A 57,671-nucleotide genomic window follows, 5' to 3' on the forward strand; every position below is an offset into this window, starting at 1 on the left:
TCCCTTCCCTCCCCGAAAGCAACCAACGCTGCCCGGCGTTTCCCCCTCTGCGGGCCGTCGCAGCGGGCGAAACGCCGGGCAGCGTTGGTCTCCCTCTGGGGGAGGGGAGCTCTGTGCAGAACCTGGGCGTGGAGCCCCCGGTCCCCAAAGCAACGTTGCCCGGCGTTTCGCCCCCTGCGCAGTCTGACAGGGGGCGAAACGCCGGGCAGCGATCGGCTTCGGCTTCGGCTTCGGGCGGGGCCCGGGCCGGGCGCGGGGGCGGCTGGGTGGATGCTCGCGGCTAGTGGGCCGCGTCGCCGTCCTTCGCCTGTTCGTCGGCCGCGAGCGTGCCGAGGTAGAGGGCGATGACCTTCGGGTCGTTGAGCAGCTCGCGTCCGGTGCCCGTGTACGCGTCCTTGCCCTGGTCGAGCACGTAGGCGCGGTCGCAGATCTGGAGGCAGCGGCGCGCGTTCTGCTCGACCATGATGACGGAGACGCCGGCACGGTTGATCTGGCGCACGCGCAGGAACGTCTCGTCCTGACGGACCGGGGAGAGGCCTGCGGACGGCTCGTCGAGGAGCAGCACCGATGGGTCCATCATGAGGGCCCGCGCCATGGCAACCATCTGCCGCTCACCGCCGGAGAGGGAGCTCGCGCGCTGCTTGCGGCGCTTCCCGAGCTCGGGGAAGAGGTCGGCGACGAACTCGAACCGCTCGTTGAAGACCTTGGGCCGCAGGAAGAGCCCCATCTCGAGGTTCTCCTCGATCGTGAGCGACGGGAAGACGTTGTTGTTCTGCGGCACGAGCCCGACGCCCTTGGCGACGAGCTTGTCGGCGCGCAGGCCAGTGATGTCCTCGCCTTTCAGCATGACGCTGCCGCCGCGGATCTTGATCTGCCCGAAGATGGCCTTGAGTACTGTCGACTTGCCGGCGCCATTGGGCCCGATGATGCCGATGAGCTCGCCGGGGTAGGCGTCGATCGAGCATCCGTTGAGGATGTTCACGCCGGGCAGGTAGCCGCCGACGAGGTCGATCGTCGACAGCACAGCGTCGCTTCTGGGGGTCGTCGCTGTCGCAGAACCGGATGCGTTTGGCGTCGTCTCGCTCATTTGCTGTCACTCTCCGTCGTCTCGGTCCCGGGCTTCGTCTCGGCGATCTCCTCGGCGATCGTGGTCGTCCCGAGCACTTCGGCCTCGTACTCGGCCGCCGCTTCGACGCCCTGTTCCTCGGCGATGCGCTCGACTTCCAGCTCCTGGATGTCGAGGTCGCCCAGGTCCTGGTCGTGGTGCGCGCCGAGGTAGGCGTCGATCACGGCCTGGTCCTTCATGACCGTCTCAGGCGGGCCCTCCGCGACGATCTGACCCTCCGCCATGACGACGACCCAGTCGGAGATGTTCGTGACCATGTGCATGTCGTGCTCGACGAAGAGCACCGTGGTGCCGTCGTTCTTGAGCTCCTTGACGTGGCCGAGGAGTGACTGCACGAGGGCCGGGTTGACGCCGGCCATGGGCTCGTCGAGCATGATGAGCTTCGGGCTGCTCATGAGGGCGCGGGCCATCTCGAGGAGCTTGCGCTGTCCGCCGGAGAGGGATGCCGCGTAGTCCTCGCGCTTGGCGTCGAGCTTGAAGCGGGCGAGGAGCTCGTCGGCCTTCTCGGTGATCTCCTTCTCGCGGTCGCGCCACAGCGGCTTGAACAGTGCGCGCAGCATGCCCTCGCCGCCTTGCTCGTCGGCGCCGAGGAGCATGTTGTCGAGCACCGTCATGCGCCCGAGGGACTTCGTGAGCTGGAAGGTGCGGACCATGCCGGAGCGGGCCACCTTGAAGGCGGGCACGTTGGCGAGGGAGGTGCCGTCGAACGACCACGTGCCCGTGTTGGGCTTGTCGAAGCCCGTCAGCAGGTTGAACATGGTCGTCTTGCCGGCGCCGTTGGGGCCGATGAGCGCCGTGATCTTGCCGCGCGGGATCTCGAGGTGCTGCACATCCACGGCAGTGTTGCCGCCGAACTGGCGGGTGACGCCGTCGGCGATGACGATCGGGTCGACCTTCTTGCAGCCGGGGCCGACCTTGCCGTCGACGAACTCGTGGGTGGGGAGGATGCCCGTTGGCGGGCTCGTCTGCTCAGGCACTGAAGCTCAGCTCCTTCTTGTTTCCGAAGATGCCCTGGGGTCTGAAGACCACCAGCAGCATGAGCGCGATTCCGACGATGATGAAGCGCAGCTGGCCTGCCTGCGTCGTCGAGAGGAAGGTGATCGCGCCCGATTCGATCGCGCCGTACAGGATGCCCTGCGTGAGCGAGAGCACGACCCAGAAGATCATCGCCCCAACGATGGGGCCGAAGATCGTCGCGGCTCCACCCAGCAGCATGATCGTCCAGATGAAGAACGTGAGACCCGTCGTGTAGTTCGCGGGTTGAACGGCTCTCGGCAGGATGAAGATGATGCCGGCGAGGGAGCCGAGGAGGCCACCCGTGATGAGCGCCTGCATCTTGTAGGCGAAGACGTTCTTGCCGAGGCTGCGCACGGCGTCCTCGTCTTCGCGGATGCCGCGGACGACGCGACCCCACGGGCTGCGCATGAGCGCCCACACGAGGAGGGTCGCGAGGATGACGAGGCCCCAGCCGACGATGCGGGTCCACCAGTCGTAGGCGTTGTAGGTGAAGGGGCCGAAGCCGTAGGTACCGTCGGGGATCGGGTTGATGGCCGCGAAGGTTCCCTTGAAGCCGTTCAGGCCGTTGGCCGCGCCCGTCACGGGGGTGAGGCCGGTCGTCGTCACGATGTACCGCAGGATCTCGGCGGAGGCGATCGTGACGATGGCCAGGTAGTCGGCCCGCAGCCGCAGCGTCGGGACGCCGAGGATGAACGAGAAGACGATCGAGACGACGATGACGCACAGCACGGCAGCCCAGATGGGCCAGCCGAGGCTGATCGTCGGGATCGCGAACGCGTACGCGCCGAGCAGCATGTACGCGGCCTGGCCGAAGTTGAGGAGGCCGGTGTAGCCGAAGTGGATGCCGAGGCCGATCGCGGCGAGCGCGTAGGCAGCGGTGGTGGGGCTGAGGAGCTCGCCGATGGCGTTGCTCAGGATGTTTGACCAGTCCATGGTTCGTCTCCTAGCCGACTCGCTCGCGGCGGCCGAGAATGCCCTGGGGCCTGACGAGCAGGACCAGGATGAGGATGAGGAGCGCCGCCGCGTACTTGAGGTCGGCGGGGATGAAGAGGGTCGAGAGCTCGACGAAGATGCCGACGACGAGCGAGCCGACGAGGGCGCCGTAGGCGGAGCCGAGGCCACCGAGGGTGACGGCGGCGAACATCAGCAGGAGCACCTGGAAGCCCATGTCCCATGAGGATTGGCGGTAGAGGGCGAGCATGACACCGGCGAGGGCGGCGAGGCCACCTGCCGTGGTCCACACGATGCGGATGATGCGGTCGACGTTGATGCCGGAGGCGCTTGCGAGCGACGGGTTGTCGGACACGGCCCTGGTGGCCTTGCCGACGCGGGTGCGCGTCAGGAACAGGGCCACGAGGAGGAGCGTGACGATCGAGATGCCCATGCTGAGGAGCGAGCCCGTCGTGATGCGCACGGGGCCGAACTCCACGGCTCCGCTGAGGCCCACCGAGCTCATCGGGAGGATCGCTCCGCCGAAGAAGAACTGGTAGAGGTACCGGAGTGCGAGGCCGAGGCCGATGCTCACGATCATCGCCGGGACGAGGCGCACACCGCGCTTGCGGAGCGGCTTCCAGAGGGTCGCGTCCTGGAGCCAGCCGAAGGCGGCGCCGAGGATCACGACGACGATGATGGCGACGAAGATGTTGAGCCCCATGACGACGGCGAAGAGCCAGGCCATGAGTCCGCCGAAGGTGACGAGCTCGCCGTGTGAGAAGTTGTTCAGCCCGGTGGTGCCGAAGATGAGGGTGATGCCGATCGCGCCGAGCGCGATGAGGAGGCCGAAGTTGAGGCCGGCGACGAGGCGCTCGATGAGCTGCGAGCCGAAGTTGCTGCTCTGCCTCGTGTCCTCTCCGAGCGCGAAGAGGCGTCCGACGTTGGTCGTCGACCACTCGTCCTCGGTGACCTCTGCGGTGGCGCCGTCCTCGTTCCGCAGGTCGATGCCGTCTGGCAGGGTCTCCGTATCGAGCGTGACCGTGTAGTTGCCTGGGCCTGGGACGGGCACGCGCCAGCGGCCGTCTTCACCCGACTCCACCGTCTCGGAGTAGCCGTCGCCGTCGACGGTGAGCGAGACGCCGGCGACGGGTTCTCCCTCGTAGTTGAGGATGCCGCTGATCGAGTACGGCGACTCCTCGTCGACGGGGTCGGCTGCCGCGTTCGCGGGGCCGGCCATCGCGAAGACGCCGAGGAACGCGAAGAGCGACATCGCGAGTGCTGCGAGCATTCGGTGGGTTCGGGTGAGCCGGGAACGCCGGGCGGTCGCTGAGCGCGGACCGGCTGGCGTGAGCGGACTGGGGAGAAGGGGCACGGAGTACCTCCAGTGCGAGTCGGGCTGGGCACGACGACTGAACGAGATTCTGGAACTGCTATTTCTGCAAGCGAGGATTCGCCACTCTGCGAATCTACGGATGGTTTGTATCGGCAATGTTTCACTGCCGCTACACACGATAGTCGCGCGGAAGGCGCTCTGCTCGCCGCCAGGAGCCTCAGCGCGCAATTTTGTTCTACGTCACCACAAATATGGTGCTCCAGTGCGGCGCAGTGTGCCGCCACATCCAAGATCTCCGATTTGTGAAGATGTCTTTCGTCTCCGGCGTGTCACCGACCGGATGGTGCCCCCGCCGCGGCACTGAGGCCCGCGGGCGTGTGCTCGGGACAGTGGAGTGCGCGCTCGCCGCAGTCCGCACAGGCGACGAAGCGTTCCCTGCAAGAGGGGTCGCTGCAGTTCTGGGTGCGGTGCGTGGGCCTCTCGCATTCGCGGCAGCGGCCGAGGACGTCGGTGTCGGGGCCGAACTCGAGGTGCTCGCGAGCGTCGAAGACCGCGAGGGAGCCCTTCCAGAGTCCCTCGTTGCCGAACTGCTCCGCGTACCGGACGATGCCGCCGTCGAGCTGGTACACCTCGCTGAAGCCGCGCTTGAGCATGAGCGCTGAGAGGACCTCGCAGCGCACGCCTCCCGTGCAGTAGGTGACGACGGGCTTGGACTTGAGGTCGTCGTACTTGCCCGATTCGAGCTCGGCGATGAAGTCGCGGGTGGTTCCGGTCTCCGGAACGATGGCGCCCTCGAAGCGGCCGATCTGCGCCTCGATCGCGTTGCGGCCGTCGAAGAAGACGATCTCGTCGCGCGATTCGACGAGTGCGTGCAGCTCGTCGGGGGCGAGGTGGGTCCCGCCGCCCTTGACGCCGTGCTCGTCGACCTCGAGCTCGCCCGGCGCCCCGAAGCTGACGATCTCGTCGCGCACCTTCACGCTGAGGCGTGGGAAGTCGAGGCTCTGTCCCAGCTCGTCGAGTCCAGTGCCCTCCGACCACTTGTAGTCGGCGTCCTTGAAGGCCGCGTACTCCCGGGTGGTGCGCACGTAGCGCTTGAGCGCGTTCAGCTCGCCGCCGAGGGTGCCGTTGATGCCGTCCTTGGAGATCAGGATGCGCCCACGCAGCCCCAGGGACGCCGCGAGGTCGCGCTGCCAGAGGCGGATCGCCTCCGGGTCGGCGAGGGGCGCGAAGGCGTAGTAGAGCACGATCTTGGGGACAGCCATGAGGACGATTTTAGGTGAGGGCGCGTGCTGGCCAGGGGCAGACGTTCCGTCCATCATGCGAAGGGATCTCAAGTGCGGCCAGCCGGCCAGCAGGGCCAAAGACAGCCCTTGGTGTTGGATCGAAGAGGTATCTCACAGATCATCTGCTGGTCGGTGGAGCCGTGTCGTCAACTCGCGTATTTGTTCAGAAAAACCTTCTGGGTGCCGAAGGATCCGCAAATATTCCCAGTTTGTCTTGTGTGGGCCGGGTCTGCCTCTATTATCACGCAGGTGACTGAATTTAAATTGGAGCCCTCTTTTCCTAGTGAACGCCGCCAATGGCGCGCCTCATTGGTTCAACTCATAGCCGTCAGCCTGATTGCCCTTCTGCTCTACTCTCTACCGTTGGTCGTGCCGTTTCAGGCGGCCCTGTCGTCGACTTCATCCGTCGGTGATTGGGAGGCGCTCGGAACAGTTTTCACGACTATCGGAGCTTCGGTTCTCGATGGGGGTGTTGATGCCTTCAGTGTGGTGGTCACATTGCTCGCCGGTTTGTATGTCCTCGTGGCCGGCGGGCAACTATCCGGCTCGTTGGCGATCCCAAAAGTGCAGCGCATTCTCGCCACGGCGGCGATATCACTTGTTGGATTCTTGTTTCCGGCGCTTCTTTTCAGTTGTATTGCGGTTTTGAACCAACCGGCCGAGCTCGGAAAGTTCATGCTTGTCGCCCCACTTGGGGCGGTGGTTGTAGTTCTGGCGACGCTCCTTGGCGAGTTCGTTGTCTACACCTCGCAAGAGCAGCTTCGCGCGAATATGGCGGCAGTTGCTAGGTCAGAGTCACTGATTCAAGGAATTGCCGCGAAACGTGAGGTGATGGTCACCTCGGGAGTCGTTGCTGTGAGCTGGGTGCAGGCTATAGGGCAAGCGAACATATGGCGGCGTCGACTCAGGATCGTTTTTGCTTCGTCACTCCTCGCAACGCTCGCGAGTGCGGTTCTAGCTGGCGCTTTGCTTGCTATCCAATACTTGAATTCACAGATCTACTTTCAGTTCTGGATGAACTCGAATCTCGTGGTTCTTCTGGCGGGATTTATTCTATCCGTGGTAGTTGCAATGCTCTCCGGTGAGTCGGCGCGAGAGCGCTGGGCGAGTGATACGTCATTCTCGAAATACGTTACCCGTGTGGCTATGGGTGCCGTGCTTTTCTTAATTCTGGCTTTTGGTTTTCTTCTCGGCATGTCGTTGGCTGAAAATCATGGATGGCTAGTCGGTTCGGTGTTCATTGTGACTGCCTGTGGACCGAGCCTTTTCATCTCGATCTCCACCCTGCTGCCAAACTCTCGCATCGGACTCGTTGGAATGCGACAAGCGGAACTCGATCTTGAGTCTCGGGTTAGATCGGGTCGAGCGAAGATCGCGATACTTGAACGAGACCTCGAAGAGCGAGCGGCTAGTTCAAGCGACTTGCGCGAGAGTTTCCTGAGGCGAGTATTTCGCAGCTTCGGCTATCAGAAAGTGGATTCTAGGTCCAATGAGCGAAGATGAGCAGGATCTCTGACCGCTGATAGGTGAGGATCGCTCCCTCGCGAGTTGCGGAGTCGCGTTGATTCGAATTTCTCATAGGTCGCTATCGCACTGGCCGCGAGTCGCGGCGTGTGTCGGGAGGATCGAATGTCCGTGGGTCTGCGTACCCTTGCGGCATGCCAGATCGGGTCATGTCGCTCTATCGGCCGGCGTCGCCGGTCGATGTGCAGCAGACCCTGTCTCCCCTCATGCGGGGCAGGCGAGATCCGACGTGCTGGGTGCATCCGGTGTCGCGCGACGTGTGGCGCACGTCCCACGCGCTGGCGGGAGGCGCGACCACGGTGTTCCGCCAGGCGCGGGAGGGGGTGCGGGTCGTGTCGTGGGGTGCGGCTGCCGAGATCGCGGTCGACGAGGCTCCCACGCTGCTGGGCTGCGACGACGACTGGAGCGAGCTCCGTCTCGACGCTCTGCCGGAGCTGGCGGATGTGCGGCGTCGGAACGAGGGGCTGCGGCTCCCGAAGTCGGGTGCGGTGTTCGAGGCGCTGAGCGCGGCGATCATCGAGCAGAAGATCACGGGCCTCGAGGCGCATCGCGCGTGGGACATCCTGCACCGCGACCACGCCGACGCGGCGCCAGGGCCGGCCGGTCTCGTGCCGCGGCACATGCGCCTGCCGCTCACGCCGGAGCAGTGGCGGCGCATTCCGAGCTGGGACTGGCACCGGGCCGGCGTCGACTACTCGCGGTCCGGCACGGTGATCCGCGCGGCGACGGTCGCCTCGGCGCTGGAGCGAACGAGCAGCCTGCCGACGGGGTCGGAAGAGCCGCTCCGCCGTCTTCGCTCGATCGTGGGCGTCGGCGTGTGGACGGCCAACGAGACCGTGCAGCGCTCGCATGGCGACCCCGACGCTCCGAGTTTCAGCGATTACCACATCCCCAACATGGTCGGGTGGGCGCTCGCGGGCTGCGACGTCGACGACGACGGCATGCGGGAGCTGCTCGAGCCGTGGCGCGGACACCGCGAGCGGGTCGTGCGGCTCATCAAGCTCGCGGGCAACCCGCGCCCGAAGCACGGCCCCCGTATGACCGTGCAAGACCACCGCTCCCACTGAGCTCTGCGCCCGGCGCCGACCTGCGCCGACCTCCTCTGAGGGGTGTTCGCCCACGGCTGAGGGGGTTTTCAGCAAACTTTCTGGCACTCGATGGGGCAGAGTGCTAATTTTCTGCTCAAGGAAGTTGACACCAGTCGACTCAAGTTCACCGCACCGTCTCGCGCTGACGAGCGTGCGTACAAGGAAGGGAAAACGACATGGCACGCGTCTTCGATCCGTTCCAGGAGATGGAACGACTTTTCCAGGGAGCACCGAACAGCCCGCGTTCGATGCCCATCGACCTCTACCGCGAGGCCGACCACTACATCCTCACCGCCGACCTGCCCGGCATCGACCCGAGCTCGATCGACGTCGACCTCGACGGCCAGCAGCTGACGATCCGCGCCGAGCGCAGCACGGTCAACGCCGAGGGCGCCAAGTGGCTCGTCCGTGAGCGCAACGGCGGCAGCTACCTCCGCCAGTTCACGCTCGGCCAGGGGCTCGACACCGAGCGCATCGCGGCGAGCTACGAGCACGGCGTGCTGACCGTGACCGTGCCGGTGAGCGAGCGCGCGAAGCCACGCAAGATCGAGGTCGAGAGCGGCACGAAGGTCGAGACCATCCAGGCCTGAGCGGCCCGGTGATCGCAGCTTCGTGATGCGGTCCCTGTGACGCAGAGAGGGGCAGCGCCAGCCGGCGCTGCCCCTCTCTGCGTGTCCCCGCGTCTGTGGGGCGGTGCGTCTCTGCGCTGGTCCTCGACGCGCGCTCGCGCCTTCGTTCGCGTCAGGCGGCGTGGAGTCCCGTTCCTGCCTCTTCGGTCTCGCGGGCGAGCTTCGCGGCCGCCGCGTAGCGGCTGCGGAGCGCCGAGTCAGGGGCGGGCTCGAGGCGAGCGATCGTCTCGACGGGCCAGTCCGGACGTGTCCCAGTCGCCACCCAGGCAGCCTGGCGAGCCGCGCCGTCGGCGACGTACTCGCCGGGTGCCGGGATCTCGACTGGCACGTCGAAGAGCGTCGGCGCGACGGCGCGGACGCCCTCGCTCAGCGCTGCACCGCCGATGAGCATGACTCGCTTCGCCTCGACGCCGAGCGCACGGTGGGCGTCGAGTGCCTGCGCGAGGCTGCCGAGCATGCCCTCGACTGCGGCCCTGGCGAGGTTCTCGCGGGTGAACGAGCCGCGGGTCATGCCGAGGAGCGACGCGGTCGCATCCGGCAGGTCGGGGGTGCGCTCGCCGTCGAGGTACGGCACGAACGCCAGACCGCCAGAACCGACGGGGGCGGATGCGGCCAGTCGACCGAACTCCTCGTGGTCGACGCCGAGCACCTCGGCGGTCGTGTCGATGACACGTGCCGCGTTGAGGGTCGCGGAGAGGGGAAGGAACGCTCCCGTCGCGTCCGCGAACCCGGCCAGCCCACCGCGGGGGTCGACCACCGGTCGGTCGGCGACGGAGAAGACGGTGCCTGAGGTGCCGATCGAGACGACGACATCGCCCGCGCGCGCGTTGAGGCCGAGCGCCGCACCAGCGTTGTCGCCGGCGCCCGCGGCGACGAGCGCGCCGGCCGGCGTCTTCCCCGCGACCTCGTCCGGTCCGAGCACACGGGGCAGGATGGCGTCGTGGCCGAGCGCCGCGATGAGCAGCTCGCGGTCGTAGTCGAGCGTGAACGGCGACCAGTAGCCGGTCCCCGACGCGTCGGAGCGGTCGGTCGTGAGCTTCGTCAGGTCTGGGCCGAGGGGGCTCTCGCCTGCTGGGCCGTAGCCGAGGAGGCGCCACGTGAGCCAGTCGTGGGGGAGGGCGACGGCCGCGACGCGCGCCGCGTTCTCGGGTTCCGCATCCCGCAGCCAGCGCAGCTTCGTGATGGTGAACGAGGCGACGGGCACGAGTCCCGTGCGCTCGACGAGCGCATCCTGGCCGAACTCGGCGATGAGGTCGCGTGCTGCGCCTGCGCTGCGGGTGTCGTTCCAGAGGAGGGCGTCGCGGACGACACGGCCCTCGGCGTCGAGGGCGACCATGCCGTGCTGCTGGCCTGCGACGGAGATCGCCGCCACGTCGTCGAGCCCGCCTGCGGCCTCGGTCGCGCCCTGAACGGCAGCCCACCAGTTCGCCGGGTCGATCTCGGTGCCGGGGAGGTGAGCGGCGCGCCCCTGGCGGACGAGCGCACCCGTCTCCGCATCGCGGATGACGAGCTTGCAGCTCTGCGTACTCGAGTCGAAGCCGGCGACGAGCATGGTGGTCTGCTTTCTGTAGGGCGAGTGCTGTGTTGAGGTTCAGGCGCTGGTCGAGCATGCACGACAGAGCTGGGGCGGATGCACGCGCGTGGTGAGTGCATCCGCCACAGCTCTGCGCGGGGGGACGGGGAACCCGTCAGTCGGTGGGACGTGGGCTAGCCGCGTGCGCCCATGAGGTGCTCGAGCGCGAGCTGCTGCAGGCGCACGAAGCCGAAGCCCTTGCCGTTGAAGTACGCGTCGGCGTCGAAGTCCTCGAAGGCGGAGCGGTCGGCGAGGAAGTCGTCGTAGGTCTCGCCCTCGCCGAGCGTGTTCGTGGACAGCTCGTCGACGCGGGACGCCGCGAGAGCCTCCTGCACCTCGGGGTCGGCGCGGAAGGCAGCCGCGCGCTCCTTGAGGAGGAGGTAGGTGCGCATGTTCGCTGCCGCCGACTCCCAGACGCCCGTCTCGTCCTCGGTGCGCGAGGGCTTGTAGTCGAAGTGACGCGGGCCCGTGTAGGTCTGGCCGCCGTTGGGGCCGCCGTTCTCGAGCAGGTCGACGAGCGCGAACGCGTTCTGCAGGTCGCCGTGGCCGAACACGAGGTCCTGGTCGTACTTGATGCCGCGCTGGCCGTTGAGGTCGATGTGGAAGAGCTTGCCCTGGTAGAGGGCCTGCGCGATGCCTGCCGCGAAGTTGAGGCCGGCCATCTGCTCGTGCCCGACCTCGGGGTTCACGCCGACGAGCTCCGGGCGCTCGAGGGTCTCGATGAAGGCGAGTGCGTGGCCGACTGTGGGGAGCAGGATGTCGCCTCGGGGCTCGTTCGGCTTCGGCTCGATCGCGAAGCGGATGTTGTAGCCCTTGTCGGTGACGTAGTCGCCGAGGAGGTTGACGGCCTCGCGGTAGCGCTCGAGGGCCTGGCGGATGTCCTTCGCGGAGTCGTATTCCGCACCCTCGCGGCCGCCCCACATGACGAACGTCTCGGCGCCGAGCGACGCGGCGAGGTCGAGGTTGCGGAGGACCTTGCGCAACGCGAAGCGACGCACGTCGCGGTCGTTGGAGGTGAAGCCGCCGTCCTTGAACACGGGAGCGGAGAAGAGGTTCGTCGTGACCATCGGAACGACGAGCCCGGTCGCATCCAGTGCACCACGAAGGCGGGAGATCTGCGAGTCGCGGACCTCGTCACTCGAGCCGAACGGGAAGAGGTCGTCGTCGTGGAAGGTGAGGCCGTAGGCACCGGCTTCTGCGAGCTTCTCGACGACGTGCACGACGTCGAGGTCGGCGCGCGTCGGGCCGCCGAACGGGTCGGTCCCGTTGTAGCCGACGGTCCACAGACCGAATGAGAACTTGTCTGCGGGGGTGGGAGTCAGAGACATGGGAGTCCGTTCTAGGTATCGTCGTTGATAAGTTCCAGAGAGCAACATATAGCACTTCGTTGTGTCACTTCCACCACCAGTTCCCGATGGGACAGGGTTCGGATGGCCCCTGGGGCTAGTTTTGTCACGAATCTGACACGGGGTTGCACAACCTGACCCAAGTGGGTATATGTTTGGCGCGACAACTTAGGGCAACACATTTCAGAGAGGAAATGACCGTCATGTCAGCAACGAAGAAGTTGCTCGGTCTCGCAGTCGTTGGAGGCCTCGCACTCGGTCTCACCGCATGCGACGCGCCAGCAGACCCAGCAGCAACCGGCGAAGCAGGAGCAGCAGTCGAGGTCGAGAGCGTCGGCATCTCGATGCCCACCCGCGAGCTCGAGCGTTGGATCAACGACGGAGCGCAGCTCCAGAGCAAGCTCGACGAGGCAGGCTTCACGACCGACCTGCAGTACGCCGAGAACGACCCGGACACGCAGATCTCGCAGATCCAGAACCAGATCGCATCCGGAGTCGACGTGCTCGTCGTCGCCGCCATCGACGGCTCGGTGCTCGCACCGGTGCTGCAGGATGCGGCTGACGAAGGCGTCACGATCATCGCCTACGACCGCCTCATCAACGACACGGAGAACGTCGACTACTACGCGACGTTCGACAACTACGCGGTTGGCAAGCTCCAGGGCGAGTACATCGTCGACAGCCTGGACCTCGAGAACCAGCCCGGCCCGTTCTACCTCGAGCCCTTCGCAGGCAGCCCGGACGACAACAACGCCAAGTTCTTCTTCTCCGGAGCCTGGGACGTCCTCAAGCCGTACATCGACGAAGGCAAGCTCGTCGTCGGCTCCGGCAAGTCGCCGGCATCGAACGACGACTGGGCCTCCGTCGGCATCCAGGGCTGGGAGAGCGCTGGCGCTCAGGACGAGATGGAGACCCGTCTCGCCTCGAACTACGCCGACAAGAAGGTCGACGTCGTCCTCTCGCCGAACGACAGCCTCGCCCAGGGCATCGCGGAGGCGCTCGTCTCCGCCGGCTACACGCCCGGCTCCGAGTGGCCCATCCTCACGGGTCAGGACGCTGACAAGGCATCGGTCACGAACATCCTCGCCGACAAGCAGTCGATGACGGTCTGGAAGGACACCCGCCTCCTCGGCGACCAGGTCTTCGCCATGGTCGAGTCGCTCAAGGCAGGCACCGAGGTCGAGGTCAACGACACCGAGAGCTACGACAACGGCGTCAAGGTCGTTCCCTCGTACCTCCTCGACCCCGAGGTCGTCACGAAGGACACCGTGCAGGAGAAGCTCATCGACAGTGGCTTCCTCAAGGCATCGGACGTCGGACTCTAACGAGTCACCGACACCACACTGAACGCGCTCGGGCTGGCTGTGCCCCCACACCAGCCCGAGCGCGCTTCTGTTGCAGCTCGCGCCCTCGAGGCGCAGCAGTGCCGAGCGTTGACGCTCGGAAAGTGAGACGGAGCAATGGTGCAAGACGACACAATCCTGAAGATGTCGAACATCGTGAAGGAATTCAGCGGTGTGCGAGCCCTCGCGGGCGTCGACATCGAAGTCCGTCGCGGCGAGGTGCACGGCATCTGCGGCGAGAACGGCGCGGGCAAGTCGACGCTCATGAAGGTCCTGAGCGGCGTCTACCCGTACGGCACCTTCGAGGGGACCATCGAGTTCGATGGCCGCGAGGTGCGGTACAAGACCATCAACGACAGCGAGCAAGATGGCATCGTCATCATCCACCAGGAGCTCGCCCTCAGCCCCTACCTGTCGATCGCGGAGAACATCTTCCTCGGCAACGAGATCCAGCGCTTCGGCGTCATCGACTGGGACGAGACCAACCGCCGTGCGGCGGAGCTGCTCAAACGGGTCGGCCTCAACGAGAACCCCGCAACCGTCATCCGCGACATCGGCGTCGGCAAGCAGCAGCTCGTGGAGATCGCCAAGGCGCTGTCGAAGGACGTGAAGCTGCTCATCCTCGATGAGCCCACCGCGGCGCTCAACGACGAAGACTCCGCGCACCTGCTCGGCCTCATCGAGCAGCTGCGCGAGCAGGGCATCACGTCGATCATCATCTCCCACAAGCTCAAGGAGATCCGGCGCATCGCAGACCGCGTCACGATCATCCGCGACGGGGCGACGATCGACTCGATCGACATGACCGAGCCGGATGCGACCGAGGGTCGGATCATCCGCGCCATGGTCGGCCGCGAGCTCTCCTCCATGTTCCCGCCCCGCGAGGCGGTCATCGGGGAGGAGAAGCTGCGCGTCGAGAACTGGACGGTGCACCACCCGGCCGACCCGAGCCGCAAGGTCGTCGACGACGTCTCGTTCCACGTGCGCGCCGGCGAGATCATCGGCTTCGCAGGCCTCATGGGCGCAGGCCGCACGGAGCTCGCCATGAGCATCTTCGGGCGCAGCTACGGCACGAACATCTCCGGTGAGGTGTACAAGTCGGGACAGCTGATCTCCACGAAGACGATCAACGAGTCCATCAAGAACGGGCTGGCCTACACCACCGAGGACCGCAAGCACCTCGGCCTCAACCTCATCGGCGACATCCAGGCGAACATCTCCGCGGCGGCGGAAGGCAAGGTCTCCCGCTGGGGAGTCGTCGACGGCATCAAGGAGAACGGCGTCGCCGAGGGCTACCGCAAGTCCATGAACATCAAGACGGCGAGCGTCGCGACGCTCACGGGCAAGCTCTCCGGCGGCAACCAGCAGAAGGTCGTGCTCAGCAAGTGGCTGCAGACCGACCCTGACGTGCTGTTCCTCGACGAGCCCACCCGCGGCATCGACGTCGGCGCGAAGTACGAGATCTACGGGCTCATCAACAAGCTCGTCGAGCAGGGCAGGGCGGTCGTCGTGATCTCCTCCGAGCTCCCCGAGCTGCTCGGCCTCGCCGACCGCATCTACACGATCTCCGAAGGACGCCTCACGGGTGAGGTCTCCAGGGAGAACGCAACACAGGAACTGCTCATGCAGTACATGACCGCTGGAAAGGACGAGTCGTGACCACCACGAACACCGAGGCCGCGAACGAAGCAGGCACCCGGAAAGTGAGGATGTCGGTCGACGTCCGCCAGTACGGGATCCTCGGCGCACTCGCCGTCATCATCATCCTGTTCCAGATCCTCACCGGCGGGAAGCTCCTGCTGCCCGCCAACATCAACAACCTCATCCAGCAGAACGCGTACGTGCTGATCCTCGCGGTCGGCATGATCATCGTCATCATCGCTGGCCACATCGACCTGTCGGTCGGCTCGGTCGTCGCCGTCGTGGGCGCCATCACGGCCATCGCCATCACCCAATGGGGGCTGCCGTGGTTCGCGGCCGTGCTCATCGGCCTCGCGGCCGGGGCGGTGATCGGCATCTGGCAGGGATTCTGGATCGCCTACGTGGGCATACCGGCGTTCATCGTGACGCTGGCGGGCATGCTGCTCTTCCGAGGCCTCACGCTCGTGCTCCTCACGGGTGGAACGATCAACGCGCTGCCCGACGAGTTCGTCGCCATCGGCAAGGGCTCGCTGCCGCAGTCGATGGGCACGATGCTCGGCGGACACGACGTCGTCACGATGCTCATCGCGCTTGTCGTCGTCGCAGCCGTCATCGGAAGCCAGCTCCGCACCCGCGCACGCCGCAAGAAGCTCGACCTTCCCGTCGAGCCCGGGGCCGCCCTCATCGCGAAGCTCGCGATCGTCGCCATCGCAGTCCTCGCGTTCGCGTGGCTGCTCTCGGCACACAAGGGCCTGCCGATCATCCTCATCATCCTGGCCGTGCTGATCATGCTCTACACGTTCATCCTGCAGCGCACCGTCTTCGGCCGGAACGTCTACGCCATGGGTGGCAACCTCTTCGCGGCCAAGATGAGCGGTGTGCGCACGGAGCGCGTCAACTTCCTCATCTTCGTCAACATGGGTGTGCTCGCGGCGCTCGCCGGCATCGTGACGACGGCCCGCGCAGGTGGTGCCGTCGCCTCAGCCGGCAACACCTACGAGCTCGACGCCATCGCGGCGGCGTTCATCGGCGGCGCGGCCGTGACCGGTGGAGTTGGTACGGTTATCGGCGCAGTCATCGGCGCGATGATCATGGGTGTCCTCAACATGGGACTCTCGATCCTCTCGGTCGACTCGGCCTGGCAGTCGGTCATCAAGGGCCTCGTGCTGCTGCTCGCCGTGGCGATCGACGTGCTCGGCAAGCGCCGAGGCGGACGCAGCTGATCGATCTCCGTCGCCCGCGCTGAACCCAGCGCGGGCGACGGAACGGCTCGGCCGAGCGCCAGCCTGCCCGGAACCAGAACCTGAAGCAGCACCAGAATCGAAACCAGACACGCACTGCCGTGACGAGCGAGAGAAAGAGGACGGCATGGCCACCGATCGTGTCGCCTCTTCGAACCTCTCCCTCATCCTCGAACGCCTCCACCGCGGTGGACAGGCGTCCAGAGCGGAGCTGACCCGGGAGACGGGCCTCAACCGCTCCACCATCGCTGCGCTCGTCTCCGAGCTCGCCGACCGCGGCATCGTCGAGGAGCACGAGCCCGTCGCGACGAATCTCGTCGGCAGGCCGAGCCCCATCGTCGGCGTCTGCGACAAGATCGTCGCCGTCGCGGTCGTGCCGGAGGTGGACGCCCTCAACGTGGGTGTCGTGAGCTTCCGCGGCGAGCTGCTGAAGCGCATCCGCTTCGAAACCGAGAAGCCGCCGACCGCGAGAGAAGCGGTCGCCATCGTGAAGGCCCTCGTCGAGGGCCTCAGCGAGAGCCTCGACACGCTCTACGAGTGCGTCGGCATCGGCGTCGCCGTGCCAGGACTCGTCCGGGCCTCCGACGGATTCGTGCGATGGGTTCCCCACTTCGAGTGGCGAGACGTGCCGCTCGCCGAGCAGCTGCAGAAGGCCACGGGCCTGCCGGTGCTCGCCGCGAACGACGCCAACCTCGGCGCGGTCGCCGAGCACATCTTCGGCGCCGGTCGCGGCATCAGCAACATGCTCTACATGAACGGCGGCGCGAGCGGCATCGGCGGCGGCATCATCGCCGACGACCGACTCCTGCACGGTGTCGCCGGCTACGCGGGCGAGTTCGGGCACAACCTCGTGGCGACTCCGGCGGCGCTCGGCAACTCGGGCGACGACGAGCTCGAGCGTGTTGTCAGCAGGCGTCGCCTGCTCGCCGCCCTCGGCACGAAGAGCGCCAGCGACGACGAGCTGGAGCGGATGCTGCAGCAGAACATCGACCCGGCGGTGAAGCTCGAGACGCACCGCCAGCTCGGGGTGCTCAGCGTCGGCGTGCGCAACATGATCAACATCCTGAACCCCGAGCGGGTGGTGCTCGGCGGGTTCCTCGGCGTGCTGCTGGACCTCGAGCGCGACTACTTCCTCGAGATCCTCGCCGAGCACACGCTCGCCCCGAACTACGGCGAGGTCGAGGTGGTGCGGGCCGGGCTCGGCAGCGACCTGCTGTTCATCGGTGCCGCCGAGCTGCAGTTCCAGGCGCTCATCGAGCGCGCCCACCTGCGCCGCTAGCGTCCGCCGCTCGGCCCCTCCCGCTCGCCTCGCCGCGCCTCGCCGCGCCTCGCCCGCCTCGCCGCGCCTCGCCCGCCTCGCCGCGCCTCGCCCGCCTCGCCGCGCCTCGCCCGCCTCGCCTCCCGTGCTTCGGGCTGGGTAAGTCACGTCGTTCGGGGAATCTTCCCGGCACGAAGTGATTTTTCCATCCCGAAACGGATCTCGCGGGGCGAGCGAGTGGGGCTTGCGCCGGGTGAGCGCGTTGGGTCCGTGGCTCCGAGCATCCGTCGTTCGGCTCCTCCCGCGCCTGGCCTCCCAGGTCTCTCCTGCCCCTCCCGTGCTTCGGGCTGGGTAAGTCACGTCGTTCGGGGAATCTTCCCGGCACGAAGTGATTTTTCCATCCCGAAACGGGATCTCGCGGGGGCAGCGAGGGCCTTACGGGGCCTACGGGGTTTATGCGGGCATGCGCGAGCCGCTTTTGCCCCTCCAAGACTTCGGGCTGGGTAAGTCACTTCGTTCGGGGAATCTTCCCGGCACGAAGTGATGTTTGCATCCCGAGACGGGCTCTCGCCGGGCGCGCGCGGGGGACGCTTGTGGCGTCTACGCGGGGTTGCGGACCTCGGGGAACGCGATGACCTGACCCGAGTAGCAGAATCCGCCCCCGAAGCCGAGCAGGAGGGCGGGGCCACCGGGCTCCGCGACGCCAGCCTCGACCTGCTTGGCGAGGGCGATGGGGATGGAGGCGGCTGAAGTGTTTCCCGAGTAGACGACGTCGCGAGCGACCACGTCGTCGGCGAGGCCGAGCTGCTTGCCGAGGGCGTCGATGATGCGCAGGTTCGCCTGGTGCGGGACGAACGCGACGAGCTCGTCGGCTCGCACCCCGCCCTTCGCGAGCGCATCGATCGCGACGTGCTGCGCCTGCGTGATGGCCCAGCGGAAGACGCTGCGGCCCTCCTGCTCGAAGCGGCCGGACGGCTGCTGGATGCGCACGAGGTTGCCGAGCTCCGGCTGCGAACCCCACGCGACGGGGGCGACGCCGGGCGTCTCACTGCGCTCGAGCACGACCGCCCCGGCGCCGTCTGCCATGAGGATGGCGGTGGTGCGGTCGGTCCAGTCCATGAAGTCGCTCATGCGCTCTGCGCCGATGATGAGGGCGCGGCTCGCGGAGCCAGCGCTGATCGCCTGGTCGGCGACGGCGAGCGCCTGCGAGAAGCCGGCGCATGCCGCGTTGAGGTCGAAGGCGACGGGGTGCGTCGCGCCGATGCGGGTCGCGACCTGCGCGGCCGTCGACGGCGAACGGTCCATGGCCGTCATCGTCGCGACGATGACCATGTCGATGTCCGTGCCCTGCACGTCCGCGGAGAGGAGCGCCTTGACGCCGGCAGCGGCGGCCAGGTCGGTGACGCTCTGCCCGTCTGCGGCAAGTCGGCGCTCGCGGATGCCGACGCGTGACGTGATCCACTCGTCGCTCGTGTCGAGAGTCTGCGAGAGCTCATCGTTCGTCACGATGCGCTCCGGCGACTCGTAGCCGACTCCGACGATGCGCGAGTGCACTGGCTGAGGCTGGGGGAAGGAAAGCATGATCAACGCAGAATCCTACCCTCCGGTCAGTGCTGGTCTCTGTGGGGGTATTCGGAGCGTGCGCGTCGCCCGGATTGCCGCATCGACCGGGCTCGCCCGGGGTGCGCGTCAGCTTCGGGGGAGCGCGCCGATCTCGTCACCGGCTTCGTTGTAGATCACGAGCGAGTCGCCGTCGACCGAGGCCGACGTGGCGCCGATGAGCCAGGTGTCGACACCCTCGCAGAACATCATCGTCGACGCGAGGGCTCCGAACTCGATCTTCCCGTCGGTCTCGCTCCAGTCGCCCATGAGCCGATTGCAGCCGTCGTTGCCCGTCACCCTGCCGTCGTCGGAGAGGCGCAGGCCGGGTTCGCCCTGGCCGCTCGAGTCGGGGGTGCCCCAGGTGCCGGCCGCCGACGCGGCTGTCTGCGCGCATCCGCTGAGGAACAGGAGGGTCGCTGCCGCGACTGCGATGCTGACGCCGATGGTCTTCACGAGGGCTCCGATGCTTGGGGTGGCCACATCGTAGCGAGTCGAGCCGGAGCGGCGGATACCCTGTTGCCATGCCCGAACTGACGCCAGAACAAGTCGAGACGCTGACGGAGCTCGCGATGGGCTGTGCTCGCCGCGGCGACAGCCAGACGCTGGTGGATCTCATCGACCAGGGCATGCCCGTCGACCTGCAGGATGACGCAGGAAACACCGCGCTGATGCTCGCCGCGTACAGCGGTCACGCGGGGGCCGTTCAGGCGCTCATCCGTCACGGAGCCAATGTGGACCTGTGCAACGCGCGGAATCAGTCGCCCATCGCGGGGGCGCTCTTCAAGGGCGAGGACGAGATCGTGCGCCTGCTCCGGGACGCGGGCGCGGACCTCGACGCGGGAACGCCGACGGCGCGCGCGACCGCGGAGATGTTCGGGCAGACGCACCTGCTGAGCTGACCGTCCCGACTGGAAGTGGGAACCGGCAACGGGAGACCTGCGGTGCAGGAACCGAGCGCTCCGGAACTCGAGCTCGCCGAAGGGTCGGCGCACTGCCAGGCTGGGGGCATGGCCACGTCCGTTCCGCAGGCGCTCACGCAACCGCACCTCGACGTGTGGCGCCCCGAGGCGGGGCGGCTCCGACGCTTCGAGAAGACGGTCACCCTCGGCGACGGGGATGCGCTGTGGGAGCGCGCCGCGGCAGACGTGCTCCTCTGGCGAGTCAAGACGCGCAGCGGGTTCGAGGTGCACCCGGACGGGGCCCCTGCAGCCGCGGGGGCGCGCCCCACGATCATCGCCGGGTGGGCTGGGGTGCGCATCCAGGAGCCCGTCGAGGTCGTGGCCGTCGTCGACGAGCCGACGAGGGTTGGGTTCGCCTACCGGACCCTGCCGGGGCATCCCGTGCAGGGCGAGGAGGCGTTCATCGTCCGGCGAGTGGATGCTCGGGTCGAGTTCACGATCCGCTCACTGACCAGACCGGCACCATCGGGACCTTGGCGCACGCTGTTCCCGCTCCTCCGGGTCGCGCAGATCGTGGCGCGGCGGAGGTACGAGCGCGCGCTTCGGTGAGGCGCGGAACAAGCGCCGGGTCCGTGGCGTTCGACTCAGTGTGACGACCACGATGCTGCAGGCGCCCCCGAGTGACGCGTTCGACCGCGCCCTCGCCTCCCTGGAGTGGACGCTTGTCGGATCGCACCGCCATCGGCTCGCTGCTGGGGAGCCGATCGTGCGTCGCCATGCCGGTCCGGGGTTCGTGTTCGTCTTCCGTGGCGCCGTCCGACTCTCGAGCTTGGGGGCACCGGTCGTGGACCTCGCGGCGGGTGACCTGGTCTTCTTCCCCAGGGAGCACGTGTCCTCGGTGCTCGCGAGCGTCGAAGCCGAGTTCATCGACGTCGGCTTCGAGGAGGCGCCACAGGCGCAGACCGCGGCCGAGGCGCTGCCGGCATCCCTGATCGTGCGTGACTTCGCCGCGCAGGAGCCCTCGATGGTGGCGCTCATCGACGGCATGGCGTGCGCCTGGAGTCTCGGGGGCGCTCACCCTCGGCCGGGTGACGCCGTGATCTGCAGCCGCATCGCGACGACGATCGTGTCGACGGCGCTCCGCGCCTGGAACGAGGCCGGATGCGCGCCGGCAGGCTGGTTGCGTGACGTCGCCGAGCCGCAGCTCGCGGCCGCCCTCGAGGCCCTCCACCAGAAGCCGGGCGACCCGTGGACGCTCGACGAGCTCGCCCGCGTCGCGCGGATGTCGCGCTCGGTCTTCGCCGCACGGTTCCAGGAGTCCGTCGGCGAGACGCCCATCGGATACCTGACGCGCGTGCGCATCGAGACGGCCAAGGGGCTGCTCCTGCGGAGCGAGCTGACGATCGGGGCGGTCGCGAGCGGGCTCGGCTACGAGTCGCAGGCGGGCTTCAGCCGCGCGTTCCAGCGGCACACTGGATCCACGCCCGGACGCTGGCGTGCCGAGGCGAGATCACGGTCGGAGCGAGGGATGCGCGTCAGCTCCTGACGCGCATCCGCTCGACCTGGGCAGGCGAACCGCTCAGCTGGCGCGGCCGGGGAAGCGCGCGCTGCCGAAGATGAGGCCGCCGACGATCGCCGATGCGGATGCGACGACAAGTGCGGGCGTGACGCCGATCAGGTCGATGAGCAGGCCGCCGACACCGGCACCGAGGGTGATGGCGAGCTGGAAGCCGGCGACCGAGAGCCCGCCACCCGATTCCATGCGGTCGGGGACGAGGCGACCCATCCACGTTCCCAGTGTCGTGAGCCAGCCGCCGAACCCGATGCCCCACGTGGTGACGGCGACCGCGACGAGCCAGATCTGGCCGGGTGCGAGCGCCACGATGCCGATCGAGACGCCGATGAGCAGGGGCACGGCGAAGCGGAGCACGGCGAGGTGCCGGTCGACGAGCAGGCCTACGACGAAGTTGCCGATGACACCGCCGATGCCGAAGGCGACGAGCAGCGCGGCGACGCCGACCCCGTCGAGTCCGGGCACTCGGTCGATGGCGAGACGGATGTACGTGAAGGCCACGAAGTGGCCGAGGACGGTGAGGATGTGTCCGGTCAGCCCCACGCGGATGCCGGGGACGCGGAGCGTCTCCACGAGCGAGCGGAAGCCGCCGCTCGATGCGGTCGGGGGAACGTGCGGGAGGGCCAGTCGCAGCGCGATCGCGACGACGACGGTCACGATGGCGACGCTCGCGAAGATGAGGCGCCAGTCCATGATCGTGCCGAGGTAGCTGCCGAGCGGCACGCCGGCGACGGTCGCGACCGTGGTGCCCGTGTTGACGAGCATGATGGCCCTGCCCAGGTGCTTGGGCTGGGAGAGGCTCGCGGCGATGGCGATGGACATGGCCCAGAAGGCGCCGAGTGCCGCGCCGAGCAGGAGCCGGGCGATGAGCAGGAGCACGAACCCGGGGGCCACGGCGACGACCGCGCTCGAGAGTGCGGCGGCGCCGGCGAGCACCACGAGCAGGGTGCGGCGGTCGAGGTGGGGCACGAGGATGCCGATCGTGGGGGCCGTGAGGAACCCGACGAACGCGGTCACGGTGACGGTCTGGCCGGCCTGCCCCTCCGTGATGCCGAGGGAGGCGGCCATGGACGGCAGGAGGCTCGGTGGGAGGAACTCGGCGACGACGAGGACGAAGCTCGTCGCCATCATGGCCGCGATGGCGGCCCACGCCGTCTTTGGGGGAGTCTGCGTCTGAGGAGTCTGCGTCGCAGCGACGGTGGGGATGGTTCCTGTGGTCATGTGCCAAGCATCCTCGAACTCGCGGTCGAGCGTGTGACCGTCCGTCCGATTCGTTGCACCGATCGTCCGCCGCCGTCAGAGTCGCCGCCCTGTCACACGGGTGGCACGGACACCTTGAGCGCGGGCTTCCTCTTCCGTCCACCGCGCTCGAGGGGCAGCTCAGCCGTGCTGTCGTCGATGACCTGGGCGAGCGTCCAGTCCATCCGGAGCAGCGCGATCAGCGCTTCTCCGGATGGTGATCTGGGGTCGAAGGAGCTGGCTTGGTCCTGCAGCAGAGCGTTGACCGACTGGTGGTCGTCGGCGTCCCTGTCGATCGCGGGCTGGCCGCGGGCCTCGGCCAGCGCGTGGCGGGCGGCGGATGCGCGCGCGGCGACCCTCGAGATCGCGGCGGCCACCAGCGGGTCCGGCCGGGCGAGATCGCCGTCGAGCTGGACGAGACGAGCTGCGGATCTCGTGGCGATGTACATGAGGTGCACGGCGTTCCCTGTTCTCCTCGGGCCGGTGACGAGGAAGGCCGTGGACATGCCGGAGACGGCGGTGTCGACGTCGCCTTGCGCGAGTTCCAGCGTGCGAAGTCCCGTTCGGAGCGCGGTGGTCGTGACGGGGTTCACCGGGGTCGCCAGCAGTCTGCCGAGGAGCGCCTCCAACGCGTCCAGGTAGGCGTTCACCTTCGCCTCCAGCGCCGGTTTCGAGCTGGACGAGAGGATGAGGTAGGCGCAGAGCACGCCGATGACGCCGCCCGCGATGGTCTCCTCGAGGCGAGTCTCGAGGACGTCGGCGCCGAGCTTCCCGAGTAGGCGGTACAGGGCGACGAGGATGGTCGTGGTGAAGAGCGCCGAGTAGAGGTAGTTGAGCGGCCCGAAGTAGAGCGCCCCGAAGACGCCGAGGACGCAGATCGCGCTCAGCACGTTCACGTTCCCCGAGGCGAGGGCCACCGCGGCGATGCCGACGATGATGCCGATGGCGGTGCCGAGGATCCGACGTAAGGCGCGCGTGAGGATGCCGCCTCTTGTGGTGGTTCCGGTGAAGATCAGGGAGGCGGTGATGACCGCCCAGTACCAGTGCGAGGCGGAGATAGCCTCGCCGACGATGGATGCGATCGATGCCGCGGCCATGGCCTGCACCGTCATGCGCGTCCACGGATCCTGCTTCGGGGCGAGCGAGACACGCGGCCGTGCGGAGCCTGAGCCTGAGCCCGGGCTCGGTTTCGGGTCTGGTGGCGCGCCGACGATGGTGAGCTCTCGCAGTCGGGCGTGCGCGTGCACGCTCCGGGCGATGAGGTAGCTCGCGAACGTCGCCCCGAGACGGGTGCCGCGTTGCGATGGTCGATGCGCGATGATGACCGTCGCCCACTCGGTGGCGGAGCTGATGTCACACGCGGGAGCACGCTCGTCGAGCACCGTCCGGAGGTGCGCGAGGTCGCGGTGGAGGCGGGCGGGCAGATCGGCGGCGCTCGCGGAGAGACGGGCCAGCAAGTAGCAGAGCTCTTGGATGTCGACGCGGGCGTCGAGGACCCGATCGCCGAGCGTTTTCGGATCACCGTCTGCGTGCAGCTCGGCGTCCGAGTTCCGCTGCCACGCGTCGATGGATTCGCTGGTCGCGTCGATGCGCGCGAGCCTCAGGCGCAGGGTTCCGGGGTGACCGGGTCGCGAGGCGGCGTCGAGCGCCGACTCCGACGCAGCCCGCAGCTCTCGCAGCAGCAGCAGCTGCCGCCTGGGTCTCTGCAGGAGGAGGGTGGCGCGCGCGACGAGCTGTGTCGTGCAGGCGAGGAGGGCGATCAGGCACAGCGCCGGCAGCTGATCGTGCGTGGGCTTCAGGAGGAGCGCGAAGAAGTACCCCATGAAGGTGACGGTGCCGAGCGAGCCGGCCCTGGCGCCGTAGCGGCGCACCCAGACGGCGGCTCCGCTGACGAGGATGAAGGCGCCGATCGCGAGGATCCGGTTCGGGGCGAGGAGTGCTGCGAGGGCGATCACGGCCACCGAGGCGGGAATGAGGAGCATCGTCGTGACGAGGCGCTCTCGTGGCGAACGATCCTTGACCGAGGCGCCGGCCATGATCGACAGGAAGATGCCGACGCTCAGGAGCGAGCGCTCGGCGTGGAGCTGCCCGATGAGCAGGTTGGTGAGGAGCGCGCTCGCGAGGACCCCGAGCGAGACGGCGGCGGCCGCGGTGAGTCGCGCCCGGGCAGGGTCGCGAGCGGCGAGGAGCAGGCGGAGGGTCTTGCGCATCAGCTCACCCGCTGCTGAACTCAGCGGTTGTCGTCGTCGACGGAGATGAGCTGCAGGGTGAGCCCCGTCTGGATCGCCTCCGCACGGTTCGAGCAGGAGAGCTTCCGGTAGACGGACCTGAGCTGGGACTTGATGGTGTTGGGGGAGACGTGCAGCTGCGCCGCGATCTCGGCGGTGGTCAGCTCTCGCTTGAGTGCAGTGAGCACGCGGAGCTCGCTGGTGGTCAGGGTGGGGCGCGTCTGCACCATCACGTGGGTGATGCCGGTCACCGAGACGTCGAATGTCGGGTGCATGGAGTCGTCGAGCTCGCACCTCACGCTCGAGAGCACCTCCTGCGGGATCTGGCTCAGGATGCGTCGGGAGTTGCCCCGCTGCACGATGTGCGCGACGCGCTGGGCGGTCGTCGGATCGATCGAGTCGGCCTTGGCGATGGAGAGCCAGGCGGAGAGGATGATGCGCTCCGTGTGCTGGGCGGGCGCGAGCGTTCGCTGCTCGGACAGACGCCGCAGGTGCGTCTCGGCGAAGTCGAGCTTGTCGTCGGCGATGGCGAGGCGGATGGCGGCGCTCGTCTCGAGGAACCCCTTCTGCTCGGTTCGGAAGGCGGCTGCTCTCGCCTGCTTCTTCGAGCCGAGTGCCCACAGCGCGTCGATGGTCGCCGCATTCATGACGTCGATGGCGAGCGAGCCGTGCTGCTCCGTGTGTGCGTCGCGGGCGAGGTGCACGCACTCGAGCGCCTCGTCCGGTCGCTTGCGGGCGAGCAGGGAACGCGTTCGGGCGAGGAGCCCGTATGGCCAGGTCACCTGCAGGCTGCCGAACGAGTCGAGCTTCGCGAGCAGGGGATCGATGTCGTCGATCATCCGCTCGACGCCGATGAGGGCAGCTGCCGTGTTCTCCGCGAAGCGCGTGGGTTCGCTATACGGTGCGCACGGTTCGGGGAGCTGGGGGAGTTCAGCGAGGACTCGCTCCGCCTCCTCGAGCGATCCCCGTTTCGCATGGGCGAGCGCGACCCGTGAGAGGGCGAGCCGCCTGGCGTCCGGGCGGCCCGCGATCTGGCCGATCTCCGCTGAGGCGGCGAGCTCGGTCAGCGCGGGACCCGTCTCTCCGGCGGCGAGCATCGTCGAGCCGATCTGCTGGTGGTAGAACCACAGCGGCCCGTCGGCCCGCTCGCGGAACCCCGTTCCCCGCGACCTGATGCGGTCGGCGAGGCGAGAAGCGTAGGCGAGTGCGGCGGTCACATCGCCGCTGTACCGGAAGGCGATCATCTGCGCGAGCGTGAGCATGTCGACCTCGTCTGTGGTCATGCTCTTGACGGTCTCCGCATTGAGGTGCGGTTTAAACGGGGTTCGTTTATGGGCGAGAACCGGATTCACCCGGTGAAGAATCCAAAGAACCGGGTAATTTTCAAGAAGTGACAGTGGGATCTTCTCTATAGCGTGGATGAGATCCAGGTAGTGCTTGTCGAACAGTGGCCAGATGTGCGCCATCGCGGCCTGTGCGATCTTGCGCGGGTTTCCCGTCTCCAATGCGGCGTCGAGCTTCTGCTTGGAGTCTGCGGCAGTGGCTGCGGTCATGAATCGCCATTCTCTGGGGGAAGTGCGGGTCGTTTCTGATGGTGCGGCGAGAAAGTGGTTGTCTCAGGGTAAAAACGTGTTCATCGATCGACCGTCCTTCTGCTCAAGGGTCTCTTCGTCCCTCTCCACGCGGGGAGAGGGGACGGGTGTGGTGGCTGTAATCCCCGGAAAGTCAGCTTCGATGGCGACTGTCGATACGGGTCGGGGGGTATCTTGTCCGAAGAAACCTATCCTGAAATGAACGTGCCACGCGACCCTCGAGCGTGTCACGACGAGGGGTGTCGCGAGCACCTTTGGATCGCGGGGTGAAACCCGGGGTGAAGCGTCGGGTTACATCCCAGGTTACGCACCGGGTGAAATTCGTTGGCAGTCGCGGTGCATTTTCGCTCACGGGTTACTGTGGCTTTCATGCCCCAGGATGCGGATAGCCCGTCACGAATCATTATTCGAAATGCCAGGCTTTTCGATGGGATAAGTGAACGTGTTCGCGATCATGTGGATGTGCTTATCGAGGGCTCGAGAGTGCTCGCGATCTCGGAATCTCCTCTGGCGAGCAACTCCCCGGACGGTGCGCGTGAGATCGACGCTCACGGCAGATTCCTCATGCCCGGGCTCACCGACGCCCATGTCCACCTCATGGGCAACGCCAACAGCATGAACGACTTCCTGCAGGCGGCAACGGGCGAGCTGTACGGCAACACGATCGCGGAAGCCAGGAAGATGCTGCTGCGCGGTTTCACGAGCGTGCGCGACATGGGTGGCGACACCAGTCCGATCAAGACGCTCATCGACCGCGGCGTGCTCGAAGGGCCGCGCATCTTCCCCAGCCAGGCCATGATCTCCCAGACCTCTGGCCACGCCGACTTCTCGTTCGTGTACGAGGAGCCGAGCGAGTTCGGGGGCAGGCCCGCACGCACCGAGGACATCCACTTCACGAAGGTCGCGGACGGAGTCCCCCAGGTGCTGACCGCGGTGCGGGAGCAGCTGAAGACCGGCGCGAGCCAGATCAAACTCACGCTCGGGGGTGGTGCGGCATCGCTCTACGACCCGCTCAGCACGCTGCAGTACACGCCGGAGGAGATCCGCGCCGCGGTCCAGGCGGCTTCCGACTACGGAACCTACGTCGCCGCACACGTCTACACCTCCGCGGGAGTCGCCAGGGCGCTCGACTGCGGTGTGCGCTCGATCGAGCACGGCCACCTCATGGACGAGGCCACCGTCAAGCTCATCCGGGACGCGGGTGCCTGGCTCTCGGTGCAGCCCTTCGCGGAGGACGACCACCACTATCCCGATCGCGATCGCGCGCAGAAGAACGCCGAGATCTGCCGAGGCACGGCGCAGGTCTACGCCTGGGCCAAGCAGCATGGAGTGCAGACCGCCTGGGGCACCGACCTCCTGCTCGAGCCCGGGGCGGCCGCGAGGCAGAGCGTTATGGCAGCTCGACTCGGCGAGTTCTACAGCCCGACCGAGGCGCTCCTGATGCTGACCTCCGGGAACGCGAGCCTCTTCGAGATGGCCGGCGAGCGGAACTCGTATCGGGACGCGAAGCTCGGCGTCATCGCCGAGGGAGCCTGGGCCGATCTCATCCTGGTCGACGGCGACCCGCTCTCCGACCTCTCGCTCATCGCCGAGCCGGAGCTGAACTTCCCGCTCATCGTCAAGAACGGCCGGATCGTGAAGGACGAACGCTGATGCTGCATGTAGCCGGACCATCGAACAGGAGTGCCTGACGTGAGCGATGTGACGCAGCTGTTCGGCGATCAACCCCTTCCCTTGACTCGCGCCGAAGGCGAGGCGGCGGTCGGCGACGTCATCCTGAACGCCGACGGCATCGAGGTGAAGGCGTCCTGGGGCCACATCTTCGGGCCGGTGAACCTCACGATCCGGTCCGGTGGAGTCACCGTGCTCGTTGGCGCGGGCGGCCGAGGCAGGACAGCGCTGCTGCTCACCCTGGCCGGGCGCATGAAGCCCTCGACGGGGCAGCTCGAGTCGTTCGGGCGGCTCAACGACGCCCACCACCTCTTCAAGCAGGCTGCCCTCGCCAACATCGACGAGGTCGATGGCATCGGCCAGACCATCCGAGTCCACGACATCATCACCGAGCAGATCCGGTGGGGAGCCCGAGGGGCCCGCTGGGTGCGGCAGTCGAAGCAGGCGGACCTCGAGCGCATCTGCGCCCCGGTCTTCGGCGAGTACACCCTGCCGACCATGGACGCGATGGTCGAGGAGCTTCCGGAGCTGACCGGAGCGCTGCTGCGCATCGCCGTCGCGAACACCCGCAAGCCGCCGATCCTCGTCGTCGGGGGTATCGACAAGCTCGCGAGCATCGAGAGCTCGCACAAGCTGCTCGAGCGCCTCGTCGAGCTCGGCAGGGAGCAGACCGTCATCACCGCCGACGTCAACGGCGTCAGCCCAGATTCTGGAATCCGCGACCAGTTCCTCGTGGAGAACCTGACGAACAAGGAGTTCGCCGTGCTCGAGCGAGAGGCTGATGGGCGATGATCGCTGCGTTCTCACCAGGAAGCGACTTCAAGCGCTACTACCGCGGCCGCATGCCGCGGCTCGCGCTCGCGGTTGTCATCCTCATGCCGCTGCTCTACGGTGCGCTCTACCTGTGGGCGTTCTGGAACCCGTTCGGCAACGTCGACAAGATCCCGGTCGCGATCATCAACCTCGACCGGGGCGCCACGGTCGAGGGTGAGCCGCTCACCGCAGGCGACTCGGTCGTGCAGGGCCTCATCGACTCCAAGCAGCTGGACCTCACCGAGACGAGCGAGCAGGACGGCGTCGACGGCCTCGCCCACGGCAAGTACTACTTCACGATCACGGTGCCCGCCGACTTCAGCGAGGCCGTGGCGTCGGTGACCACCAACGAGTCACGCTCCGCGCAGCTCGAGTTCACCTACAACGACTCCAACAACTACCTCTCGACGGTCATCGGCCAGGATGCGGCCGAAGAGGTCATCGTCATGGTCAACCAGCAGGTCTCGGCGCAGATGTTCGACCAGGCGCTGGCAGCCGTCAGAGCCGAGATCCCGACGCTCAAGGAAGCCGTCAGCAGCGTCGACGAGCTCAACTCCGGCATGCAGACGGCGAATAGCGGTGCGAAGGAGATCGCGGACAACCTGGTGACGGCGAAGGACGGGTCGGCCACTCTCGCCGGTGCCATCGACACGCTCGATGAGGCCGTGCAGGGCGCCGTGACCAGAGTCGACAACGCGATCGCCACCTCCGGCATCACCGGCGCTGAGCTGCGAGACCTCTCGTCGGATGTCGTCACGAGCACGAACACCATCGCGACGGCGCTCAACGAGGCGTCTGCCGCGCAGGCGCGAGCCGACAGCGAGCTCGCAACCATGATGACCGAGCTCGCAGCAAGCGACGATCCGGTCGAGCAGGCGATCGCGGCCCGCCTCGAGAGCGTGCACACGCACATCCAGGACTCCAGGCTGACGGAGGAGTTCGTCACGGTCTTCGACGCCCTGCACACCGACATGAACCTGCTCGCCGGCGAGTTCAACGATCCAGACAGCCGCGTCAACGTCATCATGACGGCCATCGAGGACGGCGCCGTGCAGCGCGACCTCGCGACCGCCTCCTCAGACGCGGAGCAGCTCCGCTCCGGAGCTGATCAGCTGGATACCGGCCTCGGTGAGCTCTCCGCCGGCGCCGCGCAGCTGTCGTCTGGCACGGACCAGCTCGCGGCCGGCACGATCGAGCTGGCTGATGCCGCCGATACTGCGCTCAACCTGTTTCCCGACTGGGACGAGGACCAGCAGTCCAACTTCGTGCAGGCACTCGCCCAGCCGGTGGAGCTGAAGGAGACGATCAACAACGAGGCCAAGACCTTCGGCTACGGCTTCGCGCCGTTCTTCCTCGGCCTCGCGCTCTTCGTCGGCGGCATCATCGCGTGGATGCTCTTCACCCCGCTGCAGGCGCGTCCGCTCGCTCAGGGCCTCGGTTCCTTCCGCGTCATCCTCGCCTCGTACGTGCCGACCGTGTTCGTCGGGTTCCTGCAGGCGACCATCCTCTACCTGGTCATCTACTTCGGCATCGGACTGCATCCCGAGCACACCTGGGGAACGTACGGGTTCCTGCTGCTGATGGTGATGATGTTCATGGCGATGATCCAGATGTTCAACGCGGTCTTCGGCCCGGCAGTCGGACGCGTGTTCACGCTCGCCTTCCTCATGATCCAGCTGACCTCCGCCGGCGGCATCTATCCCGTTCCGACGACCACCAACGTGTTCCAGTACATCAACGTCATCGACCCGATGACCTACACCAACAACGGACTACGGCAGCTGATCCTCGGCGGCATCGACGACCGCCTGCTCACGGCGATCATCGTCATCCTCTCCATGACCGTCGCCTTCATCGCCATCTCGACCTGGGCCGCGAGAAGGAACCGGCAGTACAACATGGACCGCCTGTATCCGCCGGTGGAGGTCTGACCGTGTCAGCATCACCACGAACGCCCAGTACGTCCACGAAGTCACCGTCCGAACGAGAAGAGAGAGTTCCCATGGAGAAAAGCACCAGCAACGGCCACCACCGAAACATCAACCCGGATCTCGACGTCAACCCCGTCTTCGTTCGACCCGGCGAGGCGACGGTCTTCGACAAGTTCAAGCTGCCGGCAGACCAGAGCCTCCCGGAGACGGCCTACCAGATCGTGCACGACGAGGCCATGCTCGACGGCAACTCGCGCCTCAACCTCGCGACGTTCGTGTCGACGTGGATGGACGACGAGGCGAAGAAGCTCTACGCCGAGGCCGCGGACAAGAACATGATCGACAAGGACGAGTACCCAGGAACGGCGGCCATCGAAGACCGCTGCTGGCGGATGCTCGCCGACCTCTGGAACGTCCCGGACGCCGCTGACACCATCGGCACCTCCACGATCGGATCGTCCGAGGCGTGCATGCTCGGCGGCCTGGCGCTCAAGCGGCTCTGGCAGGAGAAGCGGAAGGCGGAGGGGAAGTCGACCGAGAAGCCCAACCTCATCATGTCGGCCGCGGTGCAGGTCGTCTGGGAGAAGTTCTGCAACTACTGGGACATCGAGGCGCGGTACGTGCCCGTGTCGCCCGACCACCTCGTGCTCGACGGCTACGAGCTCGAGAAGTACGTGGACGAGAACACCATCGGCGTCGTCGCGATCCTCGGACAGACCTTCACCGGTCTCTACGACGACGTCGTGGCGATCGCCGCGAAACTCGACGAGATCCAGGCCGCGACCGGCAACGACGTGAAGATCCACGTCGACGGCGCATCCGGCGCGATGGTGGCGCCGTTCTGCCAGCCGGACCTCGGCTGGGACTTCGGGATCGACCGGGTGAACTCGATCAGCACGTCCGGCCACAAGTACGGCCTCGTCTACCCCGGCGTCGGCTGGGTGGTGTGGCGCAACACGGCGGTGCTCCCCGAGAGCATGATCTTCCACGTCAGCTACCTCGGCGGCGACATGCCGACCCTCGCCCTGAACTTCTCCCGCCCGGGCGCCCAGGTCCTGCTGCAGTACTACCAGTTCCTCCGCCTCGGTCGCGAGGGCTACCGGCTCGTCCAGCAGAACTCGATCGACGTCGCCACCTACCTCTCCTCGGAGATCGAGAAGATGGGGCCGTTCGAGCTCGTGAGCCGCGGAGATACGATCCCCGTCTTCGCCTGGGTGCTGAAAGACGGCCACACCGGCAACTGGAGTCTCTACGACCTCGCCGACCGGCTCCGCATGAAGGGCTGGCTCGTGCCCGCGTACCCCATGGCCGACAACATGGGTGACGTCATCCTCCAGCGCATCGTCGTCAAGGTCGGCCTCAGCCGCGACCTCGCGTCGTCGCTCCTCGCGGACATCCGCGGTGACGTGGAGTACCTCGACTCGCTCGAGACGCCGCTGCCGCGCGAAGCGGGCCGCGGCGTGCACTTCCACCACTGAGATCAGCGGCCGCGCGGGGGAGCCGAGCTGCTCTCCCGCCGGCCCGCCGCCCACGAGCAGGAGACGGAACCCACCGACATGACGAGCGCAGCAACCTCCCCTCGTGAACACGCGGGACCCCTCGGTGCCACGGGGAAGCTCCTCGTGCCGACCGTCGTCAAGCAGTGCTGGCTCTTCATGGTGGGCTCCGCGCTCTTCGCGCTGGGCTCCGCGCCGGTGCTCAGCGAGCAGATGGGCTCGCAGCTCTCGAACCTGTTCTTCTTCGTCGGGGCATGGTTCTTCACCTCAGCCGGCCTCATCCAGCTCTTCCTCAGCGGCGCGGTGGCCGTTCCCGTCTCCTATGCCCCCGGTCGAATGGTGAGAGCCGAGTGGCTGACGGCGTCCACCCAGTCGTTCGGGACGCTGCTCTTCAACGTCAGCACGACAGCGGCGCTGCACGCCAAGTCGCTGACCAGCCAGGAGAAGCTCGTGTGGAACCCGGACGCGGGCGGGTCGGTCGCGTTCCTCGTGAGCGGATGCGTCGCCTTCATCGCGTTCGCGCACACGAACCAGACGTGGAGCGTGCGCTCGAGCGCGTCCTGGTCCCTGGTCATCAACTTCGTCGGCTGCGTGGCCTTCGGCGCCTCCGCGGTCGGCGCCTACATCCTCCCTGGCGGGGCGACGATCAACGCCTCGCTGGCGACGTGGGGCACGTTCATCGGCGCGGTCTGCTTCTTCCTCGCGTCCCTCGTCGTCCTGCCAGGGGCGACGAAGGCCGGTGCGACTCCGGCTCGCGACAGCTCCAGTGTCGGACGGAGCGCCTAGGCCATGCTCATCGGCATCGCGCTCGCCCTGGCCGCCGCGGCCTTCATGGCCGTTGGCAACCTGCTCCAGTCGCGCGGCGTCCACCTCGCGGAGACGAGGTCCAGCAGCCGCAAGGATGCGGCCGTTCACGTGCTGCGGAATCGGATCTGGCTCTTCGGGAGCGTCGCGCTGGTCGTCGCGATGCTCGTGCAGGTCGGCAGCCTGGCGTTCGCGCCGCTGATCGTCGTGCAGCCGATCGGCGTGGCGGCGCTCGTGTTCTCCGTCGTCCTGACGAGCATCCTCCGCAAGACGCGGCCGTCGAGAGCCATCATCCGGTCGATCCTGCTGTGCGTCGTCGGCGTCGGCGGATTCGTCGTGGTCGCCGCGATCGTGAGCACGCAGCAGCCGATCGAAGACGCGCAGCTGGTCGCCGTGCTCGTGACGCTCGGCGGCGTGCTCGTCGCGACCGGCATCGTCGAAGTGCTGGGAAAGGGCCGTCCGACGCCGCCGCTGCTGTGGGTGCTGCTCGGCGGGGTCTACTCCGCGTTCGTCGCAACGCTCGGGAAGACGGTCATCCTCCGGGTGCAGGCCATTCTGAAGGCCCACGAGATGCCGTTCAACTCGACGGACATCCTCACCATCGCCAGCATCCTCGGCATCGGAATCGCCGGGGCCCTCTCCGTGATCTTCGTCCAGCGCGCGCACCTCGACAACCCACCGGAGGTCGTCGTCGCGGGGCTCACGGTCATCGACCCCACGATCGCGGTTGTCCTCGGCATCGTGATCCTGCATGAGGCGACGAATGCCCCGCTCTGGGCGGTCGTCGCATTCCTCGTGGCAGGTGCCGTCGCTATCACCGGGGTGATTCAGCTGGCGCGGGCCGAGAGGTCTCCCGTCGATGAGGTCTCGAATTCCTCATCCGCGGGTGAGAGGAAGGGTTAGTGGGCGGGTGAAATAGCGCGCATCTCTGAATGGTGCAAAAGGGTCAAACATATACTTCGATAACGTCGGACAAATCATGATGGCATATCATCCTGGCCATTTACACGAGCCGGCGGGAAATGAGTCGACTATGCATTACAGCAGTGGAAACTACGAAGCATTCGCACGCCCGCGCAAGCCGCAGAGTGTCGATGACAAGAGCGCCTGGCTCGTCGGCGCAGGTCTCGGGAGCCTCGCTGCGGCGATCTTCCTCATCCGCGACGGGCAGATGAGCGGCGACCGTATCACCATCCTGGAAGAGCTCAACATCGCCGGCGGCGCACTCGATGGCATCAAGTACCCCGAGAAGGGATTCGTCATCCGCGGCGGCCGCGAGCTCGAGGACCACATGGAGTGCCTCTGGGACCTCCTGCGCACCGTGCCATCGCTCGAGATCGAGGACGCCAGCGTGCTCGACGAGTTCTACTGGCTCAACATCGACGACCCGAACTCGACGAAGAGGCGGGTCACGGAGAAGCAGGGCCAGGACGCCGGCACGAACTTCAAGTTCGGCCTGTCCGAGAAGGCGCAGAAGGAGATCGTCGGTGTCTTCCTCGCCACGCGTGCGCAGATGGAGGACAAGCGGATCGACGAGGTGTTCAGCGCCGAATTCCTCGACAGCAACTTCTGGCTCTACTGGCGCACGATGTTCGCCTTCGAGGAGTGGCACTCGGCCCTCGAGATGAAGCTCTACCTCCACCGCTTCGTGCACCAGCTCGGCGGGTTCCCCGACATGTCGGCCCTCAAGTTCACGAAGTACAACCAGTACGAGTCGTTCGTGCTGCCCATGCAGAAGTGGCTGCTCGAGCGCGGCGTCACTTTCCAGTACGGAACCAAGGTCACCGACGTGCAGTTCGACATCACGGGTGACAAGAAGCAGGCGACCCGCATCGAGTGGGTCCGCGACGGCGAGGAGGGCGGCGTCGACCTCAGCGAGAACGACCTGGCGTACATCACCATCGGATCGCTGACGGAGAACTCCGACCAGGGCGACCACGCCACCGCGGCCCGACTCAACACGGGCCCGGCTCCGGCCTGGGACCTCTGGCGCAAGATCGCCGCACGCGACGAGGCGTTCGGCCGCCCCGAGGTGTTCTGCGGAGACATCCAGAAGTCGAAGTGGGAATCGGCGACGGCGACGACGCTCGACGCTCGCGTCCCCGAGTACATCGAGCGCATCGCGGAGCGCGACCCGTTCTCGGGCAAGGTCGTGACCGGTGGCATCGTCACGGCACGCGACTCGCCGTGGCTCATGAGCTGGACCGTCAACCGCCAGCCCCACTTCAAGGCGCAGAAGCCGACCGAGATCGTCGTCTGGATCTACGGCCTCTTCGTCGACACCCCAGGAGCCTTCGTCAAGAAGAGCATGCAGGACTGCACGGGTGAGGAGATCACCCAGGAGTGGCTCTTCCACCTGGGGGTCCCCGTCGACGAGATCCCCGAACTCGCCGCCACCGGCGTCAAGACGGTGCCGGTGATGATGCCGTACGTCACCTCCTTCTTCATGCCGAGGAAGGCAGGCGACCGCCCGGCCGTCGTCCCGAAGGGCAGCGTGAACTTCGCCTTCATCGGTCAGTTCGCCGAGACGACGCGAGACTGCATCTTCACGACGGAGTACTCCGTGCGCACCGCCATGGAGGCGACCTACGAGCTCCTCGGCGTCGAACGCGGTGTTCCGGAGGTCTTCAACTCGACGTACGACCTCAGGTTCCTGCTGCACTCGACGAACGTCCTGCGCGACGGCGAACAGCTCGACATCCCCGGGCCGAGCTTCGCGAAGCGCCACCTCGTCAACCGCTTCGATCAGACCGAGCTCGGCCAGCTGCTGACCGACTTCAACCTGATCCCGGCCACCAAGGACGCTCGCGTCCACGACCGCAGCGACGACGCGATCGCCTGACCCGCACGCGCACCCGCCGCCGTCGCATCCGCGTCGGCGTGCAGAGCAGTTCCCCTTACGAAAGGACGTGTCAACGAACATGTGCACTCGAATTGTGTGGCCCGACGCCAACGGGTCCGTCATCGTCGGCCGCAACATGGATTTCCACATGGATCTCCTCACGAACCTCTGGAAGTACCCGCGCGGCATCGAACGGGCCGACGGGGTCGAGGGGAACCTCACCTGGACGGCCAAGTACGGCAGCATCGTGGCGACGGCCTTCGACCTCATCGCCACCGACGGGATGAACGAGGAAGGATTCGCCGGGCACATCCTGTGGCTCGCCGAGTCGGAGTACGGAAAGCCGAACGACAAGACGACTCAGCTGAGCCAGTCGGTCTGGCTGCAGTACTACCTCGACAACTTCGCGACGGTCGAGGAGGCCGTCGCGTGGACCAAGAAGTCGCAGGTGCAGATCTCGCAGCTCTTCGACCCGACAGGACACCTGGTTCCGACCCTGCACCTCGCGATCAACGACGCCACGGGAGACTCGGCCATCATCGAGTACACGAGCGGCAAGCCGACGGTGTATCACAGCCGTGACTACAAGGTCATGACGAACTCCCCGACCTACGACAAGCAGCTCGAGCTCGCGAAGAAGATCGAGGGGCTCGGCGGCGATCAGCCCTTGCCCGGGTCGACGCTGGCGAGCGACCGCTTCGCTCGTGCGTCCTTCTACGTCGAGCACCAGGTGCAGCCCAAGACGCAGCTGGATGCGATCGCCGCGATGTTCAGCATGATCCGGAACGCGGCGCAGCCGTTCCGGACGCCGGAGCCCGGCAAGCCGGACGCGTCGCAGACGATCTGGCAGGTGGTGCTCGACCTCACGAACAAGCGCTACGTGTTCGAGTCGACGACCCGTCCCAACATCGTCTGGGTGGACTTCGACGAGGTGAGCTTCGCCGAGGGTTCCAAGGTGCTCAAGCTCGACCTCGTCGGCCAGCTCGCGCTCGAGGGCGGACTCGCCGGCAACGTGAGCCACAAGTTCACCGACGTCGGCCCGGAGGCGACGGAAGTGCTCGCGGACGGCGTCAAGGCGCTGGAGTTCGTGGCGAACAAGAAGGATGACTTCCTCGCCGTGAAGACGCTCGTGCAGGACCTCGTCGGCAAGAAGGGCTAGTCCGAGCGCGGCGGCGGGCGCCCCTCCTCGGGGCGCCCGCCGCTGACGTCTCGGGGCGCCCGCCGTTGACGTCTCAGGGGGTCGGAGTAGGGGAGAGCATCATGCGGGAGGGTTCTGATGGGAACTGACGGCGTGGTCAGCGCTGCCCTCTCGATCAAGCAGCTGCTGGTGGCGGTCGGTCTGGTCTCCGTCGCGGCGCTCATCCTCGGGGCCAGCCAGTTCCTCATCGGCCCGAACACGGCCGCATCCGGCTACCTGACGATCCTCTTCCTGCTCTCGATTATCCGCGCGGGGAGCTGGCGGGCTCGGCTCTTCTCCGTGGGCTGGTCGCTCGCCATCGCAGCCCTCGGCTTCGCGGTCGGGGGTCTCGGGCTCTGGGTGACGCTCGCCGCAGTCGTCTTCGTCTGCCTCGTGCAGGCCTTCGTGACGGTCGGCGAGACGGCATTCCTCACGCGGTCTCCCGTGAACCTGCTGGCGTTCGCAGCGCTGTCGCAGTCGGGCGCCGAACTCTGGCAGGCGATGCTGGGGTCCGCAATCGGCGCGGGGGTCGTCGTCGGCTTCGCCTCGCTCGTGAAGGCGAGGTCCCACGCTCACGAGCCTGGCTCGCCGCTCGTCGACCGGATCGCCTACGGTGCGGTCACCGCGGGCGGATCCTTCCTCATCGTGTTCGCCTCGGAGCTGCTGGAGTTCCCCTACCGCGACTGGACGCTGCTCTCGTTCAGCGTGATCCTGGCCGTGGGGTCGGACCAGCGCGCGAAGCGCGGCTACCTCAGGGTGCTCGGATCGGTCGCCGGGGTGCTCCTCGCGATGCTCGCGTCGATGCTGCCGCAGCCGATTCCGCTCGTCCTGGCCGGCCTCTTCCTCGTGCTGTGCGTCGCGTACGTCAACGCCGGGGAGTACGCGCTGTTCGTGCTTTTCCTGACGCCCGCCATCCTCCTCACGGCCGCCTCGGAGCTGTCCACCTTCGCGCTCGGGATCTACCGACTCGAAGCGGTGCTCTTCGCGACGCTCGTCGCGCTGCTCGGTGGGCTCGTCATGAACTTCATCACCAGACGCTCCGGTGACGGGGAGGTCGTCGAAGCCGCGTGAGACCGAGCGGGTCGGCTAGCTCCGCGCCTTCTTGGGGATGACGACCTCGCGCACGAGCAGCACGATGCCGGCGGCGAGCGGGATCGCGACGAGGGCGCCCACCAGGCCGAGCAGCGTTCCACCCGCGAGGGCGGCGATCAGGACGAGGGAGCCGGGGATCTGCACGGCCTTCGACATGACGCGCGGCGTGAGGATGTACGCCTCGACCTGCATGTAGACGAGCATCGCGACGAGGACGATGAGCGCCGCGATGGGGGAGGCGAACAGTGCGATCACGGTCATGAAGATCGTGGTGATGATGGTACCGATGAGCGGGATCAGCGTGATGAAGAAGCAGATGACCGCGACGATGAACGGGTAGGGCGCGCCGACGATCCAGAGCAGGAGCCCGCTGAAGACCGCGTTGATGAAGGCGAGCACCACCATGCCGTTGAGGTACGAGCCGACGGAGGCCATGATCCGCTCCGCGTACTCCTCGAAGCGGGGGCGGACCGAGGCGTTGATGAGCGAGTAGCCCGCCTGCTTGATGCTGCCGAGCGTCGCGATGAAGTTGAGGGTCAGGATGAACACGAACAGTCCGGTGCTGACGCCGTTGACGATCGTCGTCCCCACCTTCAGGGCGCCGCCGCCGACGGTCGCCCAGGTGTTCGGGTCGGTTGCCGTCTTCTGCGCCCAGTCGAGGGCGTTGGTGGCGGCGCCGTTCGTGGCCTTGTTGACCGTGTCGAACCAGCCCTCGTTGTTGATCCGGGTGATCTCCTGGGGAATGGTCGTCGCGAGGGAGGTGATCTGGTTGACCAGAATGGGCACGACGATCCAGATGAGCCCGGCGACGATGAGGATGAAGACGACGATCACGGAGATGATCGCCATTCCTCGCTTGAGTCCGAGACGCTGGAGGAGGCGAATCAGCGGGTCGAGTCCGAGGGTGATGAAGAATGCGATGAAGACGGAGAGAACCACCGACTGCAATTGAATGACGGTGGTCGCGAGAAGCGCAGCCAGGAGAAGTCCGATTGCCACGGAAAAGGCCCACATGACGGGATTGCGACGAAAGAGATCAGTCGCTGTGCTGCGAATATCGGGCATCAAAAGGCTTTCTTCTGAGGGAATTTTCTCTAAGGCTAGAGCACAAGCGGCTCCGTACGACTCGTCGCGGTGGGCGGTAGGGCGACCTCGGGTGCCGGCGGTGCGAGCGGAGATGCCGCTATGTATGCATAGCCTGGCAGTTCGGGCAGAATCGTTGCCCGAGGGGCTGACTGTGCATACATTGAGGGGTGTCGAAACGAGGGGACTCCATGCTCGCCAGTGACCGGGTCTACGCGGTGCTCCGTGAGGAGATCCTCGCGGGCGCGCTCCCGCCCGGAACGGTGCTGACCGAGGTCGAGCAGGCCAGTCGACTCGAGGTGTCTCGCACGCCGGTCCGCGGTGCATTCACGAGACTCCTCGCCGACGGGCTCGTGCGCAGCCAGTCGCCGAGAGTGCTGCTCGTCTCCGAGATCAGCGCAGAACGTGTCGTCCAGCTCTACGAGCTGCGGGAGGCGCTCGAGACGCAGGCCGCCGCGCTCGCGGCGATGCGCCGAGACGAGCGGCCGTTCGAGTCCATCCGGATCCGCCTGCTGCACGCGCCAGAGCTTCTCGAGCTCGGCGAAGCCGGCATCGCCGACTACTTCGAGCTCGTCGACGCCCTCGACCGGGCGATCGACGAGGCCGCGGCAAGCGACTACCTCAGCGTCGCGCTCGAATCGTGCCGCCTCCACTCCTCGCGAGTGCGCAGGCTCGCGAGCCACAACCCCGAACGCCTGCGGGAAGCCGCGAGCGAGCACCTCAGCGTCGTCGACGCGATCCTCGCCCGCGACCCCCGCCTCGCCTCGCACGCGACCCACGTCCACCTGCACCGCAGCCTCACGACCGCGCTCTCCTCCCTGCAGTCGAGCGCTCCACGACCAACTCCTCCAGAAGGGATCCTCCACACGTGAATCTCCACGACGTCCGAGTCCACCGCAGCGACGAGAACCTCGAGCGCCGCGACCAGCTGGCGTGGAAGATCGCCGAGGTCGCCGCCGATCCCGTCCCCGTCCAGGCCGAGGTGACCGACATGGTCATCAACCGCGTCATCGACAACGCCGCAGTCGCGGCCGCCTCGCTCACCAGAGCCCCCATCGTCGCCGCCCGCGACCAGGCACTCGCGCACGGAGTCTCACGTCACGGCGCCGGCTCGACGCTCTTCGGGCTCGAAGACGCGCAGCGAACCTCACCGGAATGGGCGGCCTGGGCGAACGGCGTCGCGGTTCGTGAGCTCGACTACCACGACACGTTCCTCGCCGCCGAGTACTCGCACCCCGGCGACAACATCCCGCCGATCCTGGCGGTCGCCCAGCACCTCGCTGGCCAGCGAGCCATCTCCGGCGAGCAGCTCGTTCGCGGCATCGCGACCGGCTACGAGATCCAGATCGACCTCGCCAAGGGCATCTGCCTGCACAAGCACAAGATCGACCACGTCGCCCACCTCGGCCCATCAGCTGCGGCCGGCATCGGGACGCTCCTCGGGCTCGACGCGGAGACCATCTTCCAGGCCGTCGGGCAGGCGCTGCACACGACCACGGCCACACGTCAGTCGCGCAAGGGCGAGATCTCGACCTGGAAGGCGCACGCGCCGGCCTTCGCGGGGAAGATGGCCGTGGAGGCCGTCGACCGTGCCATGCGAGGCCAGACCAGCCCCACCCCCATCTACGAGGGCGAGGACGGCGTCATCGCCTGGCTCCTTGGAGGTGTGGATGCGCGCTACCAGGTGCCCCTCCCCGCCGCAGGAGAGTCGAAGCTCGCGATCCTCGACAGCTACACGAAGGAGCACTCCGCCGAATACCAGGCGCAGGCCTGGATCGACCTCGCGCGCAAGCTGCACAACGAGCACCCCCAGCTCGCGACTGCGCCCGATCGCATCGAGCGCATCCTCATCCGCTCCTCCCACCACACGCACTACGTGATCGGCTCCGGCGCGAACGACCCGCAGAAGTACGACCCGACTGCCAGCCGCGAGACCCTCGACCACTCGATCCCCTACATCTTCACCGTCGCGCTGCAGGACGGCGCCTGGCACCACGTGGGCTCCTACGCGTCGGAGCGAGCCGCCAGGCCCGACACCGTCGAGCTGTGGAAGCGCGTCGTGACCGAGGAGGATCCGGAGTGGACCCGCCGCTACCACTCGCTCGACATCGCAGAGAAGGCGTTCGGCGGGAGCGTCGAGATCCTGCTCGCCGACGGAACCGTCATCCGTGACGAGATCGCCGTCGCCGACGCACATCCGCTCGGCGCGCGACCGTTCGCGAGGGCCGAGTACATCAACAAGTTCCGCACCCTCGCCGCAGAGGTCGTCGAGGACCACGAGATCGAGCGCTTCCTCGACACCGTGCAGCGGCTCCCCGAGCTCGCCCCAGGTGAGCTGGGCCAGCTCGGCTTCGTCGCGTCGGCCGGCGTCGTCGAGTTCAACGAAGGCGGAGGGATCTTCTGATGCTGTACGCCAAGACCAGCCCGGCAGAGAAGCGCGAGGCGTTCCGCGCGCGTCTCGCCAGCGGGGAGCTACTGCGCTTCCCTGGCGCCTTCAACCCGCTCTCGGCTCGCCTCATCGAGCAGAAGGGCTTCGAGGGTGTCTACATCTCCGGGGCCGTGCTCTCCGCCGACCTCGGCCTGCCCGACATCGGCCTCACGACGCTCAGCGAGGTCGCAGGGCGTGGCAGGCAGATCGCCCGCATGACGGAGCTGCCGGCCATCATCGACGCCGACACGGGCTTCGGGGAGCCCATGAACGTCGCCCGCACCGTGCAGGAGCTCGAAGACGCCGGCCTCGCGGGCATGCACATCGAAGACCAGGTCAACCCGAAGCGCTGCGGGCACCTCGACGGCAAGCAGGTCGTCGACGAGGAGACGGCGCTCAAGCGCATCAGGGCGGCCGTGGATGCGCGGCGAGACCCCAACTTCCTCGTCATGGCACGCACCGACATCCGGGCCGTCGACGGGCTCGACGCATCCATCGACCGCGCCAGGAAGCTCGTCGACGCGGGCGCCGACGCCATCTTCCCTGAGGCGATGGCATCGCTCGAGGAGTTCGCGGCCATGCGCGCGGCCGTCGACGTGCCGCTGCTCGCCAACATGACGGAGTTCGGCAAGAGCGAGCTCTTCACGGTGCAGCAGCTCGCCGACGTCGGCATGAACCTCGTCATCTGGCCCGTCTCGACCCTCCGCATCTCGATGGGCGCGACGGCAGGGGCGCTCGACGAGCTCATCAGCCACGGAACGCTCACGGGAAAGCTCGACGAGATGCAGCACCGCGCGGAGCTGTACGAGCTTGTCGACTACGAGGGGTATAACCACTTCGACAGCGGAGTGTTCAATTTCACCGTCAAGCGCTGACGACAGCAGCGTTCGCCACACAAGGAAGGGCAGGTCAACGATGACTGAGCAGGAGATCTACAAGGGCCTCGCAGGGGTGCCCGTCGACTACAGCGCCATCTCGAAGGTCAACCCGGAGACCAATTCCCTGCTCTACCGCGGCTACCCGGTGCAGGAGCTCGCGGCGCAGAAGAGCTTCGAGGAGGTCGCTCTGCTGCTGTGGGGAGGCGAGCTGCCGAGTGACGCGGAACTCGCGGAGTTCGTGGCACAGGAGCGCTCTGGCCGTGCGCTCGCCGACAACGTGCGCTCCATCATCGACGTCCTGCCCGTCACGGCGCATCCCATGGACGTCGTGCGGACGGCCGTGAGCGTCATCGGCGCCAACGACCCGGACGCGGACGACCCATCGCCCGAGGCGGAGCTCGCGAAGGCGAAGGCCCTCTTCGCTGCACTCCCAGCGATCGTGGCCTACGACCAGCGCCGCAGGCACGGCCTGGAGCTCGTCGAGCCTCGCGACGACCTCGACTACTCGCAGAACTTCCTCTGGATGACGTTCGGGGAGGAGGCCGCCCCCGAGGTCGTCGATGCCTTCCGCGTCTCGATGGTGCTGTACGCCGAGCACTCCTTCAACGCCTCCACGTTCACTGCACGCGTCATCACGTCGACCACGGCAGACCTCTACTCGGCGGTCGTGGGCGCGATCGGCGCGCTCAAGGGCGCCCTGCACGGTGGCGCGAACGAAGCGGTCATGCACACGTTCGCGGAGATCGGCGACGCGGCCAACGTCGAAGCCTGGCTCGATGACGCGCTCGCGAACAAGAAGAAGATCATGGGATTCGGGCACCGCGTGTACAAGAACGGCGACTCACGCGTTCCCACCATGCACGCCGCCCTCGATCGCCTCGCCGAGCACTACGACCGACGCGACCTGCTCGAGCTCTCCGAGGCGCTCGAGCGGAGCTTCGGCGAGCGGAAGGGCATCAAGCCGAACCTCGACTATCCAGCGGGCCCGGTCTACCACCTCATGGGCTTCGACACCCCGACCTTCACGCCCCTGTTCGCCGCGGCGCGCATCACGGGATGGACGGCTCACATCATGGAGCAGGCCGGAGCCAACTCCCTCATCCGCCCGCTCGCCGTCTACAACGGCGTCGACGAGCGCCACCTCGAGGGCTGAGGCGGGCCAGCCGTCGCTGTAGGCCATCCGTCGCTGTCGGCCATCCCCACCCGCCGCCACCCCGCGACTCGGGATGGAGAAGTCACTTCGTTCTGGAGAACTTCCCGCAACGACGGGAGTTCTCCAGCCCGAGTCTCGAGGGTCGCGACTGGGGGGGGCGGAGGCTCAGGATCGGGCTCGGGGCCGGTTCTGGGCCGAGCTCAGCGGGGGCGGATGCTCGCCGACGTCGCCTGGAGCTTCGTCGCCTCAAGGCGATACAGGCCCCACGTGCCGCTGCGCTCGTAGGTGAGATAGCCGCCGTCGACGAGGATCCGCAGGTGGTGCGAGGCGGTCGACTGCGCGCATCCGAGCGCTGAGACGAGTTCCGTCACGGTCGTCGGCCGGTCTGGATTCGCGGCCACGTGAGACAGGATGCGCAGCCGCGTCGGGTCAGCGAGCACCTGGAGTCCGTGCGCGAGCGCGTTGGCGGTCGCCGCATCGAGCGGTGCTTCGGACGCAGCACCGGCCCACGCGAAATCAGGCGCCGAAGTCACGCCCGCGACCACCCGTCTGGCCGACGCGCAGCTTCGTGCAGAGGTGCTGCAGGGTGCGGAGCTCATCCGCGTCGAGCGAGCTGGTCATCCGCTCCTGGATGTTGCGCATGTGCGTGCGTGCCGCACGAGTGAACTCGGCGCGGCCTTCCGGCGTGACCTCGATGAGTGTCGATCGCAGGTCGAGCCGGTCGTCGATCTTCACGAGGAACCCGCGCTGCACCAGCCGATCGACGAGCCTCGACACCGAGGACTGCGTGATCAGCACGTTGCGATTCAGGTCGCGGAGCCGGATGCGTCCCTGTGGCTCCCGCACGACGTTGAAGAGCACGTCGTACTCGTTCATCGACATGGAATTGCTTGAGAACTCGCCGCGCAGCTCTCGCATTATCGAGACCTGGGCTCGGAAGAGGGACTCCCAAGCCTCCACTGGGTTGCTCGTCGTCGGCATCCGGCCTCCAGCTTCGTCGTCTCGTCAGCTTCCGTTGCAGTGTACTGGCCAGTACATCAGGCGACGGAATCCGGCGCGACGACGCGGCGCCAGAGGCCGCATCCACTCACCGCAATGCGGCGCAGAGGCCCGGTCCCGGCGGGGGATGGGGCCAGGCCGATCAGAGGCGGTCGGGTGACTGTGCGTTCGGGTAGAGCACCTCGACGTCGGCGTGACGGTCGAAGCGGTAGCCGGTGCCGCGAACCGTGCGAACGATGTCTCCGTAGGCGCCCAGCTTGGAGCGAAGGCGGCGGACGTGCACGTCGATGGTGCGCTCGTTCGGGCGCTCCTCGTCGCTGTCGCGCCACAGGATGTCGATGATCTCGGTGCGGTCGACGGTGCGTCCCTCGCGCAGCACCAGCGCCTGGAGGAGCTCGAACTCCTTGTACGTGAGGCCCGCGTTCTCGCCGGAGACGCTCACGCGCTTCCGAGTCGTGTCGATCGTGACCCCCTCGGCGGAGTCAGGCAGGTGGTCCTCCTCGACCCCGCGGGCGGCGAGCGCCTGAGGGTCCTGCAGTGCGAGGCGGACGACGTCGACGTCGCGACCGCCGGCGCCCTTCGGAGCCAGCGCGACGGCTGCATGCGTCTCGGCGTGCGGGGCGACTTCGGCGGTGACGCGCTTGAGCGCTTCGACGAGCTCGGTGAGCGTCGTTCCGTCGAGGTTGGCCTTCGCTTCGTCGAGACCGACGTAGAGGACGAAGCCGCGCGCTTCAGGCGCGGCGGGGACCGCCTGGACATAGGCGGGGCGAGGAGTTTCTGGGATCTGGGTCACGGCATTCAGGGTGCGAGGGCGGCGGAAGTCGGTAGCAAGCGACATGGGAGGAAGTCCTTCGAGGTGATGATGCTCATGGCACCCACCTGCGGGCGGGTGCTGCCCGCGACGGTTCGCGGACGGTGCCGAGGGGCTGGAGCCTCGGCGGGATGCGGTCGAGTGCAGAGTGCAGCGCGACCACGCTGGCCCAGGGGGCGCAGGGCTCCTTCTTCATGGGACAGGCCATCATGAGAGAAGGGGGGCGGAGAATGCGGCGACTCGACGGAGGGTGAGTTCCGGAGTCAGCGGCACATTCGACAGCACATCACGCTGCTGGGCATCATCATGCCAGCGGTTCCCGTCGCCGAAATGGCGGTCAGGGGTCGCGAGAGGTTCGTCATGCCGCCAGTATCTTTCCCCGTGACGGCACATGTCAACAGATGACGCGAAGTTTATTCCGCGACGCCGTAGAGGCGATCGCCCGCATCGCCGAGTCCCGGCACGATGAAGCCGTCCTCGTTCAGCCCCTCGTCGAGGGCTCCGACGACCACCGTGACGTTCTTGTCGGCGAACGCCTCACGCATCTTCTCGATGCCTTCCGGCGACGCGACGATGCAGATCGCCGTGACATCGACTGCCCCCGCGTCGAACAGGAAGTCGATCGCGGCGACAAGTGAACCGCCTGTCGCCAGCATCGGGTCGAGGGCGAAGCACTGGCGGTTCGCGAGGTTCTCGGGGAGGCGCTTGGCGTAGGTCTCCGGCTGCAGCGTCTCCTCGTTGCGGCGCATGCCGAGGAAGCCGACCTCGACGTTGGGGACGAGCTTCAGGAACCCGTCGAGCATGCCGAGGCCCGCGCGGATGATCGGGACGACCAGGGGCACGGGGTCCGTCATGCGCAGGCCCGTCGTCTTCGCGACCGGGGTCTGCAGCTCGTACGACTCGGTGCGGACGTCGCGGGTCGCCTCGTAGCTGAGGAGGGTCACCAGCTCTTCGACCAGCGAGCGGAACTGCTGCGACGAGGTCTTCTCGTCCCGCAGCACCGAGAGCTTGTGGGTGATGAGCGGGTGGTCGGCTACGTGCAGGCGCATGAAATACAGAGTAACGATGCTGGAGGCATCCCGGTGACATCCGGTCGATGAGATCGGGACCGTGATGGGAGGATGGGCGGCGTGTCACTCCACGTCGACGAGCGCCTGCACGAGCTCATGGGAATCGCCCTCGGTGAGGCCGAGCTGGCGCTTGCGAGCGCTGACGTCCCCATCGGTGCGGTCGTGACCGACGCTGCGGGCGAGGTCATCGCCACGGCGCACAACGAGCGGGAGCTGACCGGGGACCCGACGGGGCACGCGGAGGTGCTCGCGATCCGCCGCGCGGCCGAGCGTCTCGGTGGCTGGCGCCTCGACGGATGCACGCTCGTCGTCACGCTCGAGCCCTGCGCCATGTGCGCTGGGGCGATCCTCTCCTCGAGGGTCGGCACGCTCGTCTACGGCGCCTGGGACGACAAGGCCGGCGCCGTCGGCTCGCGCTACGACCTCGTGCGCGACCGGAGGCTGCCAGAGCGTGCTGTGGTCATCGCGGGGGTGCGCGAAGCGGAATGCGCGGCGCTCGTGCGCGGGTTCTTTCGGGACTGAGCGCTGCGGAGCCCTCGCAGGTCAGTCGACGGAGCGGATGACGATCGACTCCGTGCTCACGTGCACATTGTGTCGCTCGGTCACGTCGGGCTCGACGAAGATCGACTCCGCGTGCGGGGCGGCCTCGCGCACGAGCGCGCGGAGCTGAGCGAGGACGGGAGGCAGATCGAGCACCTGCGGGAGGTTCAGCACCGAGACGCGGACTCCCACGAGCGTCACGCGGTCATCGACTTCCACGCTGCGCACCTGGAGCACCTCGCCCACGTGCACGTTTTCGAGCAGCAGTTCGCGAATGTGTGCGGCGAGTTCCTGATTCGGCACGAGTTCCCCTTCGACGGTGACGAGTAACGGCCAGCATACCGAGGCCACCTTGGCGCCTCTCAGAGCAGGTGCTGCATCGCGGCGCCCTTCATGGTGCATCCGTACAGTCGCGATGCCGGGGCGGCGTCGACCTGGCCAGTGTCCGCGGGCGGCGGAGAGGCGGCGCGCGAGGGTGCACGGCAGGCGAATGTCGGTGGTGCATCCGTACAATCCCGGTATGACGGCACTCACCTACGCGTTCCTCGGCGGCGGCAACATGAACGGCGCGATCCTGCGCGGGCTGCTGGATGCGCCCCTCGGTGACGGGGCGCGAATCCACGTCACGACGAGGTCAGCGGCCTCGGCGGCGGCAGGCGAGAGCGACGACCGGGTCACGACGACGGCCCTCGAGTCCGATGCGCGTGCGAACCTCGCCGCGGTCGAAGAGGCTGACGTCGTCGTCCTCGGCGTCAAGCCCTACCTGATCGGCGAGCTGCTCGACGAGATCGCGCCGTCGCTCAAGCCGGACGCGGTGGTTATCTCGGTGGCGGCCGGAGTGCGTCTCGAGAGCCTCGCGGCACGGCTTCCCGACGGCGCGCAGATCGTTCGCTCGATGCCGAACACGCCCGCGAGCATCGGCCTCGGCGTCACCGGGCTCGCCGCGAACGACTCGACAGGCGAGGCCGCGCTCGCGGTCGCCGTCGCGCTCTTCGAGAGCGTCGGCAGGGTGGCCACCATCGATGAGGACAACATCGATTCGCTTGCCGCGGTCTCCGGTTCGGGACCAGCACACGTGTTCCTGCTCATCGAGCAGTACCTCGAGGCGACCAGGCGCCTCGGCTTCGACGAGGGGCTCGCGAGGCAGCTGGTCGTCGGGACGTTCGAGGGTGCCGTCGGCATGGTCGTCCGCGATCCCGAGACCAAGCCGTCCGAGCTGCGACGGCGGGTGACGAGCCCCAAGGGAACAACCGAGCGCTCCGTCGCGGTGCTGCAGGAAGCCGACCTCGCCGGCCTCTTCGAGCGTGCGTTCGACGCGAACCGGCGTCGATCGGCTGAACTGGCCGCAGAGAACTCCTGAGTCCACTCGCCCGCTCGCCCGCACGCCGACGGGCGACGAGGCGATCACTGCGTAGGCTTGGGCACTTGAACCAGGAGCGGGAGGGGCGGCCATGAGCGGTCGACGGCACGTCTTCACAGAAGACCTCTACCTCGTGCTCGGCGTCTCCAGAACGGCGTCCCTCGAAGAGGTCCGTCGTGTCGGGCGTGCGAGGCAGCGAGAGTCCCACCCCGACCTCGGCGGCAGCTCCGACGACTTCGTCAGGGTGCGACTGGCGGTCGAGGTACTGACCGACGAGTCGACGCGGCGGGAGCACGATGCGTGGCTCGCTGGCGGCGGCTCACGTCGTGTCCGCACCCAGCAGCGCGCGCAGTGGGCGCCGACGAGCAGGCGCTCAGCCGGTGGCGGCGGGCGGTTCCGCACACCCCCTCGCGCCAGCGCGAAGCGGGACTCGGCCGCCTCCGCTCCGCGTCGCAGCGCCCACGCCGAGCCGGCGACGCGGGATGCGCCGCCGCCGTCGCGCATCCCCGCGCAGGTCTTCGATGTGCGGCGCATGGCGTGGTTCCGCACGCGCTGGCCTGAGCAGCCCGCCTACTGGCCTCCCGCGGTCGCCGCGAAGCGCCCGTACACGCGCCGTGAGCTGATGGCGGTCTCGATACACGCTGCGATCGTCGTCATCGGTGCGCTCCTGCTCCTGGTCGACGCGTCGTTCGTGCGCCTCACGGTTCCCACGTTCGGGCCGGGGCAGGAGCCGACCATGTGGCCCGCGGTGCTCGTCTACGTGGCGGTCAGCGCGGGTTGGCTGACCCTGCGGCTGCGTGTCCGAGCGCAGCGCTGGGCTCTTGTGCTGTGGCTCGTGACGCTCGTGGTGGCCGTCGTCGCTGGCGTGCTGTCGGCGACGCTGGGTGTCATGTCCCTGTTCGCGACGACTGCAGGCATGCAGAACCCGGCGTTCGCGAGCCTGCTCGTGCAGGCCGCCATCTACCTTGCCGCCGCGGTATCCGGCTACTTCGCCTGGTCCGGCCTCACGCAGCGCCGCGTCGCGGTGACCCGCGAACGACTCCTCGTCCAGCTCGCCAACGAGTCCGCGCCCCCGGCGGGAGACGGCAGGCGAGTCTGGGGTGAACCCGGCCAGACGGCGATGGACGCCGGCGGAACCGCGGGCGGCACGAACCCGATGCGGGCGTTCCTCGCGCAGCGCTCGGTCGGCGAACCCCTCGCCCAGCTGCTGCGCATCCCAGGTGTGCGCATCGTGCACGGCCTCCGGGTTCCAGGCCAGGGCACCGGATCGATCGCACACGCGGTGATCAGCGGCCGCCGCGTGGCGCTCATCAACGACGAGCTCTGGGCGCCGGGCACCTATGGCATCTCGGCAGACGGCGAGCTCACGCACAATGGCGTCGCCTTCTCCTCGCCCGCGGCGGAGTTCCCGCACGCCGTCGAGCGATTCCACGAGCTGTTCGGCGAGATGTCGGTGGTCCGGGGGTGGATGACCGTCGTCGCGGAACGCGAGGGGACGCTCGAGGTCGACAACGCACTCACCTGGCAGCGTGTCAGGCTCGCCACCACGGAATCGCTGCTGCGAGAGGTCGGCGACTGGCTGGCGGGCGACGGCAATCGCGTCGACCGACTGCTCCTGCGCGACCTCGTCGCCCACAAGCGCTGACGCAGCCGCACCCCGGGCACCTCCCTCGTGCAGCGGAGAGACCGGATGAGGAATCATTCGTGCGGCTGATCCCCGGGCATCCGCTCGTCGGTAGCGTCGAAGCATGAGCAACCACGGCATGACTCCGACCCCGACCGGCAGTGCACCGCTCACCGAGCAACCCGCGACCGGCAGCAGCAGACTCACGTACGACCATGCGCTGAGCCCGATCGGACGCGGCAAGGGGTGGTGGAGGGGGCTCCTCTTCATCGCGTTCCTCGTCGTCGGCTTCTTCATCAGCTCCATGACCATCGGTGGTCTCGGGATCCTGATCTCCACCTTGACCGGGGAGATCAGCCAGCAGCAGCTCATGGACGCCGTCGAGAGCGGCATCGTCCCCATGACACCCGCGATCTTCGTGACGAACAACCTGGCGCTCGCGGCGCTCCTCCCGCTGGCGTACCTCGGCCAGCGGATGCTGTTCGGCGTCCGGCCGGGCACGATCTCGTCGGTCACGGGCCGCTTCCGGTGGGCGTGGTTCCGCAAGCTCGCCCTGGTCATCGTCCCGGTCTTCGCGGTCTACTCGGCTGGGCTGTTCCTGCTCGAGCCAGCCGAGGTCAACATCGATGGCACGGCGATGCTCATGCTCGTGTTCGTGCTGCTGACGACGCCCTTCCAGGCCGCGTCGGAGGAGTACGTGGCGCGTGGCGGCTTCCAGCGCGCCGCAGGCTCCTGGTTCGCTTCGCCGCAGCTGTCCTTCATCATCGGCACCGCGGTCTCCGCGACGCTGTTCTGCCTCGCCCACGGGGCTGGCGACTGGTGGCTCATCGGGTACTACTTCTTCTTCGGCGTCATCATGTCGGTCACCGTCAAGTACACGGGTGGGCTCGAGAGCGCCGTGCTCATCCACGCGGCCAACAACGTCATGCTGTTCATCCCCTCCGTGCTCACGGGGCAGCTCAGCGAGGGCATCGACCGCTCGGAGGGTGCGGGTGGACCGATCATGCTCCTCCCTGCCGCGTTCCTCGCAATCGTCGCGGCGTTTGTCATCTGGCGTGCCAAGAAGGAGGGCGTCGAGACGACGACGGCGCCGCTCGTGACCGCCAAGCAGCGCAAGGAGGAAGCGGCGCGCGCCGCCTACGAGCTGTACGCGCAGCAGCAAGCACAGCTCGCCCAGCAGGCCGCGCAGCAGCCGATGCAGACCTACGGCGACGCAGCCGGCCAGACCTATGGCCAGGCTCCGGCGCAGCAGTACGGCCAGGCTCCGGCGCAGCAGTACGGCCAGGTGCCGCCGCAGCGCGATGGACAGGCGCCGAACCACGGTCAGCAGCAGTCGGACTGGGCGCCGCCAGCCGACACGAACCGGGGTCGCGAGTAGCGCCCGCCGCTCGGCTCGAATGGCCGGGCACGACGAAGCCCCTCGAGATGGACCCAGTGTCCATCCGAGGGGCTTCGTCGCAGCAGCGTCCAGGACCCGCCGCAGGATCGATCAGCGTGCGTCGAACGCCGCTTTCGCCTCGACCGCGAGGCTCGGTTCGCGGAACACGGCGAGTGCAGTCGCGGCGAGCATGGCCGCGCCGTCCGCGATCGTGACCGAGGCATTCGGGCCGTCCGCTGCCTCCGCGAACTCCCTCGTGTGCGTGACCCCGTCGGGGATGAGCTGGATCATCGGGTGGATGGAGGGCACGACGTGGCTGACGTTGCCCATGTCGGTGGAGCCAGTGATGGGCTCCTCCGTCACCGCGCGGCCGAGCCGCTCGTACGCAGTGCCGGCGATGCCTGCGAGCACCGGGTTCGAGATGAGCGAGTAGTAGGCGGGGGTGTTCTCCTCGATCAGCACCGCGCACCCGGTTGCGATCGCGGCCCCCTCGAAGCAGGCGCGGACCCTCGGCACGATGTTCTCCAGCAGGTGGTCCCGCTCATTGGCGCGCACGAAGATGCGCAGCGACGAGCGCTCGGGGATGATGTTCGGCGCCTGGCCGCCATCGGTGACGATGGCGTGCACACGTGCGTCGTCGGTCAGCTGCTGGCGGAGCAGTCCGATCGCGGTCAGCGACAGTGTGGAGGCGTCGAGCGCGTTGATGCCCGTCTCGGGGCTCGCGGCAGCGTGGCTGGCACGCCCCGTGAACGTGACGTCGAGGGCCACCCGCGACAGCGTCGACCCGCCGACGGTGTTCGTCGCCGCCGGGTGCACCATGATCGCGAGGTCGATGCCATCCAGCACGCCGCCCTCGATCATCGGGACCTTTCCCGCGGCTCCCTCCTCGCCAGGGCTGCCGATCACGACGACGTGGGCGGGAGTGCCGGGGGCGGCGGTCAGTGCGTCCTTGAGCAGGATGCCAGCACCGAGTCCGCTCGCCGCGATGATGTTGTGCCCGCACGCATGCCCGATGCCCTCGAGGGCGTCGTACTCGCAGAACACGGCGATCGTCGGGGTGTCCTCACCCGCATCCGGGGTCGACCAGCGGCCCACGAAGGCCGTGTCGAGGCCGGCGAAGCCACGCTCGAGGGCGAAGCCCGCCGACTCGAGCTCGGACGTGAGCCGTGCCGCGGCGTGCACCTCGGTGAAGCGGATCTCGGGGTTCGCGTGCAGGTCGGCGGCGACGTCGACGAGCAGGGGCAGTCGCGCTGGAAGCTGTGCGCTCAGCTCGTCGACGATCGCGGGCACGTGGTCGGTGCTGATGTTCATGCTGGGTGTTCCTCCAGTGGGGTCGGGGTGTGGGTCGAGTGGTCAGGCGTGCACATCAGCCGCCCATCATGAGGGAGTGGCCGGGGCCGACGGGAAGCTCGAAGATTCCCCAGACGAGCAGCTGCAGCAGCCAGACCCCCCAGATCGCGATCGTGAACGGCATGACGAGGCTGAACAGCGTGCCGAGTCCACCCTTCGGCGCCCACTTCTGCATGAGGCCCAGGACGACCGGCAGCAGCGGGTTCATCGGCACGAGCGGGTTCGAGGCGGAGTCGGTGATGCGGAACGCCGCCTGCACATAGGCGGGGTCGACGCCGTTGAGCATGAACATGGGCACGAAGATCGGCGCGAGCAGGGTCCAGAGCGCCGAACCGCTGGTGAGCAGCAGCGCGGGGACGAACACGAAGATGCTGAAGATCATGAGGCCGCCGATGCCGCCGAGGCCCGTCGCCTCCATCGCGTCAGCACCGCCCGTGGCGAGGAGCAGGCCGATCTGCGACCACGAGAACCAGGCGATGGCCTGTGCCGCCGTGAAGATGACGACGATGAACGGCACGAGCTCCTTGACCGCTTCCGTCATCATGCTGGGCACCTGCGCCCAGGTGGTGAGGGTTCCGGCAGCGATGCCGTACGTGACACCACCGACGAGGAACATGAACAGGATGAAGATCGGGATGCTCGACATGAACGGCGAGCGCAGGATCGCGCCACCTTCACCCTGCAGGGCGGAACCCGGCAGCAGGAGGAGGACGACCAGGACCGCGAGGTAGGCGACGATCGCCACCGTGGCGATGAGCAGCGCGCGACGCTCTTTGCTGGTCGCCGGTCCTGATTCGGAGTCGGGGGTGAGCGCGCTCGGAAGGAGCGTGTTCTTCGGGGGCACGAAGGTGCCCAGCTTCGGCTCGAGGAAGCGCTGGCAGACGAACGTGATCGTGATGGACAGGATCACGGTCGAAGAGGCGAAGAAGTAGTAATTCGCCAGCACCGAAACCTCGGCACCCGGTTCGACGATCTGGGCGGCGCTCGTCGTGATGCCCGACATGAGCACGTCGGTGCCCGCCGGGACCACGTTGGCGCTGAACCCTGCGATGACGGCCGCGTATGACGTGATGAACCCGGCGAGCGGGTGCCGGCCCGCGGCGAGGAAGGCCGCTGCCGCGAGTGGGGGAAGGATGATGACGGCGGTGTCCGAGGCGAGGTTGCCCATGAGGCTCACGAAGACGACGACGTACGTGACGGCCCACTTGGGCGCGGACAGCACCGTGGCACGCATGAACGTGCTCAGGAGGCCGGTGCGCTCGGCGACGCCGATGCCCAGCATGACCGTGATGATGAGGCCGAACGGCGGGAACGTTATGAAGTTCTCGATAGCCGTCGAGACCGCGTAGATGAGTCCCTCCGCCGAGAGGATGCTTCGGATGGGAATGACCTCGCCGGTCGCAGGGTCGATCGTCGTCGCCCCGAGCCCTGCCGCGATGGCCGAGGCGACGGCGACGAGGCCGGCGAGGATGAGGAAGAGGAAGAACGGATGCGGGAGTCGGTTGCCGACGCGCTCAACGCCGCGCAGCATCCTTCCGCTGAGTCCTGGCGCCTCCGCGAGCGTGAGCTCCGTGGTGTCAGTCCGAGTCATGGGCACTCCGATGTTCGAGGGGACTTCGCTGTCCTGAGTGTTCTGATTGTGCTTTACGGCGGTGTTACATCGGTCGCATCGGCCGCCAACTTGGTCCAAGATGTTCGATATGGATCTCAAGCCGCGAGAACTCTCCCCGGTGTTGTCCGAATCGGACCTCGCGCTCATCGACGTCATGCAGGAGGATCCGCGCGCTCCATGGGCGCAGATCGGGCAGACGATCGGAGTCTCCGCACCGACAGCCCGGCGCAGATGGGAACGTCTCCACGCCGAGGACTCCGCCTGGGTGACCACGCACGTCGGCTGGAACTCCGGGGTCGTCACCGCCATCGTCGCGGTGCAATGTCGGCCGGGGTCGGTCGAGACCGTCATCGACGCCTTCGTCACTCACCCGAGGGTCGTGACCATCGCCGAGATCACCGGCGATCACGACCTCATGCTCACCGTTCTCGTCCCCGACGTGCACGAGCTGCGCCGGTTCCTGCGTGTCGGCCTCACCTCCCACGCCGATGTCGCGCGCATGCGCACCATGCTCGTCACTCGGATGTTCCTCGACGGCTCGCACTGGCGGTCCGGGTTCGGAGTCTCATCCCGGCCTGCCGAGCCCAGGGACGGAAGCACGTCAGCGCCCTCTCCGCTCTCACCCGCGCTTGCGACGGCGATCAGCGTCCTCGAGCGCGACGGCCGAGCGCCGAGCAGCGAGCTGGCATCGGCACTCGGCGTCTCGGAAGCTCACGCCAGGAGGTTCGTGCACCGCGCCGTGCGGTCGGGACACATCGTGCAGCGCATCGACGTGCAGCTCGAGCAGCCACGCTGGCCCTACTCGCTCGTGCTGTGGATGGTCGTGCCGGCCGGACGCCTCTACAGCGCCGCAGCCCGCATCAGCCAGCGCCAGTCGGTGCGTGCCTGCGCGGCGCTCGCGGGAGGCAGCGCCAACCTGTACGCCATCGTCTGGCTGAGCTCACTCGCAGAGGCGCCGGACGTGGAGATGCAGATCGTGCAGGACGGTGACGTGCGCGTCGTCGAGCGCAGCATCATGCTCCACTACAGCAAGCGCATGGGGCACGTCTTCGACAGCGAGCAGCGCAGGACCGGTCACGTGCCGTGGGCCGCCGGGGCGGTTACGTGAGCGCCGCGAAGCGCTCCACATCGGAGGCCGAGCCGGACACGATCACGAGGTCGTGGTTCGAGACCACCGTGTCCGCCATCGCGTAGGTGAAGGGCTTGCCCGGGCTCTTCACCCCGACGACCGTCACCCGGTACTTCGTGCGAACGCCGGACTCCATGAGGGGGACGCCCCGGATCGCCTTCGGCGGGTAGAGCTTCACGAGCACGAAGTCGTCATCGAACTGGATGAAGTCGAGCATGCGCCCCGAGAGCAGGTGCGCGATGCGCTCGCCAGCCTCCCGCTCCGGGTAGATGACGTGGTGCGCGCCGATGCGTCCCAGGATCTTGCCGTGTGTCGCCGACATCGCCTTCGCCCAGATCTGCGGCACCTTCAGGTCGGAGAGGTTCGCCGTGACGAGCACGCTCGACTCGAGCGACGTGCCGACGGCGACGACGGCGACGGCGAACTCGTGCGCGCCGATCTGCCGCAGGGCTTCGATGTTCCGCGCATCCGCCTGCACGGCATGCGTCACCCGCTCCGCCCACTTCTGGACGAGTCCCTCGTCGGTGTCGACCGCGAGCACCTCGCGGCCCTGACGCTGCAGCTGGCCCGCGGTCGCAGCGCCGAACCGGCCGAGGCCGATGACGAGCACCGGCGCATTGTGTGGAATCGGCTCACCCAACGATGATCCTTTCTTCGGGCAGCCTGAACAGCTGCTTGTGCTCGCTGGAAGCGAGCGCGGCGGCCATGGTGACCGTGCCCACGCGGCCGAGCCACATGGTGATGGAGAGAATGTACGCGCCCTGCTCTGGCAGGTCCCCGGTGAGCCCCGTCGAGAGGCCGCAGGTGGCGAATGCGCTGATCGCCTCGAAGATCGCCTCGTCGAAGGGCACCGAGGCGAAGTGCATGAGGGAGATCGAGGAGACCGCCACGATCGTCGCCCCCCAGAGCGTCACGCTGACGGCGAGGCGCAGCACATCGTTCGGGATGCGGCGGCCGAACGCCTGGATGTCGTTGACGCCCCTCGCCTCGGCGAAGGCTGCGAGGAAGAGGATCGCGAGCGTCGTCACCTTGATGCCGCCCGCCGTGGATGCGCTGCCGCCACCCACGAACATGAGCATCTGCATGGCGAGCATGGTGGCGGGGTCGGCGTCGGCGAGGTCGATCGTGGAGAAGCCGCCCGAGCGGGTCATGGCAGACATGAAGCCAGAGGTCACCGGCCGGAACCAGGGGTCCTGCGCGCCGATCGTCTGCGGGTTGTCGCCCTCGAGGAAGTAGATGGCGACCGCGCCGAGCACGAAGAGCAGCACGGTCGTCGAGATGGTCAGCTTCACGTGCACCGAGATGCGCTGCTTCGTCTTCACCCAGCGCGTGAGGGCGAAGATGACGGGGAAGCCGAGGCTGCCGAGGAAGACGGCCGTCGCGAGGCACGTGAGCATCCACACGTCCGTCGCGAAGGGCGCTATGCCGCTGCTCGTCGGCATGAACCCCGTGTTGGTGAACGCCGACGTCGCCCAGAAGAAGCCGTCGAGGATCGCGTCCCAGAGCGGCTCGCCGGCGATCAGGAGGCGCGGGATGATGAGCATCGCGATGATCGTCTCGATGATGACGAGCGAGATCGCGACGGTCGCGAGGATCCCGCCGATGTCGCCCAGCTTCACCGCCTGCGACTCGGAGACGGGGCCGGCGTGCGTGCGCAGCGCGTTGCTGTCGCTCGCCGCGACGAGCTTCTGCCGCAGTCCGAGGCGCCGCGTGACGATCGCGCCCATGATGCTCGCGAGCGTCAGCACTCCGATGGCCCCGACCTGCATGCCGAGCCACACCATGAAGTGGCCGAAGCCCGACCAGTGGGTGGCCATGTCGACCACGGAGAGGCCCGTGACGCAGATCGTGGAGACGGCGGTGAAGAGCGCCTCATGGAACGGAGTCATGGTTCCGTCGGCCGAGGAGATCGGCAGCATGTAGATCGTCGTCCAGAGCAGGATGATGCTCGTGAAGATGATG

50 protein-coding genes (1 of these 50 running past the window's edge) are annotated in these 57,671 nt (G+C 67.4%); 28 read left to right on the plus strand and 22 right to left on the minus strand.

Features of this window, described 5'->3' with window-relative positions; genetic code table 11:
• Positions 1–280: 280 nt before the first annotated feature.
• The 5 genes from C5E10_RS01710 to C5E10_RS01730 all read right to left on the minus strand — a co-directional run bounded on the left by C5E10_RS01710 (position 281) and on the right by C5E10_RS01730 (position 5,671).
• Positions 281–1,087 (minus strand): ABC transporter ATP-binding protein, encoded by an 807-nt coding sequence (locus C5E10_RS01710; RefSeq protein ID WP_104243553.1) that lies wholly within the window; start codon positions 1,085–1,087, stop codon positions 281–283.
• Positions 1,084–2,103 (minus strand): ABC transporter ATP-binding protein, encoded by a 1,020-nt coding sequence (locus C5E10_RS01715; protein WP_181062590.1) that lies wholly within the window; start codon positions 2,101–2,103, stop codon positions 1,084–1,086. The genes C5E10_RS01710 and C5E10_RS01715 overlap by 4 nt, the downstream gene beginning before the upstream one ends.
• Positions 2,096–3,076, minus strand: coding sequence for a branched-chain amino acid ABC transporter permease (locus C5E10_RS01720; RefSeq protein ID WP_104300418.1), 981 nt, complete (start codon positions 3,074–3,076; stop codon positions 2,096–2,098). Before C5E10_RS01720 ends, C5E10_RS01715 begins: the two co-directional genes overlap by 8 nt.
• A 10-nt stretch (positions 3,077–3,086) precedes the next feature.
• On the minus strand, positions 3,087–4,364 hold the full coding sequence (locus C5E10_RS01725) for a branched-chain amino acid ABC transporter permease (protein WP_104243549.1): 1,278 nt from the start codon (positions 4,362–4,364) through the stop codon (positions 3,087–3,089).
• Positions 4,365–4,738: 374 nt separating this feature from the next.
• On the minus strand, positions 4,739–5,671 hold the full coding sequence (locus C5E10_RS01730; protein ID WP_104330175.1) for a rhodanese-related sulfurtransferase: 933 nt from the start codon (positions 5,669–5,671) through the stop codon (positions 4,739–4,741).
• Between the two features lie 270 nt (positions 5,672–5,941).
• On the opposite strand from C5E10_RS01730, the gene C5E10_RS18770 reads away from it, so the two are divergent.
• From C5E10_RS18770 to C5E10_RS01740, 3 genes are all read left to right on the plus strand, one after another.
• Complete coding sequence (locus C5E10_RS18770; protein WP_146080121.1) at positions 5,942–7,195, plus strand: hypothetical protein; 1,254 nt, start codon at positions 5,942–5,944, stop codon at positions 7,193–7,195.
• A gap of 155 nt (positions 7,196–7,350) precedes the next feature.
• Positions 7,351–8,283, plus strand: a complete 933-nt coding sequence (locus tag C5E10_RS01735) for a DNA-3-methyladenine glycosylase (protein WP_104330176.1) — start codon at positions 7,351–7,353, stop codon at positions 8,281–8,283.
• Between the two features lie 197 nt (positions 8,284–8,480).
• Complete coding sequence (locus C5E10_RS01740; protein ID WP_104243543.1) at positions 8,481–8,894, plus strand: Hsp20/alpha crystallin family protein; 414 nt, start codon at positions 8,481–8,483, stop codon at positions 8,892–8,894.
• 151 nt (positions 8,895–9,045) lie between these two features.
• On the opposite strand, the gene C5E10_RS01745 is transcribed toward C5E10_RS01740, so the two are convergent.
• Positions 9,046–10,485: a xylulokinase gene (locus C5E10_RS01745; protein ID WP_104330177.1), complete on the minus strand. Its 1,440-nt coding sequence runs from the start codon at positions 10,483–10,485 to the stop codon at positions 9,046–9,048.
• Between the two features lie 155 nt (positions 10,486–10,640).
• Entirely contained in the window at positions 10,641–11,834 is a 1,194-nt protein-coding gene (gene xylA / locus C5E10_RS01750; protein ID WP_104243539.1) for a xylose isomerase, read from the minus strand.
• A gap of 221 nt (positions 11,835–12,055) precedes the next feature.
• Here xylA and chvE point away from each other — a divergent pair, with 221 nt between their 5' ends.
• The 4 genes from chvE to C5E10_RS01770 all read left to right on the plus strand — a co-directional run bounded on the left by chvE (position 12,056) and on the right by C5E10_RS01770 (position 17,356).
• The gene (gene chvE / locus C5E10_RS01755) at positions 12,056–13,177 is read left to right on the plus strand and encodes a multiple monosaccharide ABC transporter substrate-binding protein (RefSeq protein ID WP_104300638.1); all 1,122 of its coding nucleotides are present in this window, start codon (positions 12,056–12,058) and stop codon (positions 13,175–13,177) included.
• 162 nt (positions 13,178–13,339) lie between these two features.
• Complete coding sequence (gene mmsA, locus C5E10_RS01760; RefSeq protein ID WP_308471698.1) at positions 13,340–14,854, plus strand: multiple monosaccharide ABC transporter ATP-binding protein; 1,515 nt, start codon at positions 13,340–13,342, stop codon at positions 14,852–14,854.
• A gap of 50 nt (positions 14,855–14,904) precedes the next feature.
• Positions 14,905–16,059 carry a multiple monosaccharide ABC transporter permease gene (gene mmsB / locus C5E10_RS01765; RefSeq protein ID WP_104243587.1) on the plus strand — a complete coding sequence of 385 codons (1,155 nt, stop codon included), beginning with the start codon at positions 14,905–14,907 and terminating at the stop codon, positions 16,057–16,059.
• Between the two features lie 145 nt (positions 16,060–16,204).
• The gene (locus tag C5E10_RS01770; protein WP_104330179.1) at positions 16,205–17,356 is read left to right on the plus strand and encodes an ROK family transcriptional regulator; all 1,152 of its coding nucleotides are present in this window, start codon (positions 16,205–16,207) and stop codon (positions 17,354–17,356) included.
• 579 nt (positions 17,357–17,935) lie between these two features.
• Here the strand turns inward: C5E10_RS01770 and C5E10_RS01775 are convergent.
• Both C5E10_RS01775 and C5E10_RS01780 read right to left on the minus strand, forming a co-directional pair.
• Entirely contained in the window at positions 17,936–18,916 is a 981-nt protein-coding gene (locus C5E10_RS01775) for a beta-ketoacyl-ACP synthase III (RefSeq protein WP_104243585.1), read from the minus strand.
• 108 nt (positions 18,917–19,024) lie between these two features.
• Positions 19,025–19,417: an META domain-containing protein gene (locus tag C5E10_RS01780; protein WP_258070956.1), complete on the minus strand. Its 393-nt coding sequence runs from the start codon at positions 19,415–19,417 to the stop codon at positions 19,025–19,027.
• Between the two features lie 41 nt (positions 19,418–19,458).
• On the opposite strand from C5E10_RS01780, the gene C5E10_RS01785 reads away from it, so the two are divergent.
• From C5E10_RS01785 to C5E10_RS19280, 3 genes are all read left to right on the plus strand, one after another.
• The gene (locus C5E10_RS01785; RefSeq protein ID WP_104330180.1) at positions 19,459–19,836 is read left to right on the plus strand and encodes an ankyrin repeat domain-containing protein; all 378 of its coding nucleotides are present in this window, start codon (positions 19,459–19,461) and stop codon (positions 19,834–19,836) included.
• Between the two features lie 108 nt (positions 19,837–19,944).
• Positions 19,945–20,445 (plus strand): DUF1990 family protein, encoded by a 501-nt coding sequence (locus C5E10_RS01790; RefSeq protein WP_104330232.1) that lies wholly within the window; start codon positions 19,945–19,947, stop codon positions 20,443–20,445.
• Positions 20,446–20,485: 40 nt separating this feature from the next.
• Positions 20,486–21,382, plus strand: coding sequence for an AraC family transcriptional regulator (locus tag C5E10_RS19280; RefSeq protein WP_219820308.1), 897 nt, complete (start codon positions 20,486–20,488; stop codon positions 21,380–21,382).
• A gap of 33 nt (positions 21,383–21,415) precedes the next feature.
• Here the strand turns inward: C5E10_RS19280 and C5E10_RS01800 are convergent, their stop codons facing one another.
• The 3 genes from C5E10_RS01800 to C5E10_RS01810 all read right to left on the minus strand — a co-directional run bounded on the left by C5E10_RS01800 (position 21,416) and on the right by C5E10_RS01810 (position 26,429).
• The gene (locus tag C5E10_RS01800) at positions 21,416–22,630 is read right to left on the minus strand and encodes an MFS transporter (protein ID WP_104330181.1); all 1,215 of its coding nucleotides are present in this window, start codon (positions 22,628–22,630) and stop codon (positions 21,416–21,418) included.
• Between the two features lie 92 nt (positions 22,631–22,722).
• Positions 22,723–24,858: an FUSC family protein gene (locus C5E10_RS01805; protein ID WP_104330182.1), complete on the minus strand. Its 2,136-nt coding sequence runs from the start codon at positions 24,856–24,858 to the stop codon at positions 22,723–22,725.
• Positions 24,859–24,878: 20 nt separating this feature from the next.
• Positions 24,879–26,429 (minus strand): LuxR family transcriptional regulator, encoded by a 1,551-nt coding sequence (locus C5E10_RS01810; protein WP_104330183.1) that lies wholly within the window; start codon positions 26,427–26,429, stop codon positions 24,879–24,881.
• 501 nt (positions 26,430–26,930) lie between these two features.
• Between C5E10_RS01810 and C5E10_RS01815 the strand changes: the two genes are divergently transcribed.
• The 9 genes from C5E10_RS01815 (at position 26,931) to C5E10_RS01855 (ending at position 38,273) form a co-directional block, all read left to right on the plus strand.
• Entirely contained in the window at positions 26,931–28,121 is a 1,191-nt protein-coding gene (locus tag C5E10_RS01815; protein WP_219819581.1) for an amidohydrolase family protein, read from the plus strand.
• A 39-nt stretch (positions 28,122–28,160) separates the two neighbouring features.
• Positions 28,161–28,931 (plus strand): ATP-binding cassette domain-containing protein, encoded by a 771-nt coding sequence (locus C5E10_RS01820; protein ID WP_219819657.1) that lies wholly within the window; start codon positions 28,161–28,163, stop codon positions 28,929–28,931.
• Positions 28,928–30,883: a YhgE/Pip domain-containing protein gene (locus C5E10_RS01825; RefSeq protein ID WP_104330185.1), complete on the plus strand. Its 1,956-nt coding sequence runs from the start codon at positions 28,928–28,930 to the stop codon at positions 30,881–30,883. Before C5E10_RS01820 ends, C5E10_RS01825 begins: the two co-directional genes overlap by 4 nt.
• A 71-nt stretch (positions 30,884–30,954) precedes the next feature.
• Positions 30,955–32,361, plus strand: coding sequence for a glutamate decarboxylase (locus C5E10_RS01830; RefSeq protein WP_104330186.1), 1,407 nt, complete (start codon positions 30,955–30,957; stop codon positions 32,359–32,361).
• Between the two features lie 78 nt (positions 32,362–32,439).
• Positions 32,440–33,165: a hypothetical protein gene (locus C5E10_RS01835; RefSeq protein WP_104330187.1), complete on the plus strand. Its 726-nt coding sequence runs from the start codon at positions 32,440–32,442 to the stop codon at positions 33,163–33,165.
• Positions 33,166–33,168: 3 nt separating this feature from the next.
• Complete coding sequence (locus tag C5E10_RS01840) at positions 33,169–34,086, plus strand: DMT family transporter (RefSeq protein ID WP_104330188.1); 918 nt, start codon at positions 33,169–33,171, stop codon at positions 34,084–34,086.
• Between the two features lie 130 nt (positions 34,087–34,216).
• Positions 34,217–36,025 carry an oleate hydratase gene (locus C5E10_RS01845; RefSeq protein ID WP_104330189.1) on the plus strand — a complete coding sequence of 603 codons (1,809 nt, stop codon included), beginning with the start codon at positions 34,217–34,219 and terminating at the stop codon, positions 36,023–36,025.
• 79 nt (positions 36,026–36,104) lie between these two features.
• Complete coding sequence (locus C5E10_RS01850; protein ID WP_104330190.1) at positions 36,105–37,184, plus strand: linear amide C-N hydrolase; 1,080 nt, start codon at positions 36,105–36,107, stop codon at positions 37,182–37,184.
• A 117-nt stretch (positions 37,185–37,301) separates the two neighbouring features.
• Entirely contained in the window at positions 37,302–38,273 is a 972-nt protein-coding gene (locus C5E10_RS01855) for an FUSC family protein (RefSeq protein ID WP_104330191.1), read from the plus strand.
• A 15-nt stretch (positions 38,274–38,288) separates the two neighbouring features.
• On the opposite strand, the gene C5E10_RS01860 is transcribed toward C5E10_RS01855, so the two are convergent.
• Positions 38,289–39,293, minus strand: coding sequence for an AI-2E family transporter (locus C5E10_RS01860; RefSeq protein WP_181062591.1), 1,005 nt, complete (start codon positions 39,291–39,293; stop codon positions 38,289–38,291).
• Between the two features lie 275 nt (positions 39,294–39,568).
• On the opposite strand from C5E10_RS01860, the gene C5E10_RS01865 reads away from it, so the two are divergent.
• The 4 genes from C5E10_RS01865 to C5E10_RS01880 are packed head-to-tail and all read left to right on the plus strand — an operon-like array spanning position 39,569 to position 43,836.
• Positions 39,569–40,249, plus strand: coding sequence for a GntR family transcriptional regulator (locus C5E10_RS01865; protein ID WP_104307608.1), 681 nt, complete (start codon positions 39,569–39,571; stop codon positions 40,247–40,249).
• Positions 40,246–41,781 carry an MmgE/PrpD family protein gene (locus C5E10_RS01870; RefSeq protein WP_104330192.1) on the plus strand — a complete coding sequence of 512 codons (1,536 nt, stop codon included), beginning with the start codon at positions 40,246–40,248 and terminating at the stop codon, positions 41,779–41,781. The genes C5E10_RS01865 and C5E10_RS01870 overlap by 4 nt, the downstream gene beginning before the upstream one ends.
• Complete coding sequence (gene prpB / locus C5E10_RS01875) at positions 41,781–42,680, plus strand: methylisocitrate lyase (RefSeq protein ID WP_104330193.1); 900 nt, start codon at positions 41,781–41,783, stop codon at positions 42,678–42,680. Before C5E10_RS01870 ends, prpB begins: the two co-directional genes overlap by 1 nt.
• A gap of 40 nt (positions 42,681–42,720) precedes the next feature.
• A complete protein-coding gene (locus tag C5E10_RS01880) occupies positions 42,721–43,836 on the plus strand; it encodes a bifunctional 2-methylcitrate synthase/citrate synthase (RefSeq protein WP_104330194.1) in 1,116 nt (371 codons plus the stop codon).
• 200 nt (positions 43,837–44,036) lie between these two features.
• Here C5E10_RS01880 and C5E10_RS01885 read toward each other — a convergent pair whose 3' ends face one another.
• From C5E10_RS01885 to upp, 4 genes are all read right to left on the minus strand, one after another.
• Positions 44,037–44,369, minus strand: coding sequence for a helix-turn-helix transcriptional regulator (locus C5E10_RS01885; RefSeq protein ID WP_181062592.1), 333 nt, complete (start codon positions 44,367–44,369; stop codon positions 44,037–44,039).
• Positions 44,353–44,718: a MarR family transcriptional regulator gene (locus tag C5E10_RS01890; protein ID WP_308471699.1), complete on the minus strand. Its 366-nt coding sequence runs from the start codon at positions 44,716–44,718 to the stop codon at positions 44,353–44,355. Before C5E10_RS01890 ends, C5E10_RS01885 begins: the two co-directional genes overlap by 17 nt.
• Before the next feature lie 259 nt (positions 44,719–44,977).
• Complete coding sequence (locus C5E10_RS01895) at positions 44,978–45,673, minus strand: winged helix-turn-helix domain-containing protein (RefSeq protein WP_104243493.1); 696 nt, start codon at positions 45,671–45,673, stop codon at positions 44,978–44,980.
• A gap of 386 nt (positions 45,674–46,059) precedes the next feature.
• The gene (upp, locus tag C5E10_RS01900; protein ID WP_104243489.1) at positions 46,060–46,695 is read right to left on the minus strand and encodes a uracil phosphoribosyltransferase; all 636 of its coding nucleotides are present in this window, start codon (positions 46,693–46,695) and stop codon (positions 46,060–46,062) included.
• Positions 46,696–46,776: 81 nt separating this feature from the next.
• Here upp and C5E10_RS01905 point away from each other — a divergent pair, with 81 nt between their 5' ends.
• Positions 46,777–47,238: a nucleoside deaminase gene (locus C5E10_RS01905; RefSeq protein WP_374953476.1), complete on the plus strand. Its 462-nt coding sequence runs from the start codon at positions 46,777–46,779 to the stop codon at positions 47,236–47,238.
• A gap of 21 nt (positions 47,239–47,259) precedes the next feature.
• Here C5E10_RS01905 and C5E10_RS01910 read toward each other — a convergent pair whose 3' ends face one another.
• A complete protein-coding gene (locus tag C5E10_RS01910) occupies positions 47,260–47,559 on the minus strand; it encodes a hypothetical protein (protein WP_146080122.1) in 300 nt (99 codons plus the stop codon).
• 217 nt (positions 47,560–47,776) lie between these two features.
• On the opposite strand from C5E10_RS01910, the gene proC reads away from it, so the two are divergent.
• The 3 genes from proC (at position 47,777) to C5E10_RS01925 (ending at position 51,618) form a co-directional block, all read left to right on the plus strand.
• A complete protein-coding gene (proC, locus tag C5E10_RS01915; protein WP_104330197.1) occupies positions 47,777–48,616 on the plus strand; it encodes a pyrroline-5-carboxylate reductase in 840 nt (279 codons plus the stop codon).
• Between the two features lie 91 nt (positions 48,617–48,707).
• Complete coding sequence (locus C5E10_RS01920) at positions 48,708–50,261, plus strand: DnaJ domain-containing protein (protein WP_104330198.1); 1,554 nt, start codon at positions 48,708–48,710, stop codon at positions 50,259–50,261.
• 103 nt (positions 50,262–50,364) lie between these two features.
• Entirely contained in the window at positions 50,365–51,618 is a 1,254-nt protein-coding gene (locus tag C5E10_RS01925; RefSeq protein WP_104330199.1) for a CPBP family intramembrane glutamic endopeptidase, read from the plus strand.
• Positions 51,619–51,729: 111 nt separating this feature from the next.
• Here C5E10_RS01925 and C5E10_RS01930 read toward each other — a convergent pair whose 3' ends face one another.
• Both C5E10_RS01930 and C5E10_RS01935 read right to left on the minus strand, forming a co-directional pair.
• Positions 51,730–52,929, minus strand: a complete 1,200-nt coding sequence (locus tag C5E10_RS01930; protein WP_104330200.1) for a M20 family metallopeptidase — start codon at positions 52,927–52,929, stop codon at positions 51,730–51,732.
• A gap of 55 nt (positions 52,930–52,984) precedes the next feature.
• Positions 52,985–54,559, minus strand: coding sequence for an AbgT family transporter (locus C5E10_RS01935; RefSeq protein ID WP_104330201.1), 1,575 nt, complete (start codon positions 54,557–54,559; stop codon positions 52,985–52,987).
• A gap of 109 nt (positions 54,560–54,668) precedes the next feature.
• Here C5E10_RS01935 and C5E10_RS01940 point away from each other — a divergent pair, with 109 nt between their 5' ends.
• Positions 54,669–55,688 carry an Lrp/AsnC family transcriptional regulator gene (locus C5E10_RS01940; RefSeq protein WP_181062593.1) on the plus strand — a complete coding sequence of 340 codons (1,020 nt, stop codon included), beginning with the start codon at positions 54,669–54,671 and terminating at the stop codon, positions 55,686–55,688.
• Here the strand turns inward: C5E10_RS01940 and C5E10_RS01945 are convergent.
• Positions 55,681–56,349, minus strand: coding sequence for a TrkA family potassium uptake protein (locus tag C5E10_RS01945; RefSeq protein ID WP_068478414.1), 669 nt, complete (start codon positions 56,347–56,349; stop codon positions 55,681–55,683). The genes C5E10_RS01940 and C5E10_RS01945 overlap by 8 nt on opposite strands.
• Positions 56,342–57,671, minus strand: partial view of a TrkH family potassium uptake protein gene (locus C5E10_RS01950; protein WP_104330203.1) — the 3' portion only. The gene runs 128 nt beyond the window's last position; 1,330 of the gene's 1,458 nt are visible here — the last part of the coding sequence; its start codon lies beyond the right edge, outside the window; it ends in the stop codon at positions 56,342–56,344. The genes C5E10_RS01945 and C5E10_RS01950 overlap by 8 nt, the downstream gene beginning before the upstream one ends.

It is taken from the genome of Pseudoclavibacter sp. RFBG4, assembly GCF_002931515.1.
GTDB lineage: Bacteria > Actinomycetota > Actinomycetes > Actinomycetales > Microbacteriaceae > Pseudoclavibacter.

Bases quoted from the DNA above. Each gene is read 5' to 3' on its own strand.
- C5E10_RS01725 (WP_104243549.1), bottom strand. From the start codon at position 4,364: ATGCTCGCAGCACTCGCGATGTCGCTCTTCGCGTTCCTCGGCGTCTTC.
- mmsB (WP_104243587.1), top strand. From the start codon at position 14,905: ATGTCGGTCGACGTCCGCCAGTACGGGATCCTCGGCGCACTCGCCGTC.
- proC (WP_104330197.1), top strand. From the start codon at position 47,777: ATGACGGCACTCACCTACGCGTTCCTCGGCGGCGGCAACATGAACGGC.
- C5E10_RS01830 (WP_104330186.1), top strand. From the start codon at position 30,955: ATGGAGAAAAGCACCAGCAACGGCCACCACCGAAACATCAACCCGGAT.
- C5E10_RS01925 (WP_104330199.1), top strand. From the start codon at position 50,365: ATGAGCAACCACGGCATGACTCCGACCCCGACCGGCAGTGCACCGCTC.
- C5E10_RS01805 (WP_104330182.1), bottom strand. From the start codon at position 24,858: ATGCGCAAGACCCTCCGCCTGCTCCTCGCCGCTCGCGACCCTGCCCGG.
- C5E10_RS01720 (WP_104300418.1), bottom strand. From the start codon at position 3,076: ATGGACTGGTCAAACATCCTGAGCAACGCCATCGGCGAGCTCCTCAGC.
- C5E10_RS01710 (WP_104243553.1), bottom strand. From the start codon at position 1,087: ATGAGCGAGACGACGCCAAACGCATCCGGTTCTGCGACAGCGACGACC.
- prpB (WP_104330193.1), top strand. From the start codon at position 41,781: ATGCTGTACGCCAAGACCAGCCCGGCAGAGAAGCGCGAGGCGTTCCGC.
- C5E10_RS01920 (WP_104330198.1), top strand. From the start codon at position 48,708: ATGAGCGGTCGACGGCACGTCTTCACAGAAGACCTCTACCTCGTGCTC.
- C5E10_RS01930 (WP_104330200.1), bottom strand. From the start codon at position 52,929: ATGAACATCAGCACCGACCACGTGCCCGCGATCGTCGACGAGCTGAGC.
- C5E10_RS01835 (WP_104330187.1), top strand. From the start codon at position 32,440: ATGACGAGCGCAGCAACCTCCCCTCGTGAACACGCGGGACCCCTCGGT.
- upp (WP_104243489.1), bottom strand. From the start codon at position 46,695: ATGCGCCTGCACGTAGCCGACCACCCGCTCATCACCCACAAGCTCTCG.
- mmsA (WP_308471698.1), top strand. From the start codon at position 13,340: ATGTCGAACATCGTGAAGGAATTCAGCGGTGTGCGAGCCCTCGCGGGC.
- C5E10_RS01740 (WP_104243543.1), top strand. From the start codon at position 8,481: ATGGCACGCGTCTTCGATCCGTTCCAGGAGATGGAACGACTTTTCCAG.
- C5E10_RS01855 (WP_104330191.1), top strand. From the start codon at position 37,302: ATGGGAACTGACGGCGTGGTCAGCGCTGCCCTCTCGATCAAGCAGCTG.
- C5E10_RS01940 (WP_181062593.1), top strand. From the start codon at position 54,669: ATGGATCTCAAGCCGCGAGAACTCTCCCCGGTGTTGTCCGAATCGGAC.
- C5E10_RS01845 (WP_104330189.1), top strand. From the start codon at position 34,217: ATGCATTACAGCAGTGGAAACTACGAAGCATTCGCACGCCCGCGCAAG.
- C5E10_RS01735 (WP_104330176.1), top strand. From the start codon at position 7,351: ATGCCAGATCGGGTCATGTCGCTCTATCGGCCGGCGTCGCCGGTCGAT.
- C5E10_RS01775 (WP_104243585.1), bottom strand. From the start codon at position 18,916: ATGCTTTCCTTCCCCCAGCCTCAGCCAGTGCACTCGCGCATCGTCGGA.
- C5E10_RS01770 (WP_104330179.1), top strand. From the start codon at position 16,205: ATGGCCACCGATCGTGTCGCCTCTTCGAACCTCTCCCTCATCCTCGAA.
- chvE (WP_104300638.1), top strand. From the start codon at position 12,056: ATGTCAGCAACGAAGAAGTTGCTCGGTCTCGCAGTCGTTGGAGGCCTC.
- C5E10_RS01865 (WP_104307608.1), top strand. From the start codon at position 39,569: ATGCTCGCCAGTGACCGGGTCTACGCGGTGCTCCGTGAGGAGATCCTC.
- C5E10_RS01840 (WP_104330188.1), top strand. From the start codon at position 33,169: ATGCTCATCGGCATCGCGCTCGCCCTGGCCGCCGCGGCCTTCATGGCC.
- C5E10_RS01790 (WP_104330232.1), top strand. From the start codon at position 19,945: ATGGCCACGTCCGTTCCGCAGGCGCTCACGCAACCGCACCTCGACGTG.
- C5E10_RS01800 (WP_104330181.1), bottom strand. From the start codon at position 22,630: ATGACCACAGGAACCATCCCCACCGTCGCTGCGACGCAGACTCCTCAG.
- C5E10_RS01935 (WP_104330201.1), bottom strand. From the start codon at position 54,559: ATGACTCGGACTGACACCACGGAGCTCACGCTCGCGGAGGCGCCAGGA.
- C5E10_RS01810 (WP_104330183.1), bottom strand. From the start codon at position 26,429: ATGACCGCAGCCACTGCCGCAGACTCCAAGCAGAAGCTCGACGCCGCA.
- C5E10_RS01825 (WP_104330185.1), top strand. From the start codon at position 28,928: ATGATCGCTGCGTTCTCACCAGGAAGCGACTTCAAGCGCTACTACCGC.
- C5E10_RS01890 (WP_308471699.1), bottom strand. From the start codon at position 44,718: ATGTCGATGAACGAGTACGACGTGCTCTTCAACGTCGTGCGGGAGCCA.
- C5E10_RS01850 (WP_104330190.1), top strand. From the start codon at position 36,105: ATGTGCACTCGAATTGTGTGGCCCGACGCCAACGGGTCCGTCATCGTC.
- C5E10_RS01785 (WP_104330180.1), top strand. From the start codon at position 19,459: ATGCCCGAACTGACGCCAGAACAAGTCGAGACGCTGACGGAGCTCGCG.
- C5E10_RS01895 (WP_104243493.1), bottom strand. From the start codon at position 45,673: ATGTCGCTTGCTACCGACTTCCGCCGCCCTCGCACCCTGAATGCCGTG.
- C5E10_RS01730 (WP_104330175.1), bottom strand. From the start codon at position 5,671: ATGGCTGTCCCCAAGATCGTGCTCTACTACGCCTTCGCGCCCCTCGCC.
- xylA (WP_104243539.1), bottom strand. From the start codon at position 11,834: ATGTCTCTGACTCCCACCCCCGCAGACAAGTTCTCATTCGGTCTGTGG.
- C5E10_RS01745 (WP_104330177.1), bottom strand. From the start codon at position 10,485: ATGCTCGTCGCCGGCTTCGACTCGAGTACGCAGAGCTGCAAGCTCGTC.
- C5E10_RS01880 (WP_104330194.1), top strand. From the start codon at position 42,721: ATGACTGAGCAGGAGATCTACAAGGGCCTCGCAGGGGTGCCCGTCGAC.